The sequence below is a fragment of the Micromonospora rhizosphaerae genome (genome assembly GCF_900091465.1).
Lineage (GTDB): Bacteria > Actinomycetota > Actinomycetes > Mycobacteriales > Micromonosporaceae > Micromonospora > Micromonospora rhizosphaerae.
In genome coordinates this window covers 392121-447305 of the sequence record NZ_FMHV01000002.1, presented here as the reverse complement: position 1 = coordinate 447305, position 55185 = coordinate 392121, and the positions used below count along the sequence as shown (strand labels likewise).

The 55185-nt window shown below is 70.9% G+C and carries 55 protein-coding genes and 1 tRNA gene (1 of these 56 cut by a window edge); 32 read left to right on the top strand and 24 right to left on the bottom strand.

All coding sequences use genetic code 11. The features are described from left to right. From GA0070624_RS02240 to GA0070624_RS02230, 3 genes are all read left to right on the top strand, one after another. Positions 1–1239, top strand: the end of a protein-coding gene (locus GA0070624_RS02240) for an AfsR/SARP family transcriptional regulator (protein ID WP_091336194.1). It extends 1743 nt beyond the left edge of the window; the window shows 1239 of its 2982 coding nt (coding positions 1744–2982); its start codon lies off the left edge, out of view; it ends in the stop codon at positions 1237–1239. A gap of 35 nt (positions 1240–1274) precedes the next feature. After that, complete coding sequence (locus GA0070624_RS02235) at positions 1275–2684, top strand: class II fumarate hydratase (RefSeq protein WP_176731562.1); 1410 nt, start codon at positions 1275–1277, stop codon at positions 2682–2684. A 317-nt stretch (positions 2685–3001) separates the two neighbouring features. After that, positions 3002–3619 (top strand): GNAT family N-acetyltransferase, encoded by a 618-nt coding sequence (locus tag GA0070624_RS02230; RefSeq protein WP_091336191.1) that lies wholly within the window; start codon positions 3002–3004, stop codon positions 3617–3619. Here GA0070624_RS02230 and GA0070624_RS02225 read toward each other — a convergent pair. Then, entirely contained in the window at positions 3586–4131 is a 546-nt protein-coding gene (locus GA0070624_RS02225) for a CGNR zinc finger domain-containing protein (RefSeq protein WP_091336189.1), read from the bottom strand. The two genes, GA0070624_RS02230 and GA0070624_RS02225, sit on opposite strands and share 34 nt — an antisense overlap. Positions 4132–4209: 78 nt before the next feature. On the opposite strand from GA0070624_RS02225, the gene GA0070624_RS02220 reads away from it, so the two are divergent. The 3 genes from GA0070624_RS02220 to GA0070624_RS02210 all read left to right on the top strand — a co-directional run bounded on the left by GA0070624_RS02220 (position 4210) and on the right by GA0070624_RS02210 (position 7822). Beyond that, entirely contained in the window at positions 4210–5178 is a 969-nt protein-coding gene (locus GA0070624_RS02220) for an EamA family transporter (RefSeq protein ID WP_091336187.1), read from the top strand. 92 nt (positions 5179–5270) lie between these two features. After that, complete coding sequence (locus GA0070624_RS02215) at positions 5271–5972, top strand: HAD family hydrolase (protein ID WP_245718626.1); 702 nt, start codon at positions 5271–5273, stop codon at positions 5970–5972. Positions 5973–6142: 170 nt separating this feature from the next. Continuing rightward, entirely contained in the window at positions 6143–7822 is a 1680-nt protein-coding gene (locus tag GA0070624_RS02210) for a S8 family serine peptidase (RefSeq protein WP_091347973.1), read from the top strand. Between the two features lie 136 nt (positions 7823–7958). Here GA0070624_RS02210 and GA0070624_RS02205 read toward each other — a convergent pair whose 3' ends face one another. Both GA0070624_RS02205 and GA0070624_RS02200 read right to left on the bottom strand, forming a co-directional pair. Further along, positions 7959–9167, bottom strand: a complete 1209-nt coding sequence (locus GA0070624_RS02205) for a hypothetical protein (RefSeq protein ID WP_091336183.1) — start codon at positions 9165–9167, stop codon at positions 7959–7961. A gap of 326 nt (positions 9168–9493) precedes the next feature. Continuing rightward, on the bottom strand, positions 9494–10240 hold the full coding sequence (locus GA0070624_RS02200) for an IclR family transcriptional regulator (RefSeq protein WP_425413484.1): 747 nt from the start codon (positions 10238–10240) through the stop codon (positions 9494–9496). A 63-nt stretch (positions 10241–10303) separates the two neighbouring features. On the opposite strand from GA0070624_RS02200, the gene cysS reads away from it, so the two are divergent. Beyond that, positions 10304–11719 (top strand): cysteine--tRNA ligase, encoded by a 1416-nt coding sequence (gene cysS, locus GA0070624_RS02195; RefSeq protein WP_091336181.1) that lies wholly within the window; start codon positions 10304–10306, stop codon positions 11717–11719. After that, on the top strand, positions 11719–12846 hold the full coding sequence (rlmB, locus tag GA0070624_RS02190) for a 23S rRNA (guanosine(2251)-2'-O)-methyltransferase RlmB (protein ID WP_091336179.1): 1128 nt from the start codon (positions 11719–11721) through the stop codon (positions 12844–12846). The genes cysS and rlmB overlap by 1 nt, the downstream gene beginning before the upstream one ends. Before the next feature lie 61 nt (positions 12847–12907). Here the strand turns inward: rlmB and GA0070624_RS02185 are convergent, their stop codons facing one another. Next, entirely contained in the window at positions 12908–13999 is a 1092-nt protein-coding gene (locus GA0070624_RS02185) for an ABC transporter ATP-binding protein (RefSeq protein WP_091336177.1), read from the bottom strand. A 365-nt stretch (positions 14000–14364) separates the two neighbouring features. Between GA0070624_RS02185 and GA0070624_RS02180 the strand changes: the two genes are divergently transcribed. Beyond that, positions 14365–14441 (top strand) — tRNA-Thr (locus GA0070624_RS02180). A 73-nt stretch (positions 14442–14514) separates the two neighbouring features. On the opposite strand, the gene GA0070624_RS02175 is transcribed toward GA0070624_RS02180, so the two are convergent. After that, a complete protein-coding gene (locus tag GA0070624_RS02175) occupies positions 14515–15117 on the bottom strand; it encodes a site-specific integrase (RefSeq protein ID WP_245718625.1) in 603 nt (200 codons plus the stop codon). Between the two features lie 6 nt (positions 15118–15123). Here GA0070624_RS02175 and GA0070624_RS02170 point away from each other — a divergent pair, with 6 nt between their 5' ends. From GA0070624_RS02170 to GA0070624_RS02160, 3 genes are all read left to right on the top strand, one after another. Continuing rightward, positions 15124–15540 carry a hypothetical protein gene (locus GA0070624_RS02170; RefSeq protein ID WP_091336175.1) on the top strand — a complete coding sequence of 139 codons (417 nt, stop codon included), beginning with the start codon at positions 15124–15126 and terminating at the stop codon, positions 15538–15540. Positions 15541–16148: 608 nt separating this feature from the next. Next, the gene (locus tag GA0070624_RS02165) at positions 16149–16565 is read left to right on the top strand and encodes a group I truncated hemoglobin (protein ID WP_218105099.1); all 417 of its coding nucleotides are present in this window, start codon (positions 16149–16151) and stop codon (positions 16563–16565) included. Positions 16566–16926: 361 nt separating this feature from the next. After that, positions 16927–17346: an ASCH domain-containing protein gene (locus GA0070624_RS02160; RefSeq protein ID WP_091336172.1), complete on the top strand. Its 420-nt coding sequence runs from the start codon at positions 16927–16929 to the stop codon at positions 17344–17346. Positions 17347–17530: 184 nt separating this feature from the next. Here the strand turns inward: GA0070624_RS02160 and GA0070624_RS02155 are convergent, their stop codons facing one another. The 4 genes from GA0070624_RS02155 to GA0070624_RS02140 form a co-directional block, all read right to left on the bottom strand. Then, positions 17531–17857 carry a hypothetical protein gene (locus GA0070624_RS02155; RefSeq protein WP_091336170.1) on the bottom strand — a complete coding sequence of 109 codons (327 nt, stop codon included), beginning with the start codon at positions 17855–17857 and terminating at the stop codon, positions 17531–17533. A 285-nt stretch (positions 17858–18142) separates the two neighbouring features. Further along, positions 18143–18559, bottom strand: a complete 417-nt coding sequence (locus tag GA0070624_RS02150) for a hypothetical protein (protein WP_091336168.1) — start codon at positions 18557–18559, stop codon at positions 18143–18145. A gap of 416 nt (positions 18560–18975) precedes the next feature. Next, entirely contained in the window at positions 18976–19266 is a 291-nt protein-coding gene (locus GA0070624_RS02145) for a barstar family protein (RefSeq protein ID WP_091336166.1), read from the bottom strand. Between the two features lie 191 nt (positions 19267–19457). Continuing rightward, the gene (locus GA0070624_RS02140; protein ID WP_091336164.1) at positions 19458–19871 is read right to left on the bottom strand and encodes a biotin/lipoyl-containing protein; all 414 of its coding nucleotides are present in this window, start codon (positions 19869–19871) and stop codon (positions 19458–19460) included. A 418-nt stretch (positions 19872–20289) separates the two neighbouring features. Here GA0070624_RS02140 and GA0070624_RS02135 point away from each other — a divergent pair, with 418 nt between their 5' ends. Then, positions 20290–21669 (top strand): low temperature requirement protein A, encoded by a 1380-nt coding sequence (locus GA0070624_RS02135; protein ID WP_245718624.1) that lies wholly within the window; start codon positions 20290–20292, stop codon positions 21667–21669. Positions 21670–21841: 172 nt separating this feature from the next. On the opposite strand, the gene GA0070624_RS02130 is transcribed toward GA0070624_RS02135, so the two are convergent. The 4 genes from GA0070624_RS02130 to GA0070624_RS02115 form a co-directional block, all read right to left on the bottom strand. Beyond that, positions 21842–22156, bottom strand: a complete 315-nt coding sequence (locus GA0070624_RS02130; protein WP_091336162.1) for a hypothetical protein — start codon at positions 22154–22156, stop codon at positions 21842–21844. 362 nt (positions 22157–22518) lie between these two features. Continuing rightward, positions 22519–22683, bottom strand: coding sequence for a hypothetical protein (locus GA0070624_RS02125; protein WP_218105098.1), 165 nt, complete (start codon positions 22681–22683; stop codon positions 22519–22521). Positions 22684–23007: 324 nt separating this feature from the next. After that, positions 23008–24030: a zinc-dependent alcohol dehydrogenase family protein gene (locus GA0070624_RS02120; RefSeq protein ID WP_176731561.1), complete on the bottom strand. Its 1023-nt coding sequence runs from the start codon at positions 24028–24030 to the stop codon at positions 23008–23010. Between the two features lie 184 nt (positions 24031–24214). Beyond that, complete coding sequence (locus tag GA0070624_RS02115; RefSeq protein ID WP_091336160.1) at positions 24215–24430, bottom strand: hypothetical protein; 216 nt, start codon at positions 24428–24430, stop codon at positions 24215–24217. 1429 nt (positions 24431–25859) lie between these two features. On the opposite strand from GA0070624_RS02115, the gene GA0070624_RS02105 reads away from it, so the two are divergent. After that, entirely contained in the window at positions 25860–27041 is a 1182-nt protein-coding gene (locus GA0070624_RS02105) for a D-alanyl-D-alanine carboxypeptidase family protein (RefSeq protein ID WP_091336158.1), read from the top strand. 113 nt (positions 27042–27154) lie between these two features. Next, entirely contained in the window at positions 27155–27556 is a 402-nt protein-coding gene (locus GA0070624_RS02100) for a helix-turn-helix domain-containing protein (RefSeq protein ID WP_176731560.1), read from the top strand. A gap of 5 nt (positions 27557–27561) precedes the next feature. Here GA0070624_RS02100 and GA0070624_RS02095 read toward each other — a convergent pair whose 3' ends face one another. Continuing rightward, positions 27562–29439, bottom strand: coding sequence for an asparagine synthetase B family protein (locus tag GA0070624_RS02095; protein ID WP_091336156.1), 1878 nt, complete (start codon positions 29437–29439; stop codon positions 27562–27564). A gap of 181 nt (positions 29440–29620) precedes the next feature. On the opposite strand from GA0070624_RS02095, the gene GA0070624_RS02090 reads away from it, so the two are divergent. The 3 genes from GA0070624_RS02090 to GA0070624_RS02080 are packed head-to-tail and all read left to right on the top strand — an operon-like array spanning position 29621 to position 31388. Beyond that, positions 29621–30040 carry a VOC family protein gene (locus GA0070624_RS02090; protein ID WP_091336153.1) on the top strand — a complete coding sequence of 140 codons (420 nt, stop codon included), beginning with the start codon at positions 29621–29623 and terminating at the stop codon, positions 30038–30040. Between the two features lie 13 nt (positions 30041–30053). Continuing rightward, positions 30054–30716: a DUF998 domain-containing protein gene (locus GA0070624_RS02085; protein ID WP_091336151.1), complete on the top strand. Its 663-nt coding sequence runs from the start codon at positions 30054–30056 to the stop codon at positions 30714–30716. A gap of 57 nt (positions 30717–30773) precedes the next feature. After that, the gene (locus tag GA0070624_RS02080; RefSeq protein ID WP_091336149.1) at positions 30774–31388 is read left to right on the top strand and encodes a histidine phosphatase family protein; all 615 of its coding nucleotides are present in this window, start codon (positions 30774–30776) and stop codon (positions 31386–31388) included. Positions 31389–31541: 153 nt separating this feature from the next. Here the strand turns inward: GA0070624_RS02080 and GA0070624_RS02075 are convergent, their stop codons facing one another. Next, the gene (locus GA0070624_RS02075) at positions 31542–32003 is read right to left on the bottom strand and encodes a protealysin inhibitor emfourin (RefSeq protein WP_141714917.1); all 462 of its coding nucleotides are present in this window, start codon (positions 32001–32003) and stop codon (positions 31542–31544) included. Between the two features lie 190 nt (positions 32004–32193). Here GA0070624_RS02075 and GA0070624_RS02070 point away from each other — a divergent pair, with 190 nt between their 5' ends. Further along, positions 32194–32961 carry an enoyl-CoA hydratase/isomerase family protein gene (locus GA0070624_RS02070; RefSeq protein ID WP_091336144.1) on the top strand — a complete coding sequence of 256 codons (768 nt, stop codon included), beginning with the start codon at positions 32194–32196 and terminating at the stop codon, positions 32959–32961. A 283-nt stretch (positions 32962–33244) separates the two neighbouring features. Here the strand turns inward: GA0070624_RS02070 and GA0070624_RS02065 are convergent, their stop codons facing one another. Next, positions 33245–34240, bottom strand: coding sequence for a ribokinase (locus tag GA0070624_RS02065; RefSeq protein ID WP_091336142.1), 996 nt, complete (start codon positions 34238–34240; stop codon positions 33245–33247). 124 nt (positions 34241–34364) lie between these two features. On the opposite strand from GA0070624_RS02065, the gene GA0070624_RS02060 reads away from it, so the two are divergent. From GA0070624_RS02060 to GA0070624_RS02040, 5 genes are all read left to right on the top strand, one after another. Continuing rightward, entirely contained in the window at positions 34365–35447 is a 1083-nt protein-coding gene (locus GA0070624_RS02060; protein ID WP_091336140.1) for a LacI family DNA-binding transcriptional regulator, read from the top strand. A gap of 6 nt (positions 35448–35453) precedes the next feature. Further along, positions 35454–36512, top strand: coding sequence for an ABC transporter substrate-binding protein (locus GA0070624_RS02055; RefSeq protein ID WP_091336138.1), 1059 nt, complete (start codon positions 35454–35456; stop codon positions 36510–36512). 66 nt (positions 36513–36578) lie between these two features. Beyond that, complete coding sequence (locus tag GA0070624_RS02050; protein WP_218105097.1) at positions 36579–37109, top strand: hypothetical protein; 531 nt, start codon at positions 36579–36581, stop codon at positions 37107–37109. Continuing rightward, entirely contained in the window at positions 37106–37933 is an 828-nt protein-coding gene (locus tag GA0070624_RS02045) for an ABC transporter ATP-binding protein (protein ID WP_091336134.1), read from the top strand. Before GA0070624_RS02050 ends, GA0070624_RS02045 begins: the two co-directional genes overlap by 4 nt. Next, on the top strand, positions 37933–39567 hold the full coding sequence (locus GA0070624_RS02040; RefSeq protein WP_091336131.1) for an ABC transporter permease: 1635 nt from the start codon (positions 37933–37935) through the stop codon (positions 39565–39567). Before GA0070624_RS02045 ends, GA0070624_RS02040 begins: the two co-directional genes overlap by 1 nt. Before the next feature lie 22 nt (positions 39568–39589). On the opposite strand, the gene GA0070624_RS02035 is transcribed toward GA0070624_RS02040, so the two are convergent. Then, on the bottom strand, positions 39590–40702 hold the full coding sequence (locus tag GA0070624_RS02035; RefSeq protein WP_141714916.1) for an aminoglycoside phosphotransferase: 1113 nt from the start codon (positions 40700–40702) through the stop codon (positions 39590–39592). Positions 40703–40800: 98 nt separating this feature from the next. On the opposite strand from GA0070624_RS02035, the gene GA0070624_RS02030 reads away from it, so the two are divergent. Together GA0070624_RS02030 and GA0070624_RS02025 are read left to right on the top strand one after the other, a co-directional pair. Continuing rightward, positions 40801–41202, top strand: a complete 402-nt coding sequence (locus GA0070624_RS02030) for a MarR family winged helix-turn-helix transcriptional regulator (RefSeq protein ID WP_176731559.1) — start codon at positions 40801–40803, stop codon at positions 41200–41202. Between the two features lie 140 nt (positions 41203–41342). After that, positions 41343–41780: an OsmC family protein gene (locus GA0070624_RS02025; RefSeq protein ID WP_091336125.1), complete on the top strand. Its 438-nt coding sequence runs from the start codon at positions 41343–41345 to the stop codon at positions 41778–41780. Positions 41781–41886: 106 nt separating this feature from the next. Here GA0070624_RS02025 and GA0070624_RS02020 read toward each other — a convergent pair whose 3' ends face one another. Both GA0070624_RS02020 and GA0070624_RS02015 read right to left on the bottom strand, forming a co-directional pair. Next, the gene (locus tag GA0070624_RS02020; RefSeq protein ID WP_091336122.1) at positions 41887–42330 is read right to left on the bottom strand and encodes an HNH endonuclease; all 444 of its coding nucleotides are present in this window, start codon (positions 42328–42330) and stop codon (positions 41887–41889) included. 288 nt (positions 42331–42618) lie between these two features. Then, positions 42619–43110 (bottom strand): MSMEG_6728 family protein, encoded by a 492-nt coding sequence (locus tag GA0070624_RS02015; RefSeq protein WP_091336120.1) that lies wholly within the window; start codon positions 43108–43110, stop codon positions 42619–42621. Between the two features lie 86 nt (positions 43111–43196). Between GA0070624_RS02015 and GA0070624_RS02010 the strand changes: the two genes are divergently transcribed. Further along, positions 43197–44981 carry a potassium channel family protein gene (locus tag GA0070624_RS02010; protein ID WP_425413483.1) on the top strand — a complete coding sequence of 595 codons (1785 nt, stop codon included), beginning with the start codon at positions 43197–43199 and terminating at the stop codon, positions 44979–44981. A 6-nt stretch (positions 44982–44987) separates the two neighbouring features. Here GA0070624_RS02010 and GA0070624_RS02005 read toward each other — a convergent pair whose 3' ends face one another. Together GA0070624_RS02005 and GA0070624_RS02000 are read right to left on the bottom strand one after the other, a co-directional pair. Next, complete coding sequence (locus GA0070624_RS02005) at positions 44988–46238, bottom strand: APC family permease (protein ID WP_091336118.1); 1251 nt, start codon at positions 46236–46238, stop codon at positions 44988–44990. A 9-nt stretch (positions 46239–46247) separates the two neighbouring features. Beyond that, entirely contained in the window at positions 46248–47009 is a 762-nt protein-coding gene (locus tag GA0070624_RS02000; RefSeq protein WP_091336116.1) for a phosphatase PAP2 family protein, read from the bottom strand. 110 nt (positions 47010–47119) lie between these two features. Between GA0070624_RS02000 and GA0070624_RS01995 the strand changes: the two genes are divergently transcribed. Continuing rightward, a complete protein-coding gene (locus tag GA0070624_RS01995; protein ID WP_425413482.1) occupies positions 47120–48331 on the top strand; it encodes a DUF4032 domain-containing protein in 1212 nt (403 codons plus the stop codon). A 186-nt stretch (positions 48332–48517) separates the two neighbouring features. Here GA0070624_RS01995 and nagA read toward each other — a convergent pair whose 3' ends face one another. From nagA to GA0070624_RS01980, 3 genes are read right to left on the bottom strand one after another with little or no spacing between them, the layout of a single operon-like run. Then, on the bottom strand, positions 48518–49627 hold the full coding sequence (gene nagA / locus GA0070624_RS01990) for an N-acetylglucosamine-6-phosphate deacetylase (RefSeq protein WP_091336112.1): 1110 nt from the start codon (positions 49625–49627) through the stop codon (positions 48518–48520). Beyond that, positions 49624–50565, bottom strand: coding sequence for an ROK family protein (locus GA0070624_RS01985; protein ID WP_281180943.1), 942 nt, complete (start codon positions 50563–50565; stop codon positions 49624–49626). The genes nagA and GA0070624_RS01985 overlap by 4 nt, the downstream gene beginning before the upstream one ends. Continuing rightward, complete coding sequence (locus GA0070624_RS01980) at positions 50562–51491, bottom strand: SIS domain-containing protein (RefSeq protein ID WP_091336110.1); 930 nt, start codon at positions 51489–51491, stop codon at positions 50562–50564. The genes GA0070624_RS01985 and GA0070624_RS01980 overlap by 4 nt, the downstream gene beginning before the upstream one ends. A gap of 198 nt (positions 51492–51689) precedes the next feature. Between GA0070624_RS01980 and GA0070624_RS01975 the strand changes: the two genes are divergently transcribed. The 4 genes from GA0070624_RS01975 (at position 51690) to GA0070624_RS35500 (ending at position 55174) form a co-directional block, all read left to right on the top strand. Continuing rightward, entirely contained in the window at positions 51690–52475 is a 786-nt protein-coding gene (locus GA0070624_RS01975) for a DeoR/GlpR family DNA-binding transcription regulator (RefSeq protein WP_091347950.1), read from the top strand. A 107-nt stretch (positions 52476–52582) separates the two neighbouring features. Next, a complete protein-coding gene (locus tag GA0070624_RS01970) occupies positions 52583–53593 on the top strand; it encodes an ATP-binding cassette domain-containing protein (RefSeq protein WP_091336108.1) in 1011 nt (336 codons plus the stop codon). Further along, positions 53590–54606, top strand: coding sequence for an ABC transporter permease subunit (locus GA0070624_RS01965; RefSeq protein ID WP_091347947.1), 1017 nt, complete (start codon positions 53590–53592; stop codon positions 54604–54606). The genes GA0070624_RS01970 and GA0070624_RS01965 overlap by 4 nt, the downstream gene beginning before the upstream one ends. 112 nt (positions 54607–54718) lie before the next feature. Continuing rightward, complete coding sequence (locus GA0070624_RS35500; RefSeq protein ID WP_245718623.1) at positions 54719–55174, top strand: DUF3263 domain-containing protein; 456 nt, start codon at positions 54719–54721, stop codon at positions 55172–55174. The last annotated feature ends 11 nt before the right edge of the window (positions 55175–55185 follow it).

Here is a 55185-nt window from a genome sequence, read left to right as displayed (position 1 = left end):
GCGGAGTCGGCGGCCGACCGGATCGCCGCCGTCGAACGCCTCCTCGACCACCACCTGCACGTGGCGTACGCCATCTCCGGCGGGATCGAGCCGGTGGCCAGCCGGTCCGCGCTGGTGCTGCCGGAACCGCCCCGGCCCGACCTGGTGCGCGCGTGTCTGCCCGAGGGGATCCGTTGGTTCGACGCCAATCGGGCCGCCCTGCCGCCACTGGTCCGGCTGGCCGCCGCCGAGGGGCGGTTGGAGCGCTGCTGGCAACTGGCCCGGACGTCCTGGTACTACCTGTTCAAGTACGGCCACCTGGACGAGCTGGTTGACACGCACACCGTCGCCCTGCGGGCCGCTGAGCAGCTCGACGACCCGGCCGCCATCGCTACCGTGCGCAACTACCTCTCGTCGGGCATCTTCCGGCTCGGCCGCTTCCCGGAGGCGATCGAGCTGATGGAAGTCGCGCTCGAACTACGCCAGCGTCTCGGGGACCGCAGCGGCGAGGCGACCGTCCGCCGGAACCTCGCCGTGGCGTACGGGGCGAACCGGCAGTTCGCCCCCGCGATGGCCCACCTCGACGCCGCGCTGGCGCTGGCCCGCGCGACCAACCAGGCGATCGCGGTGACGCCGCTGCTCAACAACCAGGCGGTCCTGCTGTTGAGTTGGGGCCGCTACGCGGAGGCGAGGGTCGTGTCGCGCCGGCAGTTGGCGCTCGCCCGCGAAGCGGGTGACGTCGCCAGCCTGTGGAACGCCATCGGTCACCTCGGCACCGTCCGCGCCCGGCTGGGCGACCAGCCGGGCGCGCTGCGGTTCCTGCGGCTCGCGTTGCGTCTCAAGCGCCGCGAGGGCAACCGCTTCGGTGAGGGCGAGGTGCTCAACGAGCTGGGGATCATCGAGCGCGGCCTGGGCCGGCCGGAGGCTGCGGCGGCGCTGCACCGGGAGGCGCTGGCCGCGGTGACGGCCTCGGGAGACCGGATCGCCGGCTGCACCTCCCGCAACCTGCTGGCCCGGGCGCTCCTCGACCAGGGCGACCTGGCCAGCGCGTTGGACCTGCACCGCCGGGTGCTCGCCGACGCCAACCGGTTGCAGGCCCGCCTCGAGCAGGCCCGGGCGCTGGACGGGATCGCCCGGTGCCTGCGGGACGCCGACCCTGCCGGCGCCCGGTCCCACTGGACGCGCGCGCTCGTGCTCTTCCGGCAGCTCGAGTCGCCGGACCAGCAGGAGGTGGCGCGGCTGCTGGCTGAGTTGGACTGAGCGATCATCTGCGAGCCGGCGACGGGCGCGGCAGGATGGTACGCGTGACGACTCCAGAGGCAGCTGGCTACCGGATCGAACGCGACTCGATGGGCGAGGTGGAGGTGCCCGCCGAGGCGCTGTGGCGGGCGCAGACCCAGCGCGCGGTGCAGAACTTCCCGATCTCCGGGCGGGGCATCGAACCGGCCCAGATCAAGGCCCTGGCCCAGATCAAGGGTGCCGCCGCCCAGGTCAACGGCGAACTGGGCGTCATCGACGAGGACGTGGCCGCAGCGATCGCCACCGCCGCCGCGCACGTGGCCGACGGCGGGTACGACGACCAGTTCCCGATCGACGTGTTTCAGACCGGCTCGGGCACCTCGTCCAACATGAACGCCAACGAGGTGGTCGCTACCCTGGCCAGCCGGGAGCTGGGCCGGAACGTGCACCCGAACGACGACGTCAACGCCTCCCAGTCCAGCAACGACGTCTTCCCGTCCTCGATCCACCTGGCCGCCACCCAGTTCGTGGTGGAGGATCTGATCCCCTCGCTCCGGCACCTCGCCGAGGCGCTGGAGAGCAAGGCGGCCGAGTTCGAGACGGTGGTCAAGGCCGGCCGTACCCACCTGATGGACGCCACGCCGGTCACCCTGGGCCAGGAGTTCGGCGGGTACGCCGCCCAGGTCCGCTACGGCATCGAACGGCTGGAGGCCTCGCTGCCCCGGCTGGCCGAGCTGCCGCTCGGCGGCACCGCCGTGGGCACCGGCATCAACACCCCGCTCGGCTTCGCCGCACGGGTGATCGGCAAGCTGCGGGAGTCGACCGGGCTGCCGCTCACCGAGGCGCGCAACCACTTCGAGGCGCAGGGCGCCCGGGACGCGCTGGTGGAGACCTCCGGTCAGCTGCGCACCATCGCGGTCGGGCTCTACAAGATCGCCAACGACATCCGGTGGATGGGCTCCGGCCCGCGCGCCGGCCTGCGGGAGCTGCGCATCCCGGACCTTCAGCCGGGCTCGTCGATCATGCCGGGCAAGGTGAACCCGGTGGTCGCCGAGGCGATGCGGCAGGTCTGCGCACAGGTGATCGGCAACGACGCCACGATGGCCTTTGCGGGCTCGCAGGGCGACTTCGAGTTGAACGTCATGCTCCCGGTGATGGGCCGCAACCTGCTGGAGTCGATCCGGCTGCTGGCCGCGTCGAGCCGGCTCTTCGCCGACCGCCTGGTGGTCGGCCTGGTCGCGAACGCCGAGGTCTGCCTCGCGTACGCGGAGGGCTCGCCGTCGATCGTCACGCCACTCAACCGCTATGTCGGGTACGACGAGGCGGCCTCGATCGCCAAGGAGGCGCTGGCCAAGCAGATTCCCATCCGCGAGGTGGTGATCGCCCGGGGGCACGTGGACTCCGGCAAGCTCTCCGAGGCTCAGCTCGAGGAGGCCCTCGACCTGCTCCGGATGACCCACCCCTGACCGTTCTCGGCCCGTCGCGGTCGCCCACGCCGGGCGGCCGGGCGACCTGGACCGGCTCGGACGACCGAAAGCGCAAGCCGTGACGCTTGCTGCTCGCCGCCGCCAGATGCTCTCGTAACGTCCAAAGGGCACTCCCACCCACTCGGGTCCGGGTAGCGGTAAGGACGGGCGGGGCAGCTCCACAGGCACTGCTCAACCGCCTCAGAGGTGTGCCGGGCCGTCGGCAACTACGTCCTGCTGCGCGCGTCGGTCACCCGTTGGCTGCTGACCGGATAATCCGTCGACCCGCCTCTTCCGGGACGGCATCATCTCGGGTCATGACCGATGCGGAGGGAACGGGCGTGGGACCGGTCCTGCTGGACACCGAGCGGATCCGGCTCCGGCGGCTCACCGTCGCCGACGTGCCACACCTGGTCGACCTGGACAGCGACCCCGAGGTGATGCGGTTCCTGACCGGTGGTCGTCCGACTCCGGTCGAGGTCGTCCGCGACGAGGTGCTGCCCCGGCAACTGGCCGAGTACGAACGGCATCCGGGACTCGGTCGATGGGCGGGGATCGACCGGATGACCGGGGAGTTCCTCGGCTGGTTCGCGCTCGACCCCGGTGACGACGGGACGGAGGCCGAGCTCGGCTACCGGCTGCGCCGATCGGCGTGGGGTCGGGGCCTGGCCACCGAGGGGTCGGCGGCGTTGATTCGGTACGCCTTCACGATGCTCGGCGTCCGCCGGATCTGGGCCGAGACGATGGCGGTGAACATCGCCTCCCGGCGGGTGATGGAGAAGGCCGGCCTGCAGTACGTCCGCACCTTCCGCCTGACCTGGGACGACCCGATCGAGGGCGCCGAGCACGGCGAGGTCGAGTACGAGCTGCGCAGGGACGACTGGCTTCGGGAGCACCCGGGTCAGGAGCGGGCAATCGCCTTCCGCGCCCGGTAGGCGGTGACCGCGGCCCGGTTGCCGCAGCCCGCGTCGCAGAATCGGCGGGACCGGTTCTTCGACAGGTCGACCAGCACGTTGTCGCAGTCCGGGTGGTCGCAGATGCGCAGCCGGCTCAGCTCTCCGGTGCGGACCAGGTCGGCCAGGGCCATCGCCGCCTCGACCGCCATCCGGATGGCCAGCGGCGCGTCCCTCGGCACCGCGTGCAGGTGGTACGGCTCGTCGTCGTGCCGGATCAGCTGTGGCAGCGCGGCCGACTCGCGGAGCAGCCCGTTGACGATGGTGACGACCTCGTCCTCGTCGGCGTACCAGACGCGGCGCAGCCGCGGCCGCAGCTCCCGCACCGACCGCAGCTCCGCCTCGGTCTGCTCGTGCCGGCCGGTCCAGCCGTGGGCGGTGAAGAACTCGGCCAGGGCGGCGACGTCGGGCAGCCCCTCACCGTCGCGGCCGACCGTGTTGACCAGCGCCGCGGTGGCGGTCAACCCGCACTCCGTGTCATGGGCGAAAAGCAACTTGACTCCTGTCAGGGTGCCGGCCTAGTGTCATGAGCATAACCCGGTTGACTCATGACCGGTGCAAGGAGCGTATCGATGCGTCAACGATCCGGCGTCGGGCTCAGCCTGGCCCTGCTCTCCGCCGTCACCTTCGCCACCTCGGGCACCTTCGCCCGCTCGCTGATCGAGGGCGACTGGTCCGCCGAGGCGGTCGTGGTGGCCCGGGTGGGCATCGCCGCGCTGGTGTTGGCGGTGCCGGCGGTCCTGTCCCTGCGGGGGCGGTGGGACGTGCTACGTCGCAACGCGACCACGGTCGGCGTCTTCGGCCTGCTCGGGGTCGCCCTCGCCCAGGCCTGCTTCTTCAACGCCGTCCGCTACCTGCCGGTCGGCATCGCGCTGCTGCTGGAGTACCTCGGCATCATCCTCGTGGTCGGCTGGATGTGGCTGGTCCACGGCCAGCGACCCCGGACGCTGACCGTGGCCGGATCGGTGACCGCCCTGTGCGGGTTGGTGTTCGTGCTGGACCTGACCGGGGCCAGCCGCCTCGACCCGGTCGGGGTGCTCTGGGGGTTGGGCGCCGGGGTCGGTCTGGCCGGTTACTTCGTGATCGCCGGCCGGGTCGACGACGGCCTGCCGTCCGTGGTGATGGCCAGCGGCGGGATGGCCGTCGGCGCCGCGGTCCTGCTCCTGCTCGGCCTGATCGGGGTGCTGCCCCTGCACGCCAGCTTCGCCGACGTCAGCTTCGCCGGGCAGCGCACCAGCTGGTTGGTGCCGATCGCCGGCCTGTCGCTGATCGCCGCGGTGGTCGCCTACCTCGCCGGCATCGCCGGCGCCCGGATCCTCGGGGCCCGGCTGTCATCGTTCGTCGGGCTGACCGAGGTGATGTTCGCGGTGCTGATCGCCTGGCTGGTGCTGGGTGAGCTGCCGACCGCCGTCCAGCTGCTCGGTGGCGCGCTGATCGTCGCCGGTGTCGCCCTGGTCCGCCTCGACGAGCTGCGCGCCGCGTTGGAGTCGGAGCACACCGCCGGGCAGCCGGCCGAGCCGGCGTTGGCCAGCGACCGGTGAGCGGGCCGGGACCGCGCCGGCCGATGCCCCTGGCCTCCACCGCCGCGAACCTCGTCGACGGTGAGCCGGTGCCGGGTGAGAGGCTTTCGGCCTTGCCTACTTCCGCCGTTGTCTTCGACGCCGACGAGACCCTGCTGGACCTGCGCCCGGCGGTCACCGGCGCGCTGGTGGCCGTACTCGAGGAGATGCGGCGGCGGACCCCGGCGGCGGCCGCGGTCCGCCTCGCGGACCTGGAGTCGGACTGGGGTGCGGTGTTCGGCGCGCTCAGCGCCGCGCCGGTGCAGGAGATCCGCCGCGCTGCGCTGGCGCGATCGCTGGCCCGGGCCGCGCTGGACGACCACCTGGACGAGTTCGCCGCGCTCTTCTTCGCCCGCCGGTTCGCGCTGACCAGGCCCTTCCCGGACGCGCTGCCGGCGCTCGCCGCGCTGCGCCGGCGCCACCTGCTCGGCTTCGCCACCAACGGCAACAGCCGCACGGAACGCTGCGGGCTCGCCGGCGAGTTCGCCTTCGAGCTGTACGCGCACGAGAACGGCCTGCCGAAGAAGCCCGCGCCGGAGTTCTACGCCGCGGTGGTCGAGGCAGCGGGCATGACTCCGTCCCATGTGGTGTACGTCGGTGACTCGCTTGAGCACGACGTCGTCGCCGCTCAGGCGGCCGGCTTGCGGGCGGTCTGGCTCAACCGGGCCGGGCTGCCGCTGCCTACCGGCGTGCGACCGGACGGCGAGGTGCGGTCGCTGGCGGAGTTGCCGGGGCTGGTCCAGCTGCTCGGCAGTGGCATCGCGGCCAGCCGTTGAGCCATCACCCCTTGGCTGATCGTGATCGCCCCGTGCCCGACGGTGACATGTCCCCGTCCGTTCGGTCGGCAGATGCTTGCCGAGCGGAAAGAATCTTCCTCGAGCACTGGCGGAAATCTCGTTCGTGAGATGTGATGCAACCCACGTCCCTCAACGAGAGGAAAGATGTGGTGAGCAGACGCTTCACCGCCGGTGCTGTCGCGACCGTGGCGGCGTTGGCGACCGTGCTGGCCGGACAGAGCAGCATGGCCGGCGCCGCCCCGTCGACCACGACTGAGTACACCGTGGTCGCCGAGAAGGGCGTCTCGGCCGATGCCGCCATCGCGGCGATCCGCGCCGCCGGCGGCACCGTCGTGTCCCGTACCGACAGCCTCGGCATGTTCCAGGTGCGCAGCGACCGGGCGGACTTCGCCAGCCGCGCCGCCGCCGCCGAAGCCCTCGTCGGTGCCGCGCAGCAGAAGGCGATCGGCCGCGCGCCGAAGGTCGACCGGGTCGAGCAGGAGCACCTGCTGGCGGACGCGCAGAGCAAGGGCGCCGGCGCCGTCTCCGGCACCAGCGCGACCGGCATGGACCCGCTCGACGACAAGCTCTGGGGCCTGTCGATGATCCACGCCGACAAGGCGCGGCAGACCGAGCCCGGCAAGCGCGGCGTGACCGTCGGCGTCCTGGACACTGGCCTGGACGCCAGCAACCCGGACCTCGCGGCCAACTTCAGCTGGTCGCTGTCGAAGAACTTCGCCCCCGACATGACCGATGTGGACGGCCCCTGCGAGGTGGCGGGCTGCCTCGACCCGGTCGGTACCGACGACGGCGGCCACGGCAGTCACGTGGCCGGCACGATCGGTGCGGCCGCGAACGGCTTCGGCGTCTCCGGCGTCGCCCCGAATGTGACCCTGGTCGAGCTCAAGGGTGGCCAGGACTCCGGCTACTTCTTCCTGAACCCGGTGGTCAACGCCCTGGTGCACGCTGGTGACGTCGGGCTCGACGTGGTCAACATGTCGTTCTACGTCGACCCGTGGCTCTACAACTGCACCGCCAACCCGGCCGACTCGCCGGAGGCGCAGGCGGAGCAGCAGGTCATCATCGAGGGCATGAACCGGGCGCTCAGCTACGCCCACGACAAGGGCGTGACGCTCGTCGGCGCGCTCGGCAACAACCACGAGGACCTGGGCAAGCCGCGGACGGACACCTCGAGCCCGGACTACGGCGCGCCTGCCTACCCGCGGCCGATCGACAACTCCAGCTGCTGGGACCTGCCGGTGGAGGGCCCCCACGTGATCGGCGTGTCGGCGCTCGGCCCGTCGGGCAAGAAGTCCGACTTCTCCAACTACGGCGTCGAGCAGATCTCGGTATCCGCCCCCGGTGGCTGGTTCCGGGACGGCTACGGCACGTCGTCGTACCGGACCGACGCGAACATGATCCTGTCGTCGTACCCGAAGAAGGTGCTCCAGGAGGAGGGCTCGGTCGACAAGCACGGCAATGTCGTGCCGGCCGCCCGCAGCTTCGTCTTCAAGGAGTGCACCAAGGCGGGCGTTTGCGGCTACTACACCTACCTGCAGGGCACGTCGATGGCGTCGCCGCACGCCGCCGGCGTGGCGTCGCTGATCGTCAGCAAGTTCGGCAAGGCCGACAACGAGCTGGGTGGTCTGCGGATGCCTCCCGCCCTGGTGGAGAAGCAGCTTTACGCCACGGCTGCCGAGCACGCCTGCCCGGACCCGCGCCTGCAGACCTACACCAACGAGGGGCGCTCGACGGAGTTCAACGCCTACTGCGAGGGTGACGAGGAGTTCAACGGCTTCTACGGGTACGGCATCGTCGACGCGTACGCCGCGGTGACCACCCCCATGTGACAGCCGGCAACATCGCGAGGGGCCCGGGCGACCGTCGGTCGCCCGGGCCCCTCCGCTTGATCGACTCGATGTGCGGCACCTCGGGGTGAAAATCCCCGCCGACACCGCGCCATGCCGCATATCGATTGTCACCAGATCAGCCTCGCCAGCCGCGGGAGGCCAGGGCTGAGCGGACCTCGCGGACGACGGCAGCGAAGTCCTGGTGCAGTCGACGACTGGTCACGTGCAGCACGAGCCAGCCGGCGGCGACCAGTTGGTTGAGCCGCTGCCGGTCGCGGTGCAGCTGATCTCGGTCCGCGTGCCATTGGCCGTCGTACTCGGCGGCGACCCGGAACTCCGGCCAGGCGAGGTCGGGATGCAGGACGAGGCCCGACGGCAGTCGGACCGGATGTTGCGGGACCGGCCTGGGCAGCCCGGCGAGCACCAGGCGGACCCGCAGGTGCGACTCCGGTGGTGACTGGGCCCCTGGGTCGACCAGGCCGAAGACCCAGCGGGCGCGCTTGCCGCCGGGTCGCGCGCCGTTGTGTGTGGCGATGGTGCCGAGTGCCTCACGGGTGGTCAGGCCTCTGGTGAGCAGCGCGTCGACGATGCCGACCGCCCGGACGGGTTCCAGCCAGGCCGCCGTCTCCCAGGCGGCCACTGTCGGATCGGACCGGGGCGTGCCGGCCGGACGGAGCTTCAGGCCGTTCTCGGCTGGAACGCGGCCGGGTGGTGTGGGCACGAGGCTTGCGGAGTGGGCGCCGAGAGCCGGCCCGTCCTCGGCCGGGAGGTGGCCGGGTGATGTGGGCACGAGGCTTGCGGAGTGGGCGCCGAGAGCCGGCCCGTCCTCGGCCGGGAGGTGGCCGGGTGATGTGGGCACCAGGCTTGAGGAAGGGACGCCGAACGGCAGCCCGTCCTCGGTTCGGATGCCGCCGGGTGGTACGCGCAGGAGGCTCGGCACGGGGCCGCGCCCGAGTTGTGCTCCGGACTGTCCCGGTGCGGCGACGTCCGACGGTTGACGGAGCAGGGTGGTGTGCACCCGGAGGCCGCGCTGGCTGCGGAGACCTGTTGCCGGCGGAGCGATGACGTGGACGTCGTCGCGGAAGTCCGCAGCGTGTTCCACCCCGTGCAGGTAGGCCGCGGACGGGCCCGCGATGACCGCCCCCAGGGGCATGCGTAGTGCGACCGCGCGACAGGCGAGGCCGTGGTCCCGTTCGAGTCGGGCGTCGGCGTAGACGTCGTGGCGGAGGCGGACCCAGACGGAGCTGCGGAGCTGATGGGGGGTCAGGAGACCGCGGCGGACCGCGTCCGATCCGCGGAAGACCTGCCAGGCGAGTGCGCTGGGCCGGTGTGCGACTGGGGGCATGCGGACCAGCCTGGCGGCCCCGCGGGGGTCCCCGACACCCCTGTGGACAACGACGGGTCCTCCCGACGAGCCCCCCTGTGGACAACCCCCTCCGCGCCGCCAGGTCTGCTAGAAGGCCCAACCCCACCTTGATCCACTCGGCTTGCGGCACGTCGGGGTGTCCCCGCCGTTGATCTACTCGGCTTGCGGCACGTCGCGGTGTCCCGCCGGCTGATCCACTCGCCTTGCGGCATTTCGGGGTGTCCCCGTCGTCCGAGGGACCGATTTGCCGCAAGCGGAGTCGATCACCCGCCCCCGGAGGTCGCCCGTGGAGGTCGATCGCGCGCTCAGGACAGGGCGGTGGCGATGGCGGTCGCCGCGGCGGTTACCTGGCCGCCGACCACGTCGACGTCCAGCGGGGCCAGCGAGACCACGCCGACGCTCGCCTCCAGCCCCGGCACCCCGAGCACCGGCGCGGCCACCCCGTACGCCCCCGCCTGCAGCTCGCCGCTGGTGCTCACCGGGCCGGCGGAGCCCCTCCGCCCGGCCAGGATGGCCCGCCCCGCCGCGCCCCGCTCCAGCGGATGCCGGGACCCGGTCCGGTACGCCACGTGGAACGACGTCCAGCTCGGCTCCACCACAGCCAGGGCCACCCCCTCGCCGCCCTCGACGACCGTGAGGTGGGCGGTCGCGCCGGCCTGCTCGGCCAGCCGCCGCAGCGCGGGCAGCGCCCCCTCGGCGAGCAGCGGCTGGGCGCGCCGGGCCAGGTGCAGCACCCCGGCGCCGAGGCGTAGCCGGCCGTCGGCGTCCCGGCGCAGCATCCCGTGCCCGGTCAGCGCGCCGACCAGCCGGTAGACGGCTGCCCGACCGATGCCCAACCGGTTCGCCGCCTCGGTGACGGTCAGCCCGCCCGGCGCGTCCGCGACCAGGTGCAGCAGGCGCAGTCCCCGGTCCAGGGTCTGCGCCGTCTCACCGCCGCGTCCCGGCTCGGGCGTCCCGGCCGCCGTCTCGCCGCCGCGTCCCGGCTCGGGCGTCCCGGCCGCCGTCTCGCCCCCGCGGGCCGCCGCCTCACCCGCACGTGCCGCCGTGTCCACAGCACGCAGCGTACGACCCGGCTCCGGGCAACCTCGAAATGCACGGACGGCTACCCTTGTACGGTGACGCTACGCCTGTATGACACCGCCACCCGATCGGTGCGGGACTTCGTCCCGCGGGAAGCCGGCAAGGTGGGGGTCTACCTGTGTGGTCTCACCCTGCAGTCCCCGCCGCACATCGGCCACCTTCGCTCCGGCGTCAACTACGACGTGCTGCGGCGCTGGCTGCTCGCCTCCGGCTACCAGGTCACCTTCGTCCGCAACCTGACCGACATCGACGACAAGATCCTGGTCAAGGCGACGGAGCAGGGGCGGCCGTTCTGGTCGATCGCGTACGCGAACGAGCAGATCCTCGCCGCGTCGTACCGGGCGCTCAACGTGCTGCTGCCCACCTACGAGCCGCGCGCCACCGGACACATTCCGGAGATGCACGAGCTGATCGCCAAGTTGATCGACACCGGGCACGCCTACCCCGCCACCGACGGCTCCGGTGACGTCTACTTCGACGTGGCCTCCTGGCCGGCGTACGGGGCGCTGTCGGGCCAGTCGCCGGATGCGATGCAGCCGGCCGGGGACGCGCCGGACCGGGCCAAACGGGATCCCCGTGACTTTGCGCTCTGGAAGGGCGCCAAGCCCGACGAGCCGGCCGAGGCCTACTGGCCGTCGCCGTGGGGCCGGGGCCGACCCGGCTGGCACATCGAGTGCTCGGCGATGTGCTGGCGCTACCTGGGCGCGGAGTTCGACATCCACGGCGGCGGGCTGGACCTGATCTTCCCGCACCACGAGAACGAGATCGCCCAGTCGCAGGCCGCCGGGCTGCCGTTCGCCCGCTACTGGGTGCATCACGGTCTGCTCAGCATCGCCGGCGCCAAGATGGGCAAGTCGGTGGGGAACACCCTCGACCTGACGTACGTCGAGTCGCTCGGGGTGCGCCCGGTGGAGCTGCGCTACTACTACGCGGCGGCGCACTACCGGTCGCTGATCGACTACTCGGAGGAGGCTCTGCGGGAGGCCGCGACGACCTACCGCCGGATCGAGGGGTTCGTACACCGGGCCGCCGAGCGGGTCGGCGCGGGCCAGCTCGGGGTGCTGCCGGCCGGCTTCGCCGCCGCGATGGACGACGACCTGAACACCTCGGCCGGTCTGGCCGTCCTGCACGACCTCCTGAGGGACGGCAACACCGCCCTGACCAACGGTGACGACGTGACCGTCGGCACGACGCTGGCCGCCGTCCGCAGCATGCTGGATATCCTCGGGGCCGACCCCCTGGATCCGGCCTGGAGCGGTGGCGACCAGGCGAGCGACCTGCGCGGTGTCGTCGACTCCCTGGTGGCGTTGGCGCTCGAACAGCGCGCGCAGGCCCGCGCCCGCAAGGACTGGGCGGCCGCGGACGCCGTACGGGACCAGCTCAAGCAGGCCGGCGTGGTGGTCGAGGACACCCCCCAGGGCCCCCGTTGGACTATTGGAGAGCAGGACTGATGGCCGGCAACTCGCAGCGCCGCGCCCGGCGACTGACGCCGAAGAAGGGCGCCCCGAAGGGCTCCGGCGGCAAGGGCCGGGACGCCCTCGCGGGCCGGGGCCGCACCCTGCCCGCCGACGAGCGGCCCTGGCACAAGGCCTACTCGGGCACCGAGAAGCTGCCCCAGCGCACCGCCTGGAAGCAGGAGAAGGAGCGCCGCGCGGCGGCCGAGCAGGGGCGCGCTCCCAAGATCGGCGAGCCGGGCACCAAGGACACCACCTGGGGCAAGGGCGGTCGGGGTGCCGCAGCCGGCGGCCGCGGCGCGGCCGGCCGGGGTGGCAAACCGACCGGGCGCGGTGGTCCCCGGGTCGCCCCGGGCCGCAAGTCCGTCCCGGCCAAGGACACCCCCGAGCTGCTGGTCGGCCGCAATCCGGTGCTGGAGTCGCTGCGCACCCAGGTGCCGGCGACCGCGCTCTACGTCGCGCAGGGCATCGACATCGACGACCGGGTCAACGAGATCGTCCGGACCGCCGCCGACCGCGGCATCGCCATCCTCGAGGTCAGCCGCGCCGAACTGGATCGGATGACCGGCGGCGTGCTGCACCAGGGCGTCGGCCTCCAGGTGCCGCCGTTCGCGTACGAGCCGTTCGAGGACATGATGGCGGCCGCGCTGGAGCAGGCCTGCCCGCTGCTGGTCGCGCTGGACGGGGTCACCGACCCGCGCAACCTGGGCGCGGTGATCCGGTCCGCCGCGGCGTTCGGCGCGCACGGTGTCTTCGTACCCGAGCGGCGGGCGGCCGGGATCACCGCGACCGCCTGGCGGACCAGCGCCGGCGCGGCGGCGCGGGTGCCGGTCGCCCAGGTCACCAACCTGACCCGGTCGCTGAAGGCCTGCCGGGACGCCGGCTTCATGGTGGTCGGGCTGGATGCCGACGGCGACACCGACCTCTACGACCTGGAGGCCGCGGTCGGCCCGCTGGTCGTGGTAGTCGGCTCGGAGGGGCGGGGGCTGTCCCGGCTGGTCGGGGAGACCTGCGACCTGACCGTCCGCATCCCGATGATCACCGACGTCGAGTCGCTCAACGCCAGCGTCGCCGCCGCGGTCACCCTCGCCGAGGTCGCCCGGCGGCGGTCCGCCGAGGCCTGACCGGCCGCACGAATACGAAAAGGGGCGGTCCGCCGAAGCGGGCCGCCCCTTTTTCCGTACGTCAGATCCGGTTGCCGGTGACGGCGTGGAAGACGTGGCTCTGGCCGGCGCGCGGCTTGACGAACACGGTGTCGCCCATGTTCGGCATGCTGCGGCGGTCGGTGCGGACGACGAAGCGCTCGTTGAGGCCCTCGAGCGCGGCGTGGCCGTAGACGTTGGCGTCGGAGCCGAGGTCCTCGACCAGCTCGACCACGACCGGCATGCCGCCCTCGGTCGGGCTGACCAGGTCGCAGTCCTCCGGCCGGAAGCCGACGGTCACCTTGCCGTCGCCACCCTCGGCGCGGGCCGCCTCGACCTGCTCCCGGGTCAGCGGGATGTTCATCTCGGCGAACGAGGCGCCCTGCTCGGTCAGCGGCACGGTCTTGATGTTCATGGCAGGGGAGCCGATGAAACCGGCGACGAAGACGTTGGCGGGGGTGTCGTAGAGCGCCCGGGGGGTGTCCACCTGCTGGAGCACGCCGTCGAGCATGACGGCGACCCGGTGGCCCATGGTCATCGCCTCGACCTGGTCGTGGGTGACGTAGACCGTGGTGATGCCGAGCTTGGCCTGCAGCGAGGCGATCTGGGTACGGGTCTGCACGCGCAGCTTGGCGTCGAGGTTCGACAGCGGCTCGTCCATGAGGAAGACCTGCGGCTCGCGGACGATGGCGCGGCCCATCGCGACCCGCTGGCGCTGGCCGCCGGAGAGCGCCTTCGGCTTGCGGCTGAGGAACTCCTCCAGCTGGAGCAGCCCGGCCGCCTCCTTGACCCGCCGGTCGATCTCGGCCTTCGAGGTCTTGCGCAGCTTGAGCGCGAACGCCATGTTCTCGTACACCGTCATGTGCGGATAGAGGGCGTAGTTCTGGAAAACCATCGCGATGTCGCGGGCCTTCGGCGGCAGGTTGGTGACATCCCGGTCGTCGATGTAGATCGCACCCTCGTCGACGTCCTCCAGACCGGCCAGCATGCGCAGGCTGGTGGACTTGCCGCAACCGGAGGGGCCGACCAGGACGAGGAACTCTCCGTCGCCGATCTCGAGGTCGAGCTGGTTGACCGCGGGGCGCTCGGTGCCCGGGTAGATCCGGGACGCCTTCGCGTAGGTGACCGTAGCCATGGTGGGGCGCTTCCTTTCACCGGCAGGAACGTGCCGGACGATCCGAGTGAAGGAGCGACCGGCGCCGTGCGGTGCCGGTCAACGGGCGCCGCCCGGGCAGCCGAGGCAGACCGGAGTGTCGTCCGTGTCACTGCACGGTAAACGGGTTTTACGGCGCTGCCAAGGCGCGAAGCAGGGGGTGGGACCGAGACCATACCCATTCGGGCCAGTCAGGCACCGGAAGGCACGAACCTCCCTCGACCGACGAGTGGTTCCGGTGTCGATCCCTCGGCGAGGAGGTCGGGAAATTGACGTTTTCCGTGCTCGGGAGGTCCGCCGAGCGGGAATTTCGGACGTCAGTCGCTATGCTGACCACGACAGCACGCGCCCCTGTAGCTCAGCTGGCCAGAGCACTCGCCTTGTAAGCGAGATGTCGCCGGTTCGATCCCGGCCGGGGGCTCCAACACCACCAGGTATTTCGCGTCGGACGCTGTTGCCAGCCGACCGGTTGACAGCAACGCTGACAGCAACCGGGGTCACGAGAGCCGCCCGTCGAGCTTGCCGAGTGCCTGACGCATCGCGTCGAGGTTGGCGTGAGCGTAGACCTTCAGCGTGATCTTGACGTCGGCGTGCCGGGCGATGGCTTGGACGACGTGCGGCGGCACGCCGAGCTCCATCAGCAGGGAGACGACGGTGTGGCGCAGATCGTCGAGGCGGACACCGGGCAAGCCGGCTGCCTCGCGGAGCCGGGCGAAGGAGCGGCTGAGGTTGGTGGGCTCCATCGGCGTGCCACGCTCGGTGGGAAAGACGAGGTCGTGGTCCGCCCAGACCTCGGCGAGGGTGGCCCGCTCGACATTCTGCTGTTCCTGATGTTCAAGCAGGGTGAGCCATGTGACCTCGGGCAGCGGCAACACGGCCTCGGAGTCCTCGGTCTTGGCGTCCAGGACGTGGAGCTGCCCGGCGACCCGCTGGACGGTCTGCTGAACCCTCAGCGTGCCCTCGTCCAAGTCGACATCCGACCAGCGGAGGCCGACCAGTTCCCCCCGCCGGAGGCCCATGGTGGCAGCAACGACGTAGAGCCCGTGGAGCCGGTGTCCCTCTGCAGCGGCGAGGAGTTGGAGGCTGCCGTCGCCGATCATAGCGATGTGTTGATCTCCAGCCTGGAGCCGGGCCTCGACAGCCGACAGTTGTTGGTGCCGGTTGCGGGCACAGCGGCGCTGCTAGTCGCCAAGGCCCACAAACTGCACGACCGGATGCAGTCGTTCAGGCCGCAGCGACCGGACCGGCTCAAGCCGAAGGATGCCGGTGACGTGCTCCGGCTGATGCAGGCGGAACCGGCGGAGCAGGTGGGTCGGCGGCTGCGTGAACTCGCCGACGATGAGACTGCTGGGGCGAGCGTGCGTGACGGAGTGCAGTGGCTACAGGACATGTTCAGCCGGCGGCGCTCCTTCGGCGTCAATCTCGCGGTTGATGCTCTGCAGGCAGCCCTTCCAGAGGAAACAGTTCGGGCGCTAGCAACCGCGTACATGGCCGCGCTGATGGGTAGCTCTACCGCCGGCTGAAGCGAAGCCCAGGGCCAGAGGCAGCGGCGAGGCAGCAAGACGCTCGACATCGGTCGGTACGACGTATTACAGAACCGCTGGCGCCGGCTGTGGTCCGGGCCTGGTTGCTAAGCATCGGTACGCGCTGACTACGTCTATCCGGCTCCCCCAGACGGGGGTCAACCGGCAGGTGGCACGGAGCTGGACAACAGCGGCGGCCCGACACCAGCCGTTTGCATAAACGTTCAGGACAACGACCAGGACGCAGGGGGCACCAGGCCGCTACGAGCGGAGGACCAGCCCGTCCGGGCCTACGTAAGGCTCGAACCTGCGGAGGCCGAACAACCGTCCGCGCCGCTGGATCCGCCCATGCCCGCGCCGGTGACCGCGGATCGACCGGTGCGTCACGTGCCGCTGAATCCACCCGTGACCGGCCCGCGTCCCGTCAACAACCGGCCCGGCTTAGCCAGCCGCATCGGGGATAGTCGGCCTTGGCGAGCCTCGCCGGGCCCCCCTTGGGGCAGACTGGCGGTTAGTCACGGAACGTAGCGGCGCCGTCGCTAAACTGCGAGAGGCCCTAGCGAGCCATCCCAAGATCGCAGGCAACAACGACACGGGAGGTGGGAGCAGTGGATGGTTCCCTGTACGAACGCCTCGGCGGAACCGATGCCATCACGGCAGTCACCCGCGCCTTTGAAGATCGCGTGGCGAAGGACGACCGAATCAACCAGAAGTTCGCCCGGACCAACCTGGACCGACTGACGAAGGAGTTCGTTGACCAGATGTGTCAGGGCACCGGCGGGCCGTGCACCTACACCGGGCGAGACATGAAGGAGACGCACACCAACATGGGCGTGACCAGCGGCGAGTTCGATGTCTTCATGGAGGACCTCGTCGCGACGCTTGACGACTTCAAGGTCGGAAAAGCCGAACAGGACGAGCTGCTGAACATGCTGTGGCCAATGAAGCCGGAGATTGTCGAAGTGGATTCGCCCCAGGTCGGAACCCCACTGCCGTCGGCGTTTGTACCGGGACCGGCTCTGTGAGCTGGGGAGATAGGTCACGGCCGTGCTAATTAGGCGAGGTGGCTCAAGGCCCGCGGGAGGTATAGGGCTTTGACGGACCGGCCACCCCCAGGCCGATCATCGACATCGCTGGCGTCAAGCACCGCACCGGGCCATCGTTCCCGCTCCTCTAGCCGCCCGCCCTGCTCTTTCGCCTGCCGCTCCGCGAGCTGACATCCACGGCTGACATCAACCGTCGCAAACAGCGGCGGACGTACTCGCACGCACGGCGAGGCCAGGGTGGAGGTGGCAGCCGTCAGCGGACGTTGCGACTCATGCCGAAAGCGCCTTGTAAGCGAGATATCAGTCAGTGGCGGCTCGCCGGTTCACTTACCCTTCCCGCATGAATCTCGATGATCTTCCCCTGGCGGAGTTCGCGTTCCCCGGGCCGCTGCGAGACAAGCTGGTGGCCGCCATCCTGTCCGGCGCGAAGTCCTCGACCTCCAGCCTTGTGCTCGGATACGAGTGCGCGAACGAGCCGCTGCCTCAGGTCGGCCAGCGATCGGCGGTGGTGGACTCGGAGGGCCGGCCCGTCGCGGTGATCGAGCTGACCGAGGTGCGTGTGGTCCGGCTCGCCGATGTCGATCTGCAGCACGCCCTCGATGAGGGCGAGGGAGATGAGTCTGTGGCGCAGTGGCGGGCCGGGCACGAGGCGTTCTGGCAGAGCGAGGAAGTGCGCGCGGAGCTGGGCGATCCCGGCTTCACCGTCGACGACGACACCCTGGTGCTGGCCCAGCGTTTCCGGCTGGTGCACACCGTTTGATCCGACTGGCTCGCGGTCTTTCCGACTCACACCGCCACGAAGCCTCCAGGGCTCGCCGAGCAGCTAAGCGAGCAGCCAAACCGGCGAACAACAGCGGACAATCACGGACCGGGGTATCAGGTCGAGTAGGAGGACCAGCCGGCGGACCAGCGCCCGGCTACCGACTCGTAATGCGTAGGTCAGGTCAGCTGGCCTCGGGAGTCAGGCGGTAGCTGCTACAGAGGTCGAGCAATAGGGCGGCCCTGATTTCGAACGACTCGTCGGTGCCGTCCAATTCCACGTCGACCAGCACCTGGTCGTCCGTGCCCGCGAAGTGCATCTCGACGCGCGGCTGCCCGTCTAGAACGAAGGTGAACCAGAGGTCGTTGTCGGCATCGGAGCTTTCGACTCCGGCGGTGAGCCCGCTGTCGTCGAGCCGGTACCGCACAAGATCAGCGATCGTCTCGACGAACGGCAGCAGGTTCCCGCGCCAGATCCACCCATGCATCGTGCCGCGCGTCTCGGTCGGCATCCGTGCAGGCTAGATCTCCGGCGCGGAGCGGCGCAAGGAAGCAGCGAAGAGGCAGCGAGACGATCACCAGCGGGCGGCAGGGAACGACGCAAGGCAGCAGACGCCCCATGCTCTGAGGCGTCGGACGACACCAGACGTCATCCGACGACATCCCGTACCCGCGTTCGGGACGAAGTAGGCAAGCTCCGCCGGCGAGACGGCCGGCGGAGCTTGACATCTACAGAAGGGCCGCAGCGGCACTCGCGGCAGGAGCGGTGTGAGGGTAGGTACCGCGGCGGTGCCGGGTCACGAGCCGGTCAGTCGCCGGTGGACCAGGTGGGTACCCAGGCTGACCACCCCGCTGCCGGCCGCCGTGCCTATCAGCACCAACATCGCGCCCACCGCCCACAGCCCGCTGCCATCGATCGACGCGGCCTGCACGGCCCAGGGAACCGTGAAGGCGACCGCCATTACCGGCGCGACCAGCCACGGGCTGAGCCACCAGCCACCGGCGGCGGCGACCACGGCAAGCGTGAGCACGCACCCGGCCACCTGCCACACCGCGTACGGGCCGCTGCGCGCGCCGGTCTCCGGGTCGATCCGGTAGCCGGTGTTCCAGCTCAGCCAGGCGAGCCAGGTGCCGACCGTCGCCGCCGCCAGGAGCAGGCCGCCGAGCAGGGTTAGTTGTGCGCCGGACAGTGCCAATCGGAAGTGCGTCGTCATGATCCCTGATCCTCCCTGGCCAACGCGACCGGGTGCCTGAGCCCTCGTACTTATCGCCCGGGGGCCCCGGTACTTGAGAATCGTCACGTCATCAGGCGGTCCTCGGTCGCAGACAGGCCGGCAAGATCATTGGGCACAATTGACGCCGATAAGGACTGTCAACCGCTGAAAGGAAGCGAGAGACCTCGCCTGGGTCAGGACGCCGATCCGCCCGATCTGAGCCGATCCACAAACCGCGGAGGGATTCAGGGTTCAAGTCTCGCTTCCCGCCTGGCGCTCGGGCTGGGTGACCAACTGAGTGACGACGGACGTAGCCACCGCTGGACGTCCATGGACGCTGACGGACCGTTCGGGCAACTCACTGCTGCTGCTCGCGCAGCTCATCAGCCCCTGGCGGTTCCTTCGGGACGAAGAGGTCATCGCAACTCGAACGTGAAACGATCCTCGTGACCAGCCTTTCGGTCCTCGGCTTCCACGGCTCGCAGGAGGCCGCAGATCCTTCCGAATCGCTCCGCTCCGAGATTCCTCTCGCTGAGCTGCCAGTCAGTCCAGACCACGGCGACCGGGCGGGGAACATCCCTGCTCAGTCGGTCCCACAGAGCATCTAGGTTCGCACCGTAGTACGGCCCGAAGTCGAGAGCACGGGCCAGGAGTAGGTGAAGGTCGACTTCGGTTCGCACCTCGCGGCCGTCAATCTCCAAGAGCACGTGACCTCACCCGTCCCTGCTGGCAGCTACACCACCGACGCACGTCTCGTCTGGGCCAGGCCCGTGCCCGATCCGTGCCCGACGCAGCGGTCAACACGGGGCGACACGGACACGTGATCTGCCCGACGATCAACGTTCGGCAGCGATCTCCCTGATGCTGCAACTACCCACCGTGTAGATCAACCCGATTCTCAAGCTGAGGGTGGGTCGTCGGCCAGATGTGGCAGCACGGCTGACGGACTCACGGCGAGTAGCGGAAATCCAACCGGAACTTCATCGCCTTCGAACACAGCATCGACAGTTCCGGCGGTGGTTGCTGGGATCTCGGTGTCGACCTTGTCGGTTGACACTTCCGCTGCCACGTCACCGACCTGCACCGGGTCGCCCAGGTGCTTCATGAGCCGGACAACGGTCGCGCTTGTGACTCCCTTGCCTAATGGAGGCATCTCGACTGCCGTTGTGCCGTCGGGCAGGCTTGGCCAAGGCCGTGTGTCGACAGCGGCTCGTGCAAGGTGTCGCCTACGAGCGCCGATGGCCGAGGCGATCATGACTGCGAGGCCGACCAGTGGTGCACCGATGTTCCATAACGCGTGCAGCAACCTCACGCCGCTCCTTGAATGGGGGACGTCAAGTCAAGCACAGGACCCAGCCGGTTGCTGTCGACAGCTATGGCGACAGCAACCGGCCTAGACGAAAACGCCCGCTGGCGGACTAGTGCAGACGATCGCCCGAGGTCACAGACGCCGCCGGACGCCGCCGAACGACCTGCACAGAGCTTGTAAGCGAGACGTCGAAGCCAGGCGTAGCCAGCAGCGAGTCAGCAAGCCGCTCGCCACGCGAACGATGACGGGCGGAACGAGCAGCACCTGACCGACGTGCGCGCACACGACGCGGCCTGTTGACACTGCCTGACAGGGGCGACCAGCCCCTAGTGGGGGGCCGTCCCTTTCCGAGGGAAGCGCTCCTGCTGGTCTGCGGACAGCGGCTCTGGGTTCCGCTTGAACGCCTGACACTTCCGCCTGAGTGACCAACTGGATAGCGATCGGCGCGGGCGAGGGATGGACGCCTGGCCGACATGTGTCGGAGGCCCCGAGCGGCGTGGTACGACTGGGTCAATACTGGGGCAAGCTGACGGAAGATGAGCGGCAGATGACGATCGGTGGCTCGCGCGGGCTGCTGCATGGCCGTGAGGGGGAGCTGCTCCTCGATCTGGTTTATGTCTTCGTGCTCACCCGATTCTCGCAGCGCCTGGTTGAGGACTTCACCACGGAACGTCGGATCATCCTGCCTGAAGTCGGTCAGACGACGCTGCTGCTACTGGCCCTGTGGTTGATCTGGGTCCACGCGGCATTTGTGACCAGCAGAGTCGATCCACAACGACCCGTGACCCAGCTGTTGGTCGTCTGGACCATGTTCGGCAGCATGATCATGGCGGTCACGTTGCCCGATGCGTTCGGCGATCGAGCTGTGGTCTTCGCGGTCACGTACGTCGCCATCCAGGTCGGCAAGCCCGTCATCCTCCTGCTTGCCCGGCGTGACCGTGGGCGGCACAGCCCCGCGCGACACCTTTGCTGGGCCGCGTTATCCGCCGTGCCCTGGATCGTCGGAGCGGTGCTATTCCCGCAGAGTCCCGCGCGCGGGGTGCTCTGGACGCTAGCGATCGCACTGGACTACACGGGACTCGTACTCGGCTGGCTCGTACCCGGGCTTGGTCGGACCGGAGCGGAGGACTGGAGACTCGCGGGCAAGCACCTCGCCGAGCGCTACCAGCAGTTCATCATCATCACGATCGGCGAAACGATCCTGCTCACGGGAGTGACATTCGCCGACAAGTTCACTCCCGACCGGGTGGCCCCGACCGTGATGTCCTTCGCCACCGCCGTGCTGATGTGGCGAATCTATTTCCACCGCGCCGGGACGGTGTTCCCCGCCGCCATCGAGGCCGCTCCCCATCCAGACCGCCTCGTTAAGTCTGGGTACTACACCCACCTGGTCATGGTGACCGGCATTCTCGCCACCGGCGTCGGCTACGCACTAGTCATCGACCAACCGCGCGGACACCAGGATCCGCTGTGGCTCGCGGTCATCCTCGGCGGGCCCGCGCTGTTCCTGGCCGGGCGGTCCCGCCTCGAGTACGAAGTGTTCGCCCGGGTGTCCCCGTCCCGGGTGATCGGACTGCTCACGCTTGTCGCCTTGACGCCGGCGATGGTCGGCCGGGCGCCGGTGATCGTCGCCACCGCCGCGGCCGTCGTCCTGGCCGGGGGTTACGGCGTGGGACGGCATACGCGAATGGAGACACCCAGACGAGGCGCCCTCGCCACAGCGCTAGGTGGGCCGCAACGGATGCCCCCGGCTGAGGTAGAGGCAGCAAGAAGGCAGCGAAGGCTGCGGCCAAGGTTGTGAAGCCCCGTCAGCCAACGGCAGGCAGCGGACGATTTTCAGCGGTGCTTGACACCCGATTTCACTGGTCGGCAGCCTGTTTCCGTTTCCCCCCGGCGGGGGTCGGGAGCGTAGGCCGCCAGACCGAAGGTGAAGTAATCCGGACGTCGTCCGAACGCAGTGGAGCTCTCTCACGTCACGTAGGTTGCTCTCCCAAGCGCCAGCCCGACTGCTCCCCGGACCCAAGTAGACGGGTAACGCGATCGGGAACGCGGATCAGGTCGTCGTCCACCCCAGGCCGGCGGTGCACCAGCCACCAACCCTGCTCGGTGTCCGGGTCGTAGTGGACGACCGCGTTCTGCTCCCTCAGGTTCCCCAGCCAGATGTCCAGCTTTTTCATCTGGGCGGCCGGGATCGGCTCGCCGGCCCGGCGGCGGTCCTCGATGCGCAGCATGTGCAGGATGTGGTTGTAGCGGTGCTCGCGCCGCACCGCCCATGGGACAAGGGTCACGCCCGCCTCCTAGAACAAGCCAGCTCTCTTGATCATCCCAGGCCCTCTCGAAAGGCGTTGGCCGGCGGGAAAGCCGTCGACAGCAACGCTGACAGCAACAGCGCCGGACGGCGGCACCTCAGCGAGGGCGGGGACGGACAGTGGTCCGAGCTAACGACCGTTGCAGGACAAGGACGGACGTGCTGCACAGAGCTTGTAAGCGAGATGTCGCCGGTTCGATCCCGGCCGGGGGCTCCAAGTCTTCACCAGCCAAAACCCCGCCCGGCGTGCCCGTCACGGAGCGGCCGGGCAGGCCGAGCAGTTCGCCACGGCGGAGGCCCAGCATGAGCGCCAGGACGTACAGCGAGTGCAGCGTGTTGGCTTTACGGTTCGAGCAGTCGTTGCGCTTGGGCGATGGTTAGACCCTTGCCGACCTCGTAGTCAGGCGTCTCGACCTGGACGAGCTTGGCCACGTTGCGGGCGACCAGCTCTTCCCGGATGGCATTCTGAAGCGCGTTGCGCAATACAGCGTGGATGTACTGGACCATCCGTATCGAGAGTCCCGCCTGCCGCTTCGCGGTCAGCAGTTGCCGAACGTTCTGTGGCGTTAGCCCGGCACGCGTCGGTCCCCGCCGTAGTCGGGAAGGCCCGCTTGTTCTGGCGTCACGTGGCGCGACGGGAGATCAGAAATTCTCTGACCTCGTCTTTCGTGCTCATGCCTTCCACGGTAGCCACGTTTCCTAGTCGCTTGGGGGGTCCCGTCAGTACCCCGCCAACGCCGCAAGCGGCTGGTTCCTTCCGGATTCGTTGGGAACGCGTCCGCCCGCCCCGCCGTGGCGCTGCGGGGCGGGCGGAAATGCGTGAGGGGTTGGTCAGACGGTGAGCAGCACCTTGATGGCGCGCCGCTCGTCCATCGCCCGGTAACCCTCCGCCGCCTGGTCGAGCGGCAGGGTGAGGTCGAAGACCTTACCGGGGTCGATCTTGCGTTCCCAGATAAGCTGAATCAGGTCGGGCAGGAACCGGCGGACCGGGGCAGGACCACCGTGCACGTGGATGCCGGGGAAGAACAGCTGGATGCCGGGGATCGCGACCTCATAGTTCACGCCGACGATGCCCATGTACCCGGCCGGCCGGGTGGCCCCGATCGCCTGCAGGGTCGATTCCTGGGTGCCGACGGCCTCGACCACCGAGTGCGCGCCGAGCCCGCCGGTGAGCTCCTTGATCTTCGCCACGCCCTCCTCGCCGCGCTCCTCGACGATGTCGGTCGCGCCGTACTCCAAAGCGAGTCTCTGCCGTTCGGGGTGGCGGGACATCGCGATGATCCGCTCCGCGCCCAGCTGCTTGGCGGCCAGGACCGCCATCAAGCCGACCGCGCCGTCACCGACGACCGCGACGGTCTTGCCCGGGGCGGCCTCGGCTGCCACGGCGCCGAACCAGCCGGTGCCCAGCACGTCGGAGGCGGCCAGCAGCGACGGGATCAGCTCCGGGTCCGGGTGCCCCGGCGTGGGCACCAGGGTGCCATCGGCGAACGGGATACGCGCCTTCTCGGCCTGCGTGCCGATCGTCTGCGACACGAACTGCCGGTGCACGCACTGGGACTGGTAGCCGGACCGGCAGATCTCGCACGTGCCGTCGGAGATGACGAACGACCCGACAACGAAATCGCCGACCTTGACGTTCCGCACCTCCGAGCCGACTTCCTCGACCACGCCCACGTACTCATGCCCCATCACCTGGTGGTCGGCAGGCTCGACCCCCCGGTAGGGCCACAGGTCCGACCCGCAGATGCACGTGGCGGTCAGCCGGACGATCGCGTCCGTGGGCTCGATGATCTTCGGATCGTCACGCTCCTCCACCCGGACATCACCGGCGGTGTGCATGATCACTCCACGCATCGGGTGTTTCTCCTTGCTCTCTACGTAGCGCCTGCGGTGCCGAGCCGTGTCTTGAAAGCCGCAGCATCCACGTCTTCCTGACCCATGGAACTCCCGCCGACAGCCCCACTGGGAGGGCATAACAGGACCCCTCAAGCGGCTTCCCGCGCTGCCCCGCCCGATGCCGTGCCCGCTTGCGGCTCAGCTACTGAGTCTGCCTGCGGCTGGGCTCCTGCCGGACGGCTTCCGTGAGATCCCGCCACGTGCCCGCCGAGGTCTTCACCATCCGGGCCACCATCGAGCGCGCCGATACTTCATCCGGGAAGTCGTACGAGACTTCCTGCCCTCCGTCACCGCCGAAGCGGCCACGGACCCGCCAGAGTTGGCCGTCCGAAAGCAGCCAGATGTCGCGTCGGGTCATGCGCCCCCGAGCACCAGCGTGCCTGGCGTCGTACTCAGATCGCGGACCCTGACGTCGGATTGGGCGGGAGGACCTGGCGGTGGACCAGCAGCGGGAGCCGACTCGTAATTCGGAGGTCAGCAGCCGCTGCCGATCCCTGCCGTACAGGACGCAAGTACAGCAACCCACGGCACCGTCACAGCCCTCGCTCGACCGGCCGAGGCTCGCGACCTGCCTACCGGACCGTTATGTGTCCGGCTCCCCCCGGCGGGGGTCGTAGCCCGGCCGCGCATACTGCCCCGCTTCAGCCGTTGACAACCCTGGTTGTCAGGCGGACTCTGAAGTGCGAGGTCACTAGCGAGGGGGTCAGTGATGCGGGATCTAACCCAGGACGAGCGGCAGGACCTACGGCGGCAACTGGGTGCTATTGCCGCCGAATGGGGGCAGCGGCTGAAGGACTCCGATATGGATGGGCGGGGCGGGGGTGATCAGAAGCCGAGCTACGTAGAGGGGATGCGGACTCACCTCGCGCGGATGGCGGCAGGTGAGCAGATGAGCAGTCTTCTCGCTGACCTCGTATCCGCTAGCGCCGAGGAGGCGGTGAAGTACGGTGCCGGGTATCCCGAGCTTGGTGCGGCGGTAGGCGTCAGTCGGCAAGCAGCACGTAAGCGATGGCCTCGCCTATCGATCTCGAAGAGGCGCAGCGGCGAGTGGAAGCAACCGCCTGGGGGCATCGGTTGGGCCGGCAGCCATCTGGGCTACCCCGGACCGCCGGGGACAGCCTGATTGCCTGGCTTGACATCCGTGGCTGACAGCAACGGCGGCGGCTGTTGCCGGACATGTGCGTACGGGTCTCGCCGCCGGGCCGGACGCCATGGACGTCAGCGGACGCTGTGAGTCTTGCCGAAAGCGCCTTGTAAGCGAGCTGTCGCCGGTTCGATCCCGGCCGGGGGGCTCCAATCTCACCAGGCGCTCTCCGACGGGCGCTGCCGGGAGTCGATCGGTTGACAGCAACGCTGACCGCAGCCGGGCTCATCCGCCGATCGTTGGCACCGGTCTAGGCTCCTGGCTGTGATCCAGGCCGTAGTTGTCGATGTCGATAACGCGCTGTGCCTTACCGGCGGTCTGCTTCGATCTTGAGAACGAGGTGTTGATGGCTATCGGCCGCGAGCCGATGTCCCGCGCCGTGCATCTGGCAACCTGGGGTGAGCCGCAGCGGCGCGGGCCGCCGCGCGTGGGGGCGGCCCGCCGAGCTTGTCGAGCACCTGACGCATCGCGTCGAGGCTGGCCTCCGCCACCGCGACCCGCGCTGGTGTCGGCCAGCAAGGACGTCGGCGTTGATGACCCCGGGGCTCCTCGGCGTCACCGCGGCGTGCTTTCTCCAATCGGCCCGCGCCCGCCGTGCTGAGGATTACCGTACGTAAGCGTGAACACCCCTCGTGTCTCTGCCATGACGCTGAGTGCCATCCTGGTCCTGCCCGCTGTGGCGGTCGGGTCACCAACGCGGGCGGCGGCCGCGCCGTACGTGCCATGCCCGAGGGTGAAGCCGCCGGTGCCCCCGCCCGCCGCACCTTCCCCGCCACCGGTTGACGCCGCCCGGCGGGCAGTCGGAGGGGAGGCGCTGGCGACGGCAGGACTGGCCATTCCTGCGGGCGCGCCGATGGCGCCGGCCGTGACCGCCACCTCCTGGCTCGTGGCGGACCTCAACAGCGGTGAGGTGCTGGGTGGGTGCGGCTCCCACGAGCACCGAACGCCGGCCAGCGTGCAGAAACTGCTGCTGGCGGCGGCCCTGATGCCGCGCCTCGACCCGAAGCAGGTCGTCGAGGTGAAGCGGGAGGATCTGGCGGATCTCGATCCGGCCAGTTCAGTGATGGGGGTGGGCGCGGGCGGCCAGTACTCGATCGAGAGTCTGTGGCTGGGGCTGCTCCTCAGATCGGGGAACGACGCGGCCAACGTGCTGGCTCGCGTCGGCGGCGGCGGCGCCGGCAGGCAGGGCGGAGTCCAGGCGATGAACGACGAAGCGCGCCGGCTGCGCGCGAACCAGACCCACGCTGCAACGCCCTCAGGCCTGGACGGCCCCGGTCAGTACACCAGCGCGTACGACCTCGCGCTGATCGCGCGGGCCACCTTCGCCCGCGAAGACTTCCGGCGATACATGGCCACCAGGGTGGCGCAGGTACCGGCACGCCCGGGAACGCCGGCGTTCGCGATGACCCACGACGCCACGCTGCTGGACAGCTACCCCGGAACGCTCGGCGGGAAGACGGGCTTCACCGACCTGGCTCGGCAGACGTACGTCGGCGTGGCCGAACGCAACGGCCGGCGCCTCGCGGTGACCCTGCTGGGAGCGGAGACCGCGCCGCTGGGGAGTCTGGGCGAGGCGGCAGCCCTGCTCAACTGGGGCTTCGCGCTCTCTCCCAACGCCTCCGTCGGCCGCCTGGTCACACCCGGAGAAAAGAAGGATGAGCAACCCATGGTCGCCGTCAAAGGCGAGCGCCCCGGTCGGGTCGAGAAGTCGTCACCGTTCTCGTTGCCCATCAGCCTCGGCCTCGGCGCCCTCGTACTGGCCGTCCTGATCCTGGCGCCTCCCCGGAGGCGTATCGGTGGGCGGAGAGAAGACAGCCAACCGTAGGAAACCAAGTGTCCCTTGTCGCTCATCCCGACCGGGGCTCGGCTGCGAGGATCGTGTCGTGCAGTCGTGGTGGAGAGCCGGCCGGGCCGCCTCGGGCCGGTAACCTGACGGCGATGAGCCGCGCGGTGGAGGAGTCCAACCGGGCGATGCTGCGCGCCCGGGACGCGATGGACCGGTCGTACGCAGAGCCGCTCGACGTGCCGGCGCTGGCGCGGATCGCGCACGTCTCCGAGGCGCACTTCATCCGAACCTTCCGGGCCACGTTCGGCGAGACCCCGCACCGCTACCTGCAACGGCGCCGGGTCGAGCGGGCGATGTACCTGCTGGTGCAGACCGACGAGCCGGTCACCGAGATCTGCTTCGCGGTCGGCTTCGGCAGCCTGGGCACGTTCAGCCGCACGTTCCGCGACATCGTCGGCGAGTCCCCCTCGGACTACCGGAAGCGCAAGGCGTCACCGGCCGCCGTGCCGAGTTGCTTCACCAAGGCCTGGATGCGGCCGAGCAGCGTCCGCTGACCCGGTCAGCGGCGTACCCGGTTGCGCACCTCCGCCCAGATCCGGTTGCCGAGCCGGGTCCGCTTGATCCAGCGCAGCCGCGCGACAAGCGGCGACGGCTTGGGCGGGCGCGGGGGAGCGGTGATCCGGGCGTAGGTGGCGGCGGTGGCGGGCCGGGTGGCGCCGGCTTCGAGCTGGTGGGAGGCGAGCGCCAACCAGGTGAACTGCTGCAGCGTCCGGGCGTCGGCTCGACCGCCCTTGACCGCCGCCCGCAACGTCTTCTCCACCGCAGGCCGGTGGATCACCTCGGTGATCGGGCCGTGCGCCGTGTCCAGCAGGTCGGCGATCACCTCGATGCCGTCGCCCTCCCACACCCGGGTGGCGGTGGATCCGCCGGTGCTGACGCTGACGAACGGAACCTCGGCCCACTCCGGGACCAGCCACTCGATCAGCCCGGTGTGCAGCAGCCGGCCGCGCTTCTGCTCGGGGGTCAGGCCGAAGGTGGCGGCGACGAAGCCCGGGGCGAGGAACGGGGTGACCATGCCGGTGGCGTTGGCGGAGGTGCACCAGCGGCGCATCCGTTCCACCAGATAGAGGTGATCGAGGAGGTGCAGGTCGCGCAGGCCGATGTCGCGCGCGTGGCGGAGCAGCGCGGCGATCCGGTCCTGCTCCGCGGCGACCGCCGCCTCGGCGGCCACCGCTCTCGGCACCGCTGCCAGGAGTTTCGCCAGCCCGGCCTGCTCGGGTGACGCCGTCTCCGCGTCCGCCGGTGGATACCAGTAGCCGGTGGCGAGCTCGCCGGCGGCGCCGGTGAAGGTGGCCGGGCGGACCCGCTCGTCCAAGCGGGTGGCGGCGGCCGGGCGGACCACGTAGCTGGAGGGGAACTGGAAGTCGTGCAGCCTTTGCAGCCGCCTGGTGCGCTCCCGCAGACCCGTGCCGAGCACTCGCGCCGGCGCCCCGGCGAGCCGGAGTTCGTGCTCCGGGTTCAGTCCGCGCTTGTCCCGCAGGATCTGCACGAGCTGCCGGGCCACCTCGCCCTCCGCCCCGGTGTCCTCATTGGTCACGAACCGGGGTGTGCCGCCGGCCGCGAGGAGCGACGCCGCGATCAGCCGGGAGTCCTTGCCGCCGGACAGCCCGAGCGGGATCTCGTCCGCGTACAGCCGGTGCATGCTGGCCGCGGTCCTGGTGAGGGCGTCGGCCGCCCCGTCCAGCAGGTCGTCGAGCGACCCGTCCCGGCCGGCGAACCCACTGGTCACCACGTCGTCCGTCGCGTACCGGATTGCGGTGGTGAGGTCCCAGCCGCCGTCGGCGCGGCGGCGGCCGGTCACTCGCTCGCCGGGCCGCAGCAGCCGGGTGCCGGCGATTGGCGAGAGGTCACCGCCGAAGTGCCCGCAGAGCGCGTACGACCGCCAGCCGTCGGGGTCGGGCCGGACATCGCCGTGCAGGAAGGCGGCGAGCGGGCTGGGCCGGGTGCAGAACGCCGTCACCCCGCCCGACGTGCCGGTGAAGACCCGGCACATCCCGAGCCAGTCCTGCTGCAGGGCGAAGCCGTCGGCCGCGTGGAGAGCGAGCAGCCCGAACGGCGGCACCACCTCCCGGTGCACGTCCTCGCCGGCGAGCAGCCGGCCGGCCAGCGCGGTCGGGCCGCCGGTCAGGTCGAGCCCCACCGGGAGCCCCAGCGAGACCGCGGTGACCGGACCGGCCAGGTCCACCGTCGACCACCGGTACGCCCCCGAGTCGTGTGGGTGCAGGACGATGACACCCCAGTCCTCGCCGCCGAACTCGTGTCGACGGAAGCTCGCCGGGACCACCTCGGCGAGGCTCGCGTCGAACCGGTCCCGGGCGGCCCGTCGGGCCGCTTCGGGCAGCGCCCGCTCGGCGAACCAGGCCAGCATGATGTGCATCGGCGATCCTCCGAACCTGCGGGGCGGCGGCACTGCGCGTGTGGCGCAAGTAAACACAGGGCCAACCCGCCGCGGTGCCCCGCAAGAACAAACGAGGAACATCAGGCAAAGGTCGCACCCGCGCCGAGGCGAGCAGTTTTGGAGAAGCACGAGGTCAGCGCCCGCGCCTAGCGTCTCTGCCATGACGATGAACGCGATCACCCGCTCCCAGATCTACGTCCTCGACCAGGACGAGGCGCTCGACTTCTACGTCGGCAAGCTCGGCCTGGAGGTCAACACCGACCAGGACCTCGGCTTCATGCGCTGGCTGACGGTCAACGTGCCCGGCGACCCCGAGCGCGAGATCCTGCTGGAGAAGCCGGGCCCGCCGGCCCTCGACCCGGCCACCGCGGAGCAGGTCCGGGAGCTGCTCACCAAGGGGGCGCTCTCCGGCTGGCTCTGCCTCACCACCGACGACGCCCGCAAGACGTACGAGGACCTGGTGGCCAAGGGAGTCGACATCACGGACGAGCCGACCGAGCGGCCGTACGGGATCGACTTCGGCATCCGCGACCCGTTCGGCAACCGGATCCGCATCGGCCAGATGTACCCGCGGGCCTGAGGGGAGTGGACCAATGACCGACGCTCTCCCGCTTCACCAGGTACGACCGGCCGCCTTCGGCCGGGACCGGTTGCTGCTCGCCGGCGGCGCCCTCGCCGGCCCGATCTTCGTCGGGTCCGCGTTGGTCCAGGGCTTCGCCCGGGACGGCTTCGACTTCCGGCGGCACCCGGTCAGCGTGCTGAGCAACGGCGATCTGGGCTGGGTGCAGATCGCCACGTTCCTGGTCACCGGTCTGCTCGTGCTCGGTGCCGCCGCCGCGCTGCGCCGCACGGACCCCGGGTCGGCGTGGCTGTCGAAACTGCTCGCCCTCTACGGGACCGGGCTGGTGCTGGCCGGGATCTTCCGGGCCGACCCGTTCGACGGCTTCCCGGCCGGCACCCCTCATGGGCCGGGTGAGATCAGCTGGCACGGGGGCCTGCACTTCCTCGCGGCGGCGATCGGCTTCGTCGCTCTGATCGTCGCCGCGGCGGCCGGGGCCCGGCGGGCGGCGCGGCGAGGCGAGGGTGGTTGGGCGGCGTACAGCTTGCTGGCGGGGTTGTACTTCGCGGCGGCCTGGGTCGCGATGATCGTCCACCCTGCGCCGGTGACCATGCTGGGCTTCGGCCTCGCCGTGGCGGTCGGCTGGGCCTGGATCACCGGGACGCTCCGGCGGGCGGAGCACGGCCGGGCCGTCTGAAACACGATCGGGAGGCGCGGGCTAGGCTCGCGCCTCCCGATCCCTGTGAGGTGAGCGATGGCGAGTCGGCTGCTCTTCCTGGTCCGGCACGGCGAGCAGGACCGGCCCGAGGTCGAGTCGCCGGACGCGGGGCTTTCCGCCCGCGGTCGCCGACAGGCGACGCTGCTCGGCGAGCGACTGCGTGGCGTACCCTTCAGCGCCGTCCACCACGGACCGGCGCGCCGGGCCGCGGAAACCGCCGAGCTGGTCGCTGCCGCACTCCCCGGTGTCCCGGTGTACGTCTCCGAACTGGCCGGCGACCACCTGCCGCACGACACCGACCCGGCGGGCCTGCCGCCGGCGTACGCGAGCTTTCTGGCCGGGTTCACCGAGCGCGAGCGGGCGGACGGGCCGCGACGGACGCCGGAGGCGGTTGCCCGGTTCGCCACCGCCCCGACCGACGGTGACGTACGCGACCTGGTAATCACGCACAATTTCCTGATCGCCTGGTTCGTCCGGCACGCGCTGGAGGCGCCGGAGCGGCGTTGGCTGGGGTTGAACCACCACAACTGCGGGCTGACCGTCATCCGCTACCGGGACGGTGGGCCGCCGAATCTGATCGCTGTCAACGACGTGTCCCACCTGCCGTTGGAACTGCGCGGCACCGGCCTGCCGCCCGACTACGTCTTCTAACTGACTGGGCGCGGCGAGCTGGCAGGGTGCTCCACCTGGCTGCGGGCACGTGCCGGGTCACTGGCGGTCCGGTCGACGGTGCCGACCTCACCCGCCAAGGGGGGCTCGAGGGGTCTGGGATGCGCGGCCCGCCGACCGGGCGGCGGCCGGTCGTCAACCGGTGGCGCGGGTGAGCAGCTCGACGACGGCGGCGGTGGCCGCAGGGCGGGAGGCGTCGGTGGGGCAGTCGACGTAGCCGGTCGTCGTCCCGTCCACGGTGAGAAGGTAGGTGAACGAGTCGGCGCAGCTGGTCGGCTTGGTCGTGCTGCCGGTCTCGGCGGCGAGCCGCGGGTCGGCGGCGAGCTGCCGCAGCCGCTCGAGGTCCGCCGCGCTCAGCTGACCGGTGCGGGATGCGCCGGACCGGTCGACCACCGTCCACCGCCCGTCGGGTTCGACGGTCACCGTGTCCCGGACCCCGGCGATGCCGCCGGACTTCTCCAGCACCAGGCGGGCGACCTGGGCGGCCGGGGTCGCGCTGCGGCGAGCGCCGGTGCTCGTTGAGTCGGTCGCCGAGCAACCGCCCAGCGGGATGAGCAGCGCGGCGACGGTGACCGCCGCGACGCGGGTTGATCTCATGCCGGTCGGACGCGCCACGCCGCCGCCCGGTTCCCAGCACCTGGGCCGCCTCGTTCGAACGGGCAGTGTCCGCGGCGGGAAGGGGCTCGCCCTCCTCCCCTTCCCGTGTCCCCACGGCCACCCCGCGCGGGTGCTCCCCGGGCCCCCGCCGTTATGGTCGGCCGGACCGTCGGCTCTGAAGGGGGAGAACATGTCGGACGCGGAGCTGACCGTCGAGGTGACCGGCCGGGTGGCGACGGTGGTGATCCGGAACCCGGGCCGCCGCAACGCGATGACCGCCGCGATGTGGCGGCAGTTGCCGGTGCTGCTCGACGGGCTGGAAGCGGACCCGACGGTGCACGCGCTGGTGCTCACCGGCGCCGACGGCACGTTCTGCGCCGGGGCGGACCTCGGCGACCTGGACGAGCTGCTGGACGCCGGTGACGCGAGCATCGCGGTCGTCGCCGAGGAGCGGCTGGCCGCCTTCCCCAAGCCCACCGTGGCCGCGATCGAGGGCGCCTGCGTCGGCGGCGGCTGCCAGCTCGCGGTCGCCTGCGACCTGCGGATCGCCGCGGCGGACGCCCGGTTCGGCGTACCCCCGGCGCGGCTCGGGCTGGTCTACCCCGCGCCGACGACCCGGCGACTGGCTCGGCTGGTCGGGCCGTCCGCCGCCAAGCACCTCCTCTTCACCAGCGAGCTGATCGACGCCGAGCGGGCGCTGCGGGTCGGCCTGGTCGACGAGGTGCTGCCGGCTGACGGGCTGGCGGCCCGGGTCGAGGCGATCACGGAAGCGGTCGCGCAGCGCTCTCGGCTGACCGTCGCCGCGGCCAAGGAGATCATCGACGGGCGGGTCGACGACGCGCGGATCGCCTGGTGGCACGGGCAGGTCCGGGCCAGCGGCGAGGCCCGCGAGGGGGTGGCAGCGGCCAACGAGCGCCGGCCGCCGCGCTTCAGCTGGGCTCCGCCCGGCCGTCCCTGACCGTCGCTTGACCGGCCCCCGTCGACGTCACCCCACCGCCCGCCGCGCCGTGGCCGGACCGGCTCCGGGTCCTCGTCGAGTTCCCCTACATGGCCGAGACTGCGCAGGCCGCGCGGCGGGTCGGACGCAGCGAGGAGTTCGGTGGCGGGCTCGACATCGTGCTCCGCGGGCTGGCCGCTCAATCCGACCGCGATTGAGCCCGGATGCAGGCCGTGCCCGAGGGTAAGCGGCGCGCTCGGGCCCCGGCAGCCAGCCACAACAACCGTGGCGGCGCTGCGCGGGGTCACAATGCCGTGGCCGCCCAGGCGAGCGCCTCGTCCAGGTCGCCAGCCACCGGAAACGACGACTGAGTGCCTGGACGGGCCACGCTGGAGGTCGCGCATGCACAGCCCAGCCGTGCGGCGGCCGTGGGTGACAGCCCGGCAGCGAGCCCGTACGAGAATGCCCCGACGAAGGCGTCCCCGGCGCCGGTAGTGTCCACCACCCTCGTCTTCGGCGGCGTGATCCGAACGACGGCTCCAGAAGCGTCGAAGACGGCGGCACCAGCCTCGCCGAGTGTCGCCACGAGTCTGACGCCGAGGCGTTGCGCCACCTCCGCGACCGTCGCGTCCGTCGGGGCGCTGCTGACATCTTCCGCCGCCTCAGCTCCCGCCAGGAAAGCGAACTCCACCTCGTTGGGGACGAGCCAGTCGGTGACAGCGAGCAGTTCGGTGCTGATCTCCGCGGCGGGCGCGGGGTTCAGGACGGTGACCGCGCCCCGCGCCTTGGCGGCTTGAAAGCCAGCGGCAGTCACGGCCTGGGGAACCTCGAACTGCCCGACGACGACGTCGACCCGGGGGATCGACTCGACCGCGGTCTTCGCTTGATGTTCGGTCATGTAGGCGTTCGCGCCCGGAACACAGACGATCCGGTTGTGTCCGCCGGCCTCCACCCAGATCGGTGCCACCCCGCTGCTGGCCTCCGGCGTGCGCGTGACGTAGGTGGTGTCGATCCCGGCCGCACGGAAGTTGTCCACGGTCATGTCGCCGAAGACGTCCGTGCCGAGGCAGCCGACCATCCAGACGTGAGCGCCGAGTCGTCGTGCCATGACCGCCTGGTTGGCTCCCTTGCCGCCGAAGCCGAGGGCGAAATGGTCACCGATCAGGGTCTCGCCGGCGTCCGGGACCCGCGACATGTACGAAATCATGTCGATCATCGTGCTGCCGATGACGACGATGCGCGCCCCTTCGACAGCGTTCATGCTGTGCGGTTCCAGGCCGGGGAGTGGCTGCAAACTCATGCGTCGTCTCTCCGCGTGGTCGGATCTGAGGGATCTTTCTCCAAGTGCTTGACGGGATGCTCGCACGGATCTAGCGTCCACTGCAATCGATACCAGGTTTCGATTTCAGAGGACGTGACCCGCGATGTCTGAGGCGACGATTGGCGACGTGGCCCGTCGTGCCGGCGTCTCCGCGACGACGGTCTCGCGGTTTCTCGCAGGTCAGTCGGTCCGCGCGGCCGACACGATCCGGGCGGCCGTCGAGGAGCTGGACTACCGTCCGAGCCCAGTTGCACGCAGCTTGCGCTCGGGGCGTACGAGATCGATCGCGCTCGTCGTTCCCGACGTGACCAACCCGTTCTTCGCCGCGGTGGTGAAGGGCGCGGAGGCGGTGGCACGGCAGGACGACTACAACCTGTGCCTCTACAACACCGACGAGAACGTGGACCGGGAGGTTTCCGTCCTCGCGGATCTTGTCGGCCGCGTCGACGGGCTCATCCTGGCGCCGACGGTCGAGTCCGACGAAGCGCCGTTGCGCGCACATCAAGCTGGTCTGCCCGTCGTCTTCCTCGATCGCGAGATCGGTGGGTCCCCGATGTTCGACGCCGTGCTGGTCGACAATGCCGGAGGAAGTCGACGTGCCGCGGAGCATCTTCTGGATCTCGGTCATCGGCGGATCGCGATCGTCAACGGCACCAAGCACTCGACCCCCGGCCGACAGCGCCGCGAAGGCTTCCTCGAGACACTGAAATCGCGGGGGGTGGAACCTCCTGAGGCCTACCAGGAGCTTGGCGATTTCCGTGAGGAGAGCGGCTACCAGTCGGTGATGCGCCTCCTCGCGCTGGAGCACCCGCCGACGGCCATCTACGTCACGAACAATCTGATGACGGTGGGGGCGCTGCGTGCTCTGCACGACATCGGCGTCCGGGTGCCGGACCAGGTGTCCCTCGTCGGATTCGACGATCTCCAGCTGGCGGCGTTGTTGCAGCCGCCTCTCACGGTCGTCGACCGCCCTATGGAAGAACAGGGGGCCCTGGCCATGCGGCTCCTTCTCGGCCGGCTGCATGAGACCCAGGACTCGGCGCCGCGTCGGATCGTGCTGGAGACCAAGCTGCTGGTCCGCGGATCGACCGCGCCACCCCGGGATCCAGCACCGATCGCGGCCACCAGAAACGCAACGGCGGCCACCAGACACCCCTTCCACACATCTCACCGACGCCCGACCTGATTGGACATGGACATGCCGACCACTCGCCGTGAATTCTTAACTGCGACCGCGAGAATCCTCGGTGGCGGAGCGCTCTTGGCTGCATCTGGCGGAACTCTCGCTGCCTGCGGCGGAGACCCGACCGATGCCACCTCCGCGGGTGCCAGCCCCGTCACCTTCCAACTCGGCTGGCTCGCGAACGTCGAAAACATGGGCATCTTCATCGCGGACGACGCGGGTTACTTCACGAAGGAGGGCCTGCAGACCACCATCGTCCCGGGCGGACCATCGGTGTCCGTAGGGCCCCTGGTCGCCAGCGGGAAGGCGTTCGTCGGACTCGACTCGGTCGACACCGTCGCCCGGGCGCGTAAGGAGGGCGCCCCGTTGAAGATCGTCGGTGCCACCCTGCAGAAGAACCCCTCGGCCGTGATGTCCCTGGCCAAGAACCCCATTCGTACGCCTCAAGACCTTGTCGGCAAACGACTCGGCGTGCAGCAGTCCGGCATCGAGATCTACAACGCGTTCTTCAAGGCGAACGGCGTGGACCCCAAGTCGGTCAAGTACGTGCCGGTCCAGTTCGACCCGGCTCCCCTGGTCAACGGTGAGGTGGACGCCTTCGCCTCCTTCCTGACGTCTCAGCCCATCCAGCTCAAGCGTCAGGGGATCGAGGCGCAGGCCTTCCTGCTCGCGGACTTTGGCTACGGACTGTGGGCCGACGCCTTTGTCGTCAGCGAGGAAACGCTTGCCGACAAGCAGAAGCGAGCGCGGCTCGTCAACCTGATGCGCGCCAGCGTGAAGGGCTGGCAGGACGCGGTTCAGGACCCTCAGCGCGGGGTGAAGCTCGCCGTCGAGAAGTACGGAAAGAGCCTTCAGCTCAATTCCGCCGAGCAGTTGCTCACCGCTCAGGCGTTCGTCCCGCTCATCTCGACGCCGGAGACGAAGACCAACGGTCTTCTCACCATGTCGAAGGACGGCATCGAGTCCAATATCAAGACGATGGCGTCAGTGGGCATCACCACCTCCGCCGAAGACCTGTTCGACACGACGATCCTGGAAGACGTGTTCCAGGGAAAGCCCACGGTGTAGGTCATGACAACCGGGGACGAGAGCGGGTCCGCGCGGCAGTTCGATCCGTGGACCAAGGTCAGGACGTTGCACGACCTCGCGGCCGACGAGGTCATCTCGGCGTTCCAGAAGGCGGTCCGTCGCGGCGAGCTCGAGGAGGCGACACTGCTCGCCTACGAGATGTACGCGACTAGCGAGGAACTGGAGGAGTGCCTCTGGCATCGGCTGCAGGTGATCTCCGTGGAAGACGTCGGTTCGGGATCCTTCCTTGAACCGGTCATTGTCGACGCGGTCTATCGCATGCACGGACGCGTCCCGCGCGGGCGCGGCGACCGGTTCCTCTTCGCCGTTCACGCCATCCGCCTGCTCGTCGGCAGCACCAAGGACCGGACGTCCGACGAACTGGCCAACTGGGCGGCGGGGGTTGTGCAGAACGGGCAGCGACTGCCGCAGATCCCGGACCATGCGCTGGACATGCACACCCGGCGTGGTCAGGAGATGGGCCGTGACCTGCTCCATTTCCTGGAGACGGGCGCATTTGTGAACAACGAGGTCCCGCACCGGGACACGACCTACCGCGAGTGGCTCCTCGCGGCGGCGAAAGCGGAGCGGAAATGAGCGAGGTTGCGGCGCCCGTCGGCTCGGCGGCCGCCCCGCCAGCAGCGCAGGGGCTTGTCGCCGCCGGCGTGACCAAGTCGTTCAGGATGGGTCGAACCACCGTTCGGGCGCTGAACGAGGTCAACCTGACCACCGCCAGCGGTTCCTTCACCGCCCTCCTGGGCCCCTCGGGCTGCGGGAAGTCGACCCTCCTGCGGATCTTCGCCGGCCTTGAGACCGCCACCTCAGGTCGCGTGCTCGTGCACGGCCAGGACCCCGATCGGGTACGTCGCGATCACCGGGTCGGCGTCGCCTTCCAGGACTCCGCGCTGCTGCCGTGGCGCAGTGTCGAGGCCAACATTCGGCTCCCATACCAGATCGCCGGCCGAAAGGTCGACCCAGCGGAGATCCGTGATCTCATCAAGCTGGTGGGGCTCAACGGCTTCGAGCACGCACGTCCCGGGCAGCTCTCCGGGGGGATGCGTCAACGCGTGGCCATTGCCCGCACGCTGGCGATCAACCCCGACGTGCTCATGCTCGACGAGCCGTTCGGCGCGCTCGACGAGATGACGCGGCAACGTCTCAACCTCGAACTCCAGCGGATCTGGCTCGAGCGCGCGACGACAACGCTGTTGGTGACCCATTCGATCGCGGAGGCCGTCTTTTTGGCCGATCGAGTCGTGGTCATGGCGCGGCGGCCGGGCCGGGTCCTGTCGACGGTCGATGTCGAGCTTCCTCGACCGCGCACCCCGGAGATCCTGCGGAGCGCCGAGTTCCACGCGCTCTGCGACCACCTGGGCGAGTTGCTCTTCACCCAGCAGTCCACCGAAGAAACAGAGCTCTGATGAAACCGAACTCGGCGGTGCGAGCATCCGCCTCGTTGGCGCTTGCCCCGGTGCCTGCGTGGCTGCGACGAGCGCTGCCCGGCGCAGTCGGACTCGGCCTGGTGCTGATCGTCTGGGCCGCGCTCGCAAGCGGCCTCGCCGATCTGAAGGTCATCCCGTCTCCGCTCGACGTGGCGGTCAGGATCTGGCAGGACCGCTCCGCGCACCAAGCGAACATCGCCGTCACACTGCGGGAGGCCATGGTCGGGTACGTCTGGGGCAACCTGGCCGCGATCCTGCTGGCCGTGCTCTTCGTTCGCCTCCCGGCTGTCGAGCGCGTGCTGCTCCGCCTGGCCATCGCGAGCTACTGCGTGCCGCTCGTGGCCATCGCGCCGATCCTCGTCGTCGTGCTTCCCGGTGACGCGCCGAAGGAAGCCCTCGCGGCGCTGTCGGTGTTCTTCACGACGCTCGTTGCCACTGTCGTCGGCCTGCGCTCGAGCGACGCGGCCGCCGTGGACCTCGTCCACGCCTGCGGCGGGTCGGGCTGGCAGACCCTGCGGATGGTGCGGATCCGTGCCGCGCTTCCGAGCCTCTTCGCCGGTCTCCGCATCGCGGCCCCGGCCGCACTTCTCGGGGCGATCATCGGGGAGTACCTCGGCGCGAGCCGTGGATTGGGTGTCGCGCTCGTCCAGGCCCAATCGTCGTTCGAGGTGGAGCGGACCTGGGGGATCGCGCTGGTGATCTCGGCACTGGCCGGGCTGCTGTATGCCGCCACCGCCATCGTCGCCCGGCTGTTGACGCCATGGGCGGGCAAGCAGCTGGATGTGGGAGCGGGCGCCGCCGACGCTGCCGGTCGCCGCGGCGGCAGGATCTCCCGAGCGCTTGAAACCGCCGGCTTCCTGCTGGCGTCCGTGGCCGTGACGCTGGTCGGATGGTACGCGCTGCTTCGGCTGTTCGACCTGAACGGATACTTCGCCAAGACGCCAGCCGATGTCTTCCGGTATGTCGCAGCCGACGCGGACGCCGTGGCGCATCGCCACGAGTTGTGGGTGGCGCTCAAGGTCACGCTGCTGGATGCGGCGATCGGCTACCTCGTGGGCACTGTCGTCGCGGTGGTGATGGCGATCGTCGTGGTGACCATTCGCGCGGTCGAACAGACGATGATGCCGGTCGCCATCGTCCTACGATCGGTCCCGTTGGTAGCCATGGCGCCGCTGATCGCCCTCGTTTTCGGCCGCGGCCTGCTCGGTGTGACGGTGATAGTCGCGCTGGTCGTCTTCTTCCCCACCCTGGTCAACCTCTCCGTCGGGCTGCGCGCGGCGCCGCTGCCCGCCTGCGATCTGGTCACCTCGATGGGCGGTTCGCCGTTTCACACGGTGACCAAGGTGCGCCTTCAGTACGCGCTGCCGGCGCTGTTCGCGTCGGCACGGATCGCCGTACCTGCGGCGATCGGCGGTGCGACCTTGGCCGAATGGCTGGCGACCGGCGACGGCCTGGGCAGCCTGCTCGTCATCGCCTACAGCAGCTCGCGCTTCGGCACCTTGTGGGCCGGAGCGGTACTCGTGGTCGTCGTCTCGGTCGGTCTCTACGCGTTGATCAGTGCCGTCGAGCGACCGGTGCTCCGGCGCTACACACCCCAGTACTCGACGCGCTGAGGCGCCGAGCACCAAGCAGCGGTCAGGCGGAGAGGCTGACGCCGAGGTCTGCGATGAATCGGGTCAGCGCCGCCCGCTCGTGGAACATCTCGACCAGCTTCGCGGACGGCGGCGCGTCGAGCAGTTCGAACGGCAGGGAGGTGAACCCGGCGCGTACGACGAGGCTGCCCACATATCCGTACTCGACATCCTCGGGGGAGGCCTCGACGCCGTACTCCTTCATGCCCGCCGCGAAGGACTCAACGAGGACGTCATGTACATCCGCCAGGTCGGCGGACGCCATCTGTCCGGAATGGACCAGGCCGATCAGGAGCTGGCCGAGGTCGAACCCGATCGCGAGAGGGCATTGGAACGAGATGTCGATGGCGACGAGTTCCCACGGTGCGTCGGCGGGCACCAGAAGGTTCTGCGGACTGGCGTCGCCGTGGGGCACCGCCTGCGGCAGGTTGTCGAGCTGGTCGAGGATGGCCGGCAGCCGGCCGGCGAGACGCCGAAGGTCGGCGCGCAGGGACGAATCAACCGTGTCGGCCAGCAGCGGGTTTCGCCACAGGTCGTCATCGGCGAGCAGCGGCAGCGCTCCGAGGCTGACCCGGCCGTCGGCGTACCCACGCAGGCCCCACCCTGCCGGGTAGCCGGTGCCCTGGACGACCTCAGGGGCGCTGCGCAGCGCCGCGAGTCCGCCCAGCGCCTGCGCCGCTTGGGCGAACCTGGCCAGGTCCCACCCGCCGTCGAGCGCGTTGATGTCCTCCATCCAGAGCAGCAGGCGGTCGTCGCCCAGATCCGTGACCCGGTAGAGCACCGGTAGGCGCATCCCGGCGGGCAGCCGGCCTGCGAAGGACTCATGCCATGCGGCCATCTCCTGCCGCCACGGAAACCAGTCGGCGAACGACTGGCGCATGTCCGGCGGCAGTAGGTGCAGCCGCGGCCAATGCCGCACGTGCTGCAGCAGCTTGACGAAGACCGACCACGGCTGGCCGCTGGCGGTAATGCCGCGAACCCGATACAGGCCGCCGGTGGCCGGCGAGCCCGACTCGTAGGCCACCTCCTCCACCTGCCAGGCGCCCGTCCGCACCGGCTCGCCGACGATGTCGCTCGCAACCGCACACACGTCGTCCGCGCGCAACGTGGGAGTCATCGTGGCACTCCAAAGTAGTAAGGTAAGGCGGCCTGACTATCCTGCCGAGATAGTAAGGTGGCCTTATGAGTTCGGTCAATGAGGAATACCCGACACACGTGTTCAACCTGCTCGGCGGCGCCCTGACGGTGGCCAAGCGCCTGATGGAGGCCGAGATAGCCGATGAGCCGCACGGGCTGCGCGGTTCGCATCTGCGGCTGCTGTCCATGACACCGACCGAGGGCATCCGGCCCACCGAACTCGCCACCCGCGTCGGCATGACCAAGCAGTCCCTCGGCGAATTCGTCGCCGCCCTTCAAGCGGCCGGTTACCTGCGGGTCGAGGTCGACCCCCAGGACCGCCGGGCCCGCGTCGTCAGCCCGACCGACAAGGGAGTGCGTCTGCAACAGCGGATCCTCCAGATCTTCGCCGACACGGAGCAGCGCTGGCAGGATGCGGTCGGCCCACGCCAATGGGCCACCTTCCGCAAGGTGCTCACCCGGCTCGCGGCCGAGAAGTAGTCCCTGGGCCGTGCGCCGGCGCCGGTGGTTCGGGATCCTCCTCCCTGCCCTGGCCCGTCTGGCCGGCTCGCCGCCGCCGACCGGTCAGATGACGAAGACGGGTGGCTCGTGGTCACAGGGCCTCGGTAGTTTCAGTGCTTATGACTGATGACACCTTTCGCGCGGTGGACATCGAGCGGACCAGCGTCGGCCGGTACGTCGCGCGGAACGTACGCGGCGGCTCGATCTCGGTCGGGACGGGCGACGACGACAGTTTCACGCCGGTGGAGCTGCTCTTGGCGGCCATCGGCGGCTGCACCGCAATCGATGTTGACCTGATCACCAGCCGGCGCGCGGAGCCCAGCGAGTTCACCGTGAAGGTGATGGGCGACAAGATTCGAGACGAAGCCGGCGGGAACCGGATGGAGAACCTGAGGGTGGAGTTCGTCGTCACGTTCCCGGACGGCGAGGCCGGCGACGCAGCGCGGGAAATGCTGCCGCGCTCCGTGCAAATGTCGCACGACCGGCTCTGCACGGTCTCGCGCACCGTCGAGCGCGGCAGCCCTGTGTCGACCGTCATCGTTCCCCGCCCCAGTTAGCCCGCCGACTCGGGAGGCAGATGGAGCGCGCTCGGTCTCAGGGCCGGCGGGCGCCGCGCCGGAGGCGTACCCCCGACGCGGCCCCCTGTGCCCGCCGGCCGGCCCGTCACCGCCCGGCGAGCGCCGCCCAGGTCGGCGTCACCGGCTCGCGCCGCAGCGGCATGCCGGCCTCGGCCGGCGTCCGGTCGCCCTTGCGCTGGTTGCACTCGTAGCAGGCGGCGGTGGTGTTCTTCCAGGTGTTCCGGCCGCCGCGCGAGCGGGGCAGGATGTGGTCGATGGTGCTGGCCGGGGCGTTGCAGTACGCGCAGCGCTGGCCGTCGCGCCGCAGCACCCCGCCCCGGGACCAGGCCGGTCCGGTGCTGAACCGCCAGCGGGTCACGACGTACCGGAGGAGGCGGACCACCCGGGGGACCGGGAAGACCCCGATCACCTGGTCCGGCTCGGCCTCGTGGATCTCGGCGACCCGCCGGCAGAGCATCCGGATCGCGTGCTGGACGGTGACCCGGTGCAGCGGGCCGAGGTCGGCGTTGATGACGAGGACGGCGTCCACCGGGCTCTCCCTTCACGATCGGTGGCGGGGCTCAGCGGGCAGCAAAAAAGCCGCCCGGTTCTGGGGACGGGCGGCTCGACGCGTGCGGGCACGCGTCAGTCGGGCCACCCGTTCGACGGACCTTCGGCTCGGCAACCGCCGCTGACCAGCCACGACGGCACGGTGGTGACGTGCGGCATCGACATCGACGGCTCCCGGAGCAGTGGTTGACCTTGCGCGATCACGGTAGATCCGCCCCGGAAGGGCGGGCAACGTATTTCGATCCGCCGTCCGAGCGGCCTCGCCCGGTCAACCCTCCCGGGGCAGCAGGCAGCGCCGCTCGCGGTCGGAGGCGGGCCAGACGTACTCCAGGTCGGGCGGGACGTCACCGAATCGCGGGCGGTAGTACTCGGGGTCCTTGCGCAGCAGCGACGAGCGGTGGCTCAGGTGCAGGTCCGCCCGACCCAGCCAGGGCGGCAGCTCGCCGGCCTCGGCCAGCTCCGCCTGGGTGCGGACGGTGTCGATGCCGCAGGCGGTGGCGAGGTCGGTGGTCATGGTGCCGGCGCAGGTGTCCGCCCGGCCCGGCTCGCACCAGACCGCGCACACGTCCAGCCCGTACCGGGTGAGGGCCTCCTCGTACCCGGCCCACATCCTCACCGCCGGGTGGTTGCGCCAGCCGTAGTCCGGTCGGGTCAGCCCGCGCAGCACCTGGATGGTCTCCACCCGCTGCTTGCCCAGCCGCTTCTGGTCCAGCGTCCGGGCGCTCGCCAGGAAGTCCGGGTACGGGAGGAAGGTCTGCATGCCGCTGCTCTACCCGACGTGGGGTACGACATGCGTTCATGATCGCGGGGCTGCGCGCGCTGCGAGCGGGTGACTACCATCCGGGCATGGTCGAGCCCCTGCGCGACCGTGCCCGCCGCGCTACCGGCTGGCGGCTGCGGATGAACGGAGACGTCCGTCCCCACTACGTGATCTGCGGTTCCGACCCGCTCGCCTACTGGGTGGTAAAGGCGCTGCTCGCGACCGAGTCGCCCGCCGGTCGGGTACGCGTCACCCTGGTCGTGCCCGAGCGACGCCGGTCCGACGGGCCGGACGGCCGCGACGTCGAGGGCCTCCAGGTGATCAGGACCGACCGGCTGGATGAGGCGACGTATCGCCGGGCCGGGCTCACCGGCGCGGACGGCCTGGCCCTGCTGCATCAGGACGACGTCGGCAACATGCACGCGGCGCTCTGCGCCCAGGAGGTCGAGCCGCGGCTGCGCCTGGTGGTCCGGATGTTCAACACCAGCCTGGCCAACGGTCTGCGGCAGCTCTTCCCGGACTCGGCGGTGCTCTCCGACGCCTCGATGGCCGCCCCAGCCTTCGTCGCCGCCGCGCTCGGTGAGCTCGCCCCCACCCATTTCCGGCACGGCGGACGCACCCTCTACGTGGCCCGGCGCGCCGACGTACGCCCCGGCGACGTCGTCTGTGGACTCGCCGTGACCACCGACCCGGCCCTGGTCCGGGTGCTGCCGGCCGACGAGGCGGCGGCCGACGTGGTGCTCGCCGAGGCGACCGGGCAGCCACCCGGCACCGAGCTGGCCGCCCGCCGGCTGGTCCGGGCGCGGCGCCGTCGGCAGCCCGTCGCGGTCCTGCTCCGCGCGATCCGCAGCTTTGCCACCCGCAAGATCGGCATGGCGGTGCTCCTGCTGCTGGCGGTGATCGCGGTGCTCGGCTGGCTGAACGCCCGCGCGGCGGACCTCAACTGGACCGAAGCCCTCTACCTCACCCTGGTGACCACGCTCAGCGGCCAGGACCCGGACGTCACCAAGGCGGCCGCCGCCCAGGTCATGCAGGTGGTGCTCAACCTCGCCGGGCTGGCGCTCATCCCGCTGATCACCGCCGTGGTGGTCGACGGGATCGTCAACGCCCGGCTGGCCCTGCACGCCGGCCGGATCCAGCCGGACCGCTCCGGGCACGTGGTGGTGGTCGGGCTGGGCAACATCGGCACCCGGGTGATGGCCCAGCTGAACGACTTCGGCGTCGAGGTGGTCGCCATCGACAGGAACCCGGACGCGCGGGGCGCCGCGCTGGCCCAGCGGCTCGGCGTACCGCTGATCGTGGGCGACGCGGGGCTGGAGGAGACGCTCGGGGCCGCCTCGGTCGACACCTGTCAGGCCCTGGTGGTGGTCTCCGCCGACGACGGCACCAACCTGCGGGCCGCGCTGAACGCCCGCTCGCTCAACCCCGAAGTCCGGGTGGTGCTGCGGCTCTTCGACGGCGACTTCGCGGAACGGATCCAGACGGCGTTCGGCATCGGCATCTCGCGCAGCGTGTCGTACCTGGCCGCGCCCTCGTTCGCGGCGGCGCTGCTGGACCGGGCGGTGATCGCCACCATCCCGGTCGACCGGCACGCGCTGCTGGTCACCGAGGTGCCGGTGGTCGCCGGCTCCCCGCTCGACGGTCGGCCGCTCGCCGCGGTGGCCCGCCCGGGGGAGGTACGTCTGCTCGCGCACGCCCGGGCCGGGCAGCGGCTGGACTGGTCGGTCGACCCGCGCATGGTGATCAACGCGGGGGACCGGCTGACCGTGGTCGCCCGGCGGGCGGGGCTGAGCGCCCTGCTCCGCGAAACCACCCCACCCCCGCCACCCGCTCCCGCCGGTGCCCCGGCCCCCCGGCAGCCGGAGGAGTGATCCGGGTCAGTCGCGGGCCGCGACGGTGTGGCGGAGGGCGTACCACGCGGCGCCGAGGGCGAGGACGCCGAAGCCGGCGAGCACGCTCGCGGTCGGCAGGCTGACGGCCAGCACCACGCAGCCGACCAGCCCCAGGGCGGCGAGCAGCTGGACCGGTAGCTTGCGGGACGGATCCCGGCCGAGAGTCAGGGCGGAGGCGTTGGTGATCGCGTAGTAGACCAGCACCGTGCAGCTGGAGAAGCCGATCGCGCCCCGCACGTCGCCGAGCGCGACCACCACGACCACCGCGGCGGCGACGGCCAGCTCGGCGCGGTGCGGCACCCGGTACCGGGGATGCACGGCGGCCAGCGCCCCGGGCACGTCCCGGCGGCGGGCCATCCCCAGCAGCGTGCGTCCCACCCCGGCGAGCAGGGAGAGCAGCACCCCGGTCACCGCCACGGTCGCGCCGGCCCGGACCAGCCAGGCCAGGCCGGGCAGCCCGGCGGCGGTCACCACCTCGGCCAGCGGCGCGGCGGAGGCGGCCAGCCGGTCGGCGCCCAGCACGCCGAGCGCCACCACGGCCAGCACCAGGTAGATCGCCAGCACGACGCCGAGCGCCAGTGGCACCGCCCGGGGGATGGTCCGCTCGGGTTCGCGTACCTCCTCGCCGAGGGTGGCGATCCGGGCGTACCCGGCGAAGGCGAAGAAGAGCAGGCCGGCGGCGGTCAGCACGCCGCGGATCCCGGCGTCGCCGAGGTCGCCGATCCGGGCCGGCTCGAGATGCCCGCCGGCGATGCCGCTGACCGCGACCAGGGCCAGCACGGCCAGCACCACGCCCACCAGGACCTTCGTCGCGGTCGCGGTCTTGCCAATGCCGCGCAGGTTCACTGCGGTCACCGCCAGCACCGCGAGGACCGCGACGAGCCGCGCCCGCTCCGGCCAGAGGTACGCCCCGATGGTCAGCGCCATCGCCGCGCAGCTCGCCGTCTTGCCGACCACGAATCCCCAGCCGGCGAGGAAGCCGGCGAACGGGTTGAGCCGCTCCCGGCCGTAGACGTACGTGCCGCCGGACTCCGGGTAGCGGGCCGCCAGCCGGGCTGAGCTGGTCGCGTTGCAGAAGGCGATGAAGCCGGCCAGCCCCAGCGCCAGCAGCAGCCCGGCGCCGCCGGCCGCTGCGGCGGCCGGGGCGAACACCACGAAGACGCCCGCGCCGAGCATCGAACCCAGACCGATGACCACCGCATCGGGTACGGCCAGCCGCCGCGCCAGTTGATCCACGAGCGCAGGCTACGAGGTGGAGATGAACGGACGGTCACGGTCCCGCAGCCGGCCGGGCAGCGGTACCTCGTCCCAGGGCACCCGGTGCAGCAGCCGGTCCAGCAGCAGCCCGAGCAGCAGCCCGGCGATCGAGTCGGTGAGCCAGTGCCAGCCGAGGTAGGTGGTGGTGCAGAACACGATGACCGGCGGCAGCACGCGGACCGCGGTGATCAGGTGGTCCGGTACCGGGCGGTGCAGGGTGCGCAGCAGCGCGGGAAGCAGCAGCGCGAGGATCCCGTACCAGACGATCGAGTTGGCCACGTGCCCGGACGGGTAGGACACCCCGTACGGGCCGTCGGTGTGGAAGATCTGGACGGTGTCCGCCTCCGGCAGGTAGGGCGGCTTGATGCTGGCCGTGGGCGCCGCCCGGTCGGACCAGAGCTTCAGCGGCCCGATGGTCAGGACCGTCAGCACGAACGCGGCCACCGGCGGCAGCACCGGCCGGATCGACCGGGACCGGACGCCCACCAGCACGCCGAGCCCCGCCGCGAGCAGGGTAAGCGGCGTCCCCTGGCCGAGATAGTTGAGCACCCGCGCCACCCAGTACGCCGCCGCCGGCCGGTGCGCGTCCGCCCAGTCGGCGACCGCGCGGTCGAGGCCGAGGAAGTGGCCGGTGGCCAGCGCCACGGTCAGCCCGACCAGGGCGGCGAGCAGCAGCCCGTCGTACCACCACCCGGCCGGCCGGACCGGCCGGCGCCGGACTCCGCGGCGTACTCCCGTGGTCTCCCGCACGCGACCACGCTACCGGCCGCGGACGGCGCGGGACCGGCGCGGGCATCGGCGGTTGTGTGCCCAGCCACGAAGGGAAGCGATCCGGCGGGGTGAGCGTCACACTTGTGCCCGTGCGGATCACCTCGGCTCTCGTGGACCCGGCGCTGCTCGACCTCCCCTGGTCGACCCCGCTGGAGGAGTGGCCTGCTCAGCACCTGGTCGCGCTGCCGCAGGGCATCTCCCGGCACATCGTGCGCTTCGTCCGGCTCGGCGAGTACGTCTACGCGGTCAAGGAGACCGGCGAGCGGGTCGCGGAGCGGGAGTACGACCTGCTCCGGGCGCTGGAGCGGATCGACTTCCCGTCGGTCGAGGCGATCGCCATCGTGGCCGACCGGCAGACCGACGCCGGTGAGCCGCTCGACCCGGTGCTGATCACCCGGCACCTGCAGTTCTCGCTGCCGTACCGGGCGCTCTTCTCCCGGACCCTGCGGCCGGAGACGATGGGCCGGCTGCTCGACGCGCTGGCGGTGCTGCTGGTCCGGATGCACCTGACCGGTTTCTTCTGGGGCGACTGCTCGCTGTCGAACACGCTGTTCCGCCGGGACGCCGGGGCGTTCGCCGCCTACCTGGTGGACGCCGAGACCGGCGCACTGCACAACGCGCTCTCCAACGGGCAGCGCGGCGAGGACCTGGAGATCGCCCGGGTGAACATCTTCGGCGAGGCGCTGGACCTCCAGGCCGCCGGGCTGCTGCACGAGTCGATCGACCCGGAGGTGGTCTGCGAGGAGGTCGTGCAGCGCTACGAGCGGCTCTGGCACGAGATCACCTACGAGCAGCAGATCGAACGGGACGCCCGGCACGACATCGAGGGGCGGATCCGCCGCCTCAACGACCTGGGCTTCGATGTCGCCGAGGTGGCCCTGTCGACGGTCGACGACGGCCGGTACCTGGTCCGCCCGAAGGTGGTCGACGCCGGCTACCACACCCGGCGGCTGCTCCGGCTGACCGGTTTGGACGCCGAGGAGAACCAGGCCCGGCGGCTGCTCAACGACCTGGACGCCTACCGGGTGGAGAGTGACCTGACCGACGAGCAGCAGGCGGCGCACCGCTGGCTGACCGAGGTCTTCGAGCCGGTGGTCCGGGCGGTGCCGGCGCACCTGCGCCGCAAGCTGGAGCCGCAGGAACTCTTCGCGCAGATCATCGAGCACAAGTGGCTGCTCTCCGAGCGGGCCGGCCGGGACGTCGGGATGGCCCCGACCGTGCAGTCGTACCTCTCCGACGTGCTGGTGCACCGCCCCGACGAGCAGGCCGTGCTCGGCGTAGCGGTCCCCACCGCCGGCTGATCCACCGATCTGGCCCGCCAGGCAAGCGACTCACGGGCTGGGGCAGGCGGGTTCTGATCGGGTGCGACGCTGCCTTTGGAGCTGCCCGCACGAACGGGGCGGCTGCCGATGCGCAGGGCCTGGGTGGGGCGGCGCGCCCGGCCCCCGCCACGCCGGCGGCGGTCCGCGCAGCGGGGTGGCGGCGCGTCACTCCAGCCAGGAGCCGGCGCGCATCACCCGCACCACGTTGAGGTCGTCGTCCAGGACCACCAGGTCGGCCCGGAGCCCGATCTGGAGAGCACCGAGCTTGTCGCCCAGGCCGATCGCCCGCGCCGGGGTGGTGGCCACCATCCGGCAGGCGTCCGGCATCGGAATGCCCGCGGCGACGGCGTGCCGCAGGGCGGCGTCCATGGTCAGCGTGCTGCCGGCGATCGCGCCGTCCCGGGTCAGCCGGGCCACCCCGCCGGCCACGGTGACGGCCTGGCCGCCCAGCTCGTACTCGCCGTCCGGCATGCCGGCGGCGGCCATGGCGTCGGTGATCAGCGCGGCCCGCTCCGGGCCGGCGACCGAGGTGGCGAACGCGAGCATGCCGTCGTGCAGGTGGACGCCGTCGGCGACCAGTTCGCACACCACGTTCGGCGCGTCGAGCAGGGCCACCACCGGCCCGGGCTCCCGGTGGTGCACCGGACGCATGCCGTTGAACAGGTGGGTGCCGACGCTCGCGCCGGCGGCCACGGCGGCCCGCGTCTGGTCCCAGGTGGCGTCGGTGTGACCGACTGCGGCCACCACGCCCTGCGCGGTGAGCAGCTTGATCGCCGCCAGCGCGCCGTCCCGCTCCGGGGCCAGGGTGACCATCCGAACCGCCCCCGCGCCCAGCTCGATCAGCTCCGTCAGCTCCGCAATGGACGGCTCGCGGAGGAACTCCGGGTTCTGCGCGCCGCAGCGGGCCGCGGACAGGTACGGGCCCTCGAAGTGGATACCGGCCAGCACGCCGGAGTCGACCAGCGGGCGATACGCGGCGGTGGCGTCCCGCATCAGCTCGAACGGGGAGCTGACCAGGCTGGCCAGCAGAGTGGTGGTGCCGTGCCGCAGGTGGAACGCCGCGGCCTCGCGGGCCGAGTCGGCGTCGCCGGTGGTGAAGGTGTGCCCGCCGCCGCCGTGGGTGTGCATGTCCACGAAGCCCGGCACGATCCAGTGCCCGTCGCGCACCGACGGGTACTCGGCGACGGCCCGGATCCGGTCACCCTGGACCTCCACGCAGCCCTGCCGGATCACGCCCGTCGGCGTCACGACCTTGCCGCTCACCCGCAGGGTCATCGGGTCCTCCTACCGCTCAGGTCGGGTCGGGGCCGGGCGTCCAGGGCCAGCAGGGCGGCGCCGAGGCAGCCCGCCTCGTCGCCCAGCGCCGCCGCGACCAGGCGCGGCTCCTGGTGGAAGGTCATCCGCTCGCGCAGCGCCACGCGCAGCGGGTCGAGCAGGCGGGGACCGGCCTGGGCCAGGCCGCCACCGATCACGATGGTCGCCACGTCGAAGAGGGCCTGGCCGGTGGCGAGCCCGTCGGCGAGTGCCTCGACGGCCTCCCGCCAGACCCGGCCGGCCAGCGGCTCACCGGCTGCGGCCCGGTCGGCCACCTCGGCGGCGGTGGCGGGGAACCCGGCCAGCTCGGCGTACCGGCGGCCGATCGCGGCGGCCGATGCCACCGCCTCCAGGCAGCCGGGGCGACCGCAGCCGCAGCGCGGGCCGCCGGGGCGTACCAGGATGTGACCGATCTCCCCGGCGGCGCCGTGCGCGCCGACGGCGGCCGACCCGTCGACCACGTGGGCGGCGGCGATGCCGGTGCCGATGGCGACGAAGAGAACGTGGCCCGCGCCCCGTCCGGCACCGAGCCGGGCCTCCGCCAGGCCACCGGCGCGCACGTCGTGCCCGAGCGCCGTCGGCAGGCCGAGCCGCGCCACCGCCAGGTCCCGCAGCGGTACGTCCCGGAAGCCCACGTTCGCCGACCAGACCGCCACGCCGCGGGCCTCGTCGACCACGCCGGGTGCGGCGATGCCACAGGCCACCGGTTCCAGCCCCTCGGCGCGGGCCTTGCCGGCCAGCCCCTCGGCCACGTCGAGGATGGTGTCGACCACCGCCTCCGGGCCGCGCCCGGCTCCGGTCGGGTGGCGCTCGGCGTGCACCGTGGCGCCGTCGGGGCGGACCAGGGCGCACTTCATCCCGGTGCCGCCCACGTCCAGCGCGAGGACGACCTGAGTCACGCCAACACCACGGAACGGGTCAGATGGCGCGGCGCGTCCGGGTCGAGGCCCCGGTTGCTGGCGAGCGCGACGGCGAAGCGCTGGGCCAGGATCAGGTCGGCCATCGGGTCGAGGGGATTACGCCCGGCGGCCCAGCTGGTCAGCACCGTGCGGCAGCCGTGCGTGCGGCAGTGCACGAGAGCGGCGCCGGTGGCCGCGACGTCCTCCGGCAGCCCGTCCGGCAGTTCGCCGAACGCCCAGACCACCCGGCCCGGGGCGGCGATGGAGATCGGCCCGTGCCGGTAGTCCATCGCCGGGTACGCCTCGGCCCAGAAGGTGGCCGCCTCGCGGCACTTCAGCGCGGCTTCCTGGGCCAGCCCGATCGTCCAGCCCCGACCGAGGAAGGTGACCTGCTCGATCCCGCCCGGGTCGATCGGCAGCGGGGCCCGGACGGCCACCTCGGCGTCGGCGGCCAGCGCGCCCACGTTGTCGCCGAGGTGGGTGCGGAGCAGGGCGAGGGCGGTGGTGGCGAAGCGGGTCTGCACCACCGACCGCTCGTCGGCGAAGGGCATGGTCACCGCCGCCTCGGCCAGGTCGACCGCCGGGGAGCCGGGGTCGCCGACGAGCACGGTGGTGGGCAGCTGTCCGCGCAGCGCGGCGAGGAGCTCCAGCACCTCCGTGGTGGTGCCGGAGCGGGTGATCGCGATGAGCCGGTCGTAGCGGCGGCCGGCGGGAAACTCGCTGGCCTGGAAGGCGTCGGTCTCGCCCTGGCCGGCGCGCTCGCGCAGCCCGGCGTACGCCATCGCCATGAACCACGACGTGCCGCAACCGACGACGGCGACCCGCTCGCCGGGGCGCGGGAGACGATCGGTGACGGTCGGGGCGAGCTGCGCGGCCTCCCGCCAGCAGTCGGGCTGGCTGGCGATCTCCGCGGGCACGTACGCCATGACAACTCCTCGCAGGGGGAGATCGTGCGCAATACGGCTCGTTATGGCCGCCTTTCGCGCGTTATTCTGCGCGAGCCCGGTAGCCGTGGCAACCGGCTCCCAGATCGCGCAGGTCAAGTTTTTGCGCGCTCGTAGTTTCGCGCACTACTGTGCACGCAATCAATCACCGTTCGTGCAGAGTCAGTGGAGGCCCCCGCGGTGGACCGGTACGCCCGATGGAACGCGCTGCTCGAGATGCTGACCGACAGCGGCCGGGTCAGCGTCGAGGCGGCGGCCGAGCGCCTGGACGTCTCCCAGGCCACCATCCGGCGTGACTTCGACCAGCTCGCCCAGCAGCAGATGATCACGCGGACCCGGGGCGGCGCGGTCGCCAACGGCGTCTCCTACGACCTGCCGCTGCGCTACAAGACCGCCAAGCACTCGGCCGAGAAGCAGCGGATCGGCGCGGCCGCCGCCGCCCTGGTCTCGCCGGGCACCGTGGTCGGCCTCAACGGCGGCACCACCAGCACGGAGGTGGCCCGCGCCCTGGCCGTCCGGCCCGACCTGAACACCAGCGCCGAGGGTGCCCAGCTCACCGTCGTGACCAACGCCCTGAACATCGCCAACGAGCTGCTGGTCCGGTCGCGGATGAAGGTGGTGGTGGCCGGCGGCGTGGTGCGGCCGAAGTCGTTCGAGCTGGTCGGCCCGCTGGGCGGGGCGCTGCTGCGCGAGGTCACCCTGGACGTCGCCCTGCTCGGCGTGGACGCGATCGACCCGCAGCTCGGCGCGGCCGCCCACCACGAGGGCGAGGCCGCGATGAACAGCCTGATGGTGGCCCGGGCCAAGCGGGTGGTCGTCATCGCCGACTCGTCCAAGCTGGGTGGGCACGCCTTCGCCCGGATCTGCCCGGTGGACCGGATCGAGACGCTGGTGACCGACTCCGGCGCGTCGCCCGCCGTGGTGCAGGCGTTCCGGGACGCCGGCGTCCACGTCGTCTGCGCCTAGGTGTAGGAAGGGCCCCGCGACGCGCCGCTGGGTGCCGGGTACCGCCCGGCGGCCGCATACCCCGTACGGTGACCCCTGTCACAGGAGCTCGTTCGGGGGAGGTCAGCTTGTCGGCTGTCCTGGAGACAGAGGGTCTCCGTAAGACGTACCGAAGTCGTCGGCGCGGGGTTCGGCACGCGCTCGACGGCTTCGACATGCGGGTCGAGGCCGGGCAGGTGCACGGCTTCCTCGGCCCCAACGGCTCGGGCAAGACGACCACGCTGCGGACGCTGCTCGGACTGATCCGGCCCGACGGCGGCCGGATGGCGATCCTCGGCCAGGAGGTGCCGGAGGCGCTGCCTACGGTGGCCGGGCAGGTCGGCGCCATCGTGGAGAGCCCCCAGTTCTTCCCGAACTTCACCGCCCGGGACACGCTGTCCCTGCTCGCCGAGGCCGGCGAGGTGCCGCGGCAGCGGATCGACGAGGTGCTGGAGCTGGTCGGGCTGCGCGATCGGGCCGGCGAGCGGGTCAAGACGTACTCGCTCGGCATGAAGCAGCGGCTCGCCGTCGCCTCGGCCCTGCTGAAGAACCCGAGGCTGCTCATCCTGGACGAGCCGGCCAACGGCCTTGACCCGGGCGGCATCCGGGAGATGCGTACGCTGATGCGCAACCTCGCCGAATCCGGTATGACCGTGGTGCTTTCCAGCCACATCCTCGGCGAGATCCAGCTGATCTGCGACTCGGTCACCATCATCTCGCTGGGCCGCCGGGTGGCCTTCGGCCCGGTCGGGGAGGTACTCGCGCAGCACTCCACCGGCGGGCTCCGGGTGCGGTTGGAGGCGGTCACCGACCTGCCGGCCGCCGCCGACACGCTGATCCGGGCCGGGATCCGGGTGACCGGACACGCCGACCACCTGACGCTCGCCGGGGTGGACAAGCCGGCCGCGGTGACCCGGCTCCTCGCCGAACAGGGCCTCTATGTCAGCGAGCTCGCCCCGGTCGCCGTCGACCTGGAGAGCGTCTTCCTCGAACTGACCGCCACCGCGCCGGTACCCGGCCAGCACCGGCAGGTCGACCAGTCCACGAAGGTCGGCGGGCCGGTGCAGCCCGACGCGACCACGGGAGTGTGGGGCGCGTGAGTCTCTACCGTACTGAGCTGCGCCGGCTGGCCAAGCGGCGCTTCGCCCGCTGGCTGACGCTGCTGGGCCTGCTGGTCCTGGCGGCCGTGGTCCTCGGGGTCTTCTTCACCAACTCCAAGATCGACGCCGGCGCGCGAGCAACCGCCGAGCGCCGGGCCGAGCAGCAGTACCAGGAGCAGGTCCGCTTCATCGAGCAGGAACGCGTTGCGTGCGAGCAGGCCAAGGCCGCCGGTACGGCGGACAACGGCCGCTTCCCTCCGGAATGCTCGATGATCTCGCCCCCGCCGCGGGAGGCGTTCCAGGCGCAGTGGTTCCTCCCCCCGAGCTTCGACTTCCGAAAGGACTTCGGCTTCCTGCTGCTGCCGTTGGCGGCGATCCTCTCGCTGGTCGGGTTCGTCGTCGGCGCCTCCTTCGTCGGGGCGGAGTGGAACACCGGCGGCATGATGAACCTGCTGCTGTGGCGGCCGAAGCGGCTGAAGGTCCTGCTCACCAAGCTGGCCGCGCTGCTCACCGGCCTGCTCGCGTTGGCGGTGCCGGCCACGGCGCTCTGGTTCGGCAGCTTCTGGCTGGTCGCCATGTTCCGTGGCAGCACCGACAAGATGACCTCCGGGGCCTGGCAGTCGTTCGCCCTCACCGGACTGCGCGGGTTGGTGCTCGCGCTGGTCTCCGCGACGCTCGGCTTCGCGCTCGCCTCGCTCGGGCGGCACACCGCGATGGCGCTGGGCGGGGCGGTCGCGGTGATGGTGGTGGGCCAGTTCGGCCTCGGCATCCTGCTGACCATGGCCGGGGTGCGCTTCGCCGAAGCGTGGCTGCTGCCCACGTACGCGCTCGCCTGGATGCGGAAGAAGGTGACGCTGGAGAACTGGGAAGCCTGCAAGGCCACCCCCTTCGGCGAGTGCAGGCCGGAGACCCTGGACATCACCTGGCAGCAGTCCTCCGTGCTGCTGGCCGTCGGGGTGACGGTGATCCTCGGCGCGGCGCTCTGGGCGATGCGGCGGCGCGACATCTCCTGAAACCGAGCGGTCACGTTCGGGCACTGTCGTCCGATGCGGTCGCGGCCGGGCCTGGTTAGGCTGGTGTCCCCGGTCGGCCTCGTGCCGCCCGTCAGCCCGTACGAGGAGCGCCATGCAGCCCGCCGACCCCGCCGCCACCACTCAGCCGGCCGCGGCCGACCGGGGCGGGGAACAGGTTAGGGCGGTGGGCGACCCCGGGCCGTTGGTTCCGCCGCCCCGCTCGGCACCGGGCAGCGAAGGTGTCGCCGTCCCACAGCCTCGAACCGCGTCGGAGGCGCTCACCGACGACGGCCCGGAGTCCGAGCACGAGCCGGTCGTGGACCCCCCCGCTTCGGGCGCCGGGCTCACCGCACGGGAGCGGGACATCCTCGCCTTCGAGCAGCAGTGGTGGAAGCACGCCGGGGCCAAGGAGCAGGCCATCCGGGACACCTTCGGGCTCTCCGCGACCCGCTACTACCAACTCCTCAACGCGTTGCTCGACCATCCGGCCGCGCTGGCCGCCGAGCCGCTGCTGATCGGCCGGCTGCGCCGGTTGCGGTCCTCACGCGCGCGCAACCGGCGTCGGTGACCTGCCGCGAA

What these genes read in the sequence shown, in the direction of transcription:
- GA0070624_RS02120 (WP_176731561.1), bottom strand. Translation starts at nt 24,030, where the DNA reads ATGCGTGGAGTGATCATGCACACCGCCGGTGATGTCCGGGTGGAGGAG.
- GA0070624_RS02090 (WP_091336153.1), top strand. Translation starts at nt 29,621, where the DNA reads ATGACGATGAACGCGATCACCCGCTCCCAGATCTACGTCCTCGACCAG.
- GA0070624_RS02010 (WP_425413483.1), top strand. Translation starts at nt 43,197, where the DNA reads ATGGTCGAGCCCCTGCGCGACCGTGCCCGCCGCGCTACCGGCTGGCGG.
- GA0070624_RS02115 (WP_091336160.1), bottom strand. Translation starts at nt 24,430, where the DNA reads ATGACCCGACGCGACATCTGGCTGCTTTCGGACGGCCAACTCTGGCGG.
- GA0070624_RS01980 (WP_091336110.1), bottom strand. Translation starts at nt 51,491, where the DNA reads ATGGCGTACGTGCCCGCGGAGATCGCCAGCCAGCCCGACTGCTGGCGG.
- GA0070624_RS02085 (WP_091336151.1), top strand. Translation starts at nt 30,054, where the DNA reads ATGACCGACGCTCTCCCGCTTCACCAGGTACGACCGGCCGCCTTCGGC.
- GA0070624_RS02080 (WP_091336149.1), top strand. Translation starts at nt 30,774, where the DNA reads ATGGCGAGTCGGCTGCTCTTCCTGGTCCGGCACGGCGAGCAGGACCGG.
- GA0070624_RS02205 (WP_091336183.1), bottom strand. Translation starts at nt 9,167, where the DNA reads ATGCCCCCAGTCGCACACCGGCCCAGCGCACTCGCCTGGCAGGTCTTC.
- GA0070624_RS02160 (WP_091336172.1), top strand. Translation starts at nt 16,927, where the DNA reads ATGAATCTCGATGATCTTCCCCTGGCGGAGTTCGCGTTCCCCGGGCCG.
- GA0070624_RS02185 (WP_091336177.1), bottom strand. Translation starts at nt 13,999, where the DNA reads ATGGCTACGGTCACCTACGCGAAGGCGTCCCGGATCTACCCGGGCACC.
- GA0070624_RS02015 (WP_091336120.1), bottom strand. Translation starts at nt 43,110, where the DNA reads ATGCAGACCTTCCTCCCGTACCCGGACTTCCTGGCGAGCGCCCGGACG.
- GA0070624_RS02235 (WP_176731562.1), top strand. Translation starts at nt 1,275, where the DNA reads ATGGTACGCGTGACGACTCCAGAGGCAGCTGGCTACCGGATCGAACGC.
- rlmB (WP_091336179.1), top strand. Translation starts at nt 11,719, where the DNA reads ATGGCCGGCAACTCGCAGCGCCGCGCCCGGCGACTGACGCCGAAGAAG.
- GA0070624_RS02065 (WP_091336142.1), bottom strand. Translation starts at nt 34,240, where the DNA reads ATGAGTTTGCAGCCACTCCCCGGCCTGGAACCGCACAGCATGAACGCT.
- GA0070624_RS02230 (WP_091336191.1), top strand. Translation starts at nt 3,002, where the DNA reads ATGACCGATGCGGAGGGAACGGGCGTGGGACCGGTCCTGCTGGACACC.
- GA0070624_RS02155 (WP_091336170.1), bottom strand. Translation starts at nt 17,857, where the DNA reads ATGCCGACCGAGACGCGCGGCACGATGCATGGGTGGATCTGGCGCGGG.
- GA0070624_RS02150 (WP_091336168.1), bottom strand. Translation starts at nt 18,559, where the DNA reads ATGACGACGCACTTCCGATTGGCACTGTCCGGCGCACAACTAACCCTG.
- GA0070624_RS02070 (WP_091336144.1), top strand. Translation starts at nt 32,194, where the DNA reads ATGTCGGACGCGGAGCTGACCGTCGAGGTGACCGGCCGGGTGGCGACG.
- GA0070624_RS02025 (WP_091336125.1), top strand. Translation starts at nt 41,343, where the DNA reads ATGACTGATGACACCTTTCGCGCGGTGGACATCGAGCGGACCAGCGTC.
- GA0070624_RS02035 (WP_141714916.1), bottom strand. Translation starts at nt 40,702, where the DNA reads ATGACTCCCACGTTGCGCGCGGACGACGTGTGTGCGGTTGCGAGCGAC.
- GA0070624_RS02175 (WP_245718625.1), bottom strand. Translation starts at nt 15,117, where the DNA reads ATGATCGGCGACGGCAGCCTCCAACTCCTCGCCGCTGCAGAGGGACAC.
- GA0070624_RS35500 (WP_245718623.1), top strand. Translation starts at nt 54,719, where the DNA reads ATGCAGCCCGCCGACCCCGCCGCCACCACTCAGCCGGCCGCGGCCGAC.
- GA0070624_RS02095 (WP_091336156.1), bottom strand. Translation starts at nt 29,439, where the DNA reads ATGCACATCATGCTGGCCTGGTTCGCCGAGCGGGCGCTGCCCGAAGCG.
- GA0070624_RS02105 (WP_091336158.1), top strand. Translation starts at nt 25,860, where the DNA reads ATGACGCTGAGTGCCATCCTGGTCCTGCCCGCTGTGGCGGTCGGGTCA.
- GA0070624_RS02055 (WP_091336138.1), top strand. Translation starts at nt 35,454, where the DNA reads ATGGACATGCCGACCACTCGCCGTGAATTCTTAACTGCGACCGCGAGA.
- GA0070624_RS02125 (WP_218105098.1), bottom strand. Translation starts at nt 22,683, where the DNA reads ATGGTCCAGTACATCCACGCTGTATTGCGCAACGCGCTTCAGAATGCC.
- GA0070624_RS02040 (WP_091336131.1), top strand. Translation starts at nt 37,933, where the DNA reads ATGAAACCGAACTCGGCGGTGCGAGCATCCGCCTCGTTGGCGCTTGCC.
- GA0070624_RS02045 (WP_091336134.1), top strand. Translation starts at nt 37,106, where the DNA reads ATGAGCGAGGTTGCGGCGCCCGTCGGCTCGGCGGCCGCCCCGCCAGCA.
- GA0070624_RS02075 (WP_141714917.1), bottom strand. Translation starts at nt 32,003, where the DNA reads ATGAGATCAACCCGCGTCGCGGCGGTCACCGTCGCCGCGCTGCTCATC.
- GA0070624_RS02060 (WP_091336140.1), top strand. Translation starts at nt 34,365, where the DNA reads ATGTCTGAGGCGACGATTGGCGACGTGGCCCGTCGTGCCGGCGTCTCC.
- GA0070624_RS02100 (WP_176731560.1), top strand. Translation starts at nt 27,155, where the DNA reads ATGAGCCGCGCGGTGGAGGAGTCCAACCGGGCGATGCTGCGCGCCCGG.
- GA0070624_RS02220 (WP_091336187.1), top strand. Translation starts at nt 4,210, where the DNA reads ATGCGTCAACGATCCGGCGTCGGGCTCAGCCTGGCCCTGCTCTCCGCC.
- nagA (WP_091336112.1), bottom strand. Translation starts at nt 49,627, where the DNA reads ATGACCCTGCGGGTGAGCGGCAAGGTCGTGACGCCGACGGGCGTGATC.